At 71.4% G+C, this 57,017-nt stretch carries 52 protein-coding genes, 3 tRNA genes and 1 other RNA gene (2 of these 56 cut by a window edge); 19 read left to right on the plus strand and 37 right to left on the minus strand.

All coding sequences use genetic code 11. The features are described from left to right. The 4 genes from HQQ78_RS02155 to HQQ78_RS02170 form a co-directional block, all read right to left on the minus strand. A protein-coding gene (locus HQQ78_RS02155) for a glycoside hydrolase family 26 protein (protein ID WP_173150907.1) crosses the window boundary here: on the minus strand, positions 1-1,544 show its 5' portion. 40 nt of this gene lie to the left of the window's left edge; only the first 1,544 of its 1,584 coding nucleotides appear in the window; it begins with the start codon at positions 1,542-1,544; the stop codon falls past the left edge of the window. After that, positions 1,537-3,123 (minus strand): glycosyltransferase family 2 protein, encoded by a 1,587-nt coding sequence (locus HQQ78_RS02160; RefSeq protein ID WP_123570783.1) that lies wholly within the window; start codon positions 3,121-3,123, stop codon positions 1,537-1,539. The genes HQQ78_RS02155 and HQQ78_RS02160 overlap by 8 nt, the downstream gene beginning before the upstream one ends. A 506-nt stretch (positions 3,124-3,629) precedes the next feature. Continuing rightward, the gene (locus tag HQQ78_RS02165; RefSeq protein ID WP_173150908.1) at positions 3,630-6,575 is read right to left on the minus strand and encodes a bifunctional [glutamine synthetase] adenylyltransferase/[glutamine synthetase]-adenylyl-L-tyrosine phosphorylase; all 2,946 of its coding nucleotides are present in this window, start codon (positions 6,573-6,575) and stop codon (positions 3,630-3,632) included. A gap of 21 nt (positions 6,576-6,596) precedes the next feature. Next, positions 6,597-7,934 (minus strand): glutamine synthetase family protein, encoded by a 1,338-nt coding sequence (locus HQQ78_RS02170; protein WP_043592660.1) that lies wholly within the window; start codon positions 7,932-7,934, stop codon positions 6,597-6,599. A 37-nt stretch (positions 7,935-7,971) separates the two neighbouring features. Between HQQ78_RS02170 and HQQ78_RS02175 the strand changes: the two genes are divergently transcribed. Beyond that, positions 7,972-9,750 (plus strand): NAD+ synthase, encoded by a 1,779-nt coding sequence (locus tag HQQ78_RS02175; RefSeq protein WP_123570142.1) that lies wholly within the window; start codon positions 7,972-7,974, stop codon positions 9,748-9,750. 66 nt (positions 9,751-9,816) lie between these two features. Here the strand turns inward: HQQ78_RS02175 and HQQ78_RS02180 are convergent, their stop codons facing one another. Next, positions 9,817-9,987, minus strand: coding sequence for an SPOR domain-containing protein (locus HQQ78_RS02180; protein ID WP_123570143.1), 171 nt, complete (start codon positions 9,985-9,987; stop codon positions 9,817-9,819). Between the two features lie 66 nt (positions 9,988-10,053). Between HQQ78_RS02180 and map the strand changes: the two genes are divergently transcribed. Together map and ppgK are read left to right on the plus strand one after the other, a co-directional pair. Then, positions 10,054-10,917 carry a type I methionyl aminopeptidase gene (gene map, locus HQQ78_RS02185; protein ID WP_056045510.1) on the plus strand — a complete coding sequence of 288 codons (864 nt, stop codon included), beginning with the start codon at positions 10,054-10,056 and terminating at the stop codon, positions 10,915-10,917. Positions 10,918-10,930: 13 nt separating this feature from the next. Next, on the plus strand, positions 10,931-11,692 hold the full coding sequence (gene ppgK, locus HQQ78_RS02190) for a polyphosphate--glucose phosphotransferase (RefSeq protein WP_173150909.1): 762 nt from the start codon (positions 10,931-10,933) through the stop codon (positions 11,690-11,692). A 75-nt stretch (positions 11,693-11,767) separates the two neighbouring features. Here the strand turns inward: ppgK and rnpB are convergent. The 6 genes from rnpB to HQQ78_RS02220 form a co-directional block, all read right to left on the minus strand. After that, positions 11,768-12,148, minus strand: an RNA gene (gene rnpB / locus HQQ78_RS02195) — RNase P RNA component class A. A gap of 71 nt (positions 12,149-12,219) precedes the next feature. Beyond that, positions 12,220-12,963 carry a zinc ribbon domain-containing protein gene (locus tag HQQ78_RS02200; RefSeq protein WP_233568328.1) on the minus strand — a complete coding sequence of 248 codons (744 nt, stop codon included), beginning with the start codon at positions 12,961-12,963 and terminating at the stop codon, positions 12,220-12,222. Positions 12,964-13,075: 112 nt separating this feature from the next. Continuing rightward, the gene (locus HQQ78_RS02205; RefSeq protein ID WP_173150910.1) at positions 13,076-13,891 is read right to left on the minus strand and encodes a Nif3-like dinuclear metal center hexameric protein; all 816 of its coding nucleotides are present in this window, start codon (positions 13,889-13,891) and stop codon (positions 13,076-13,078) included. 9 nt (positions 13,892-13,900) lie between these two features. Beyond that, the gene (locus tag HQQ78_RS02210; protein ID WP_173150911.1) at positions 13,901-15,322 is read right to left on the minus strand and encodes a hypothetical protein; all 1,422 of its coding nucleotides are present in this window, start codon (positions 15,320-15,322) and stop codon (positions 13,901-13,903) included. A 115-nt stretch (positions 15,323-15,437) separates the two neighbouring features. Then, a complete protein-coding gene (locus HQQ78_RS02215; protein WP_173150912.1) occupies positions 15,438-16,211 on the minus strand; it encodes an alpha/beta fold hydrolase in 774 nt (257 codons plus the stop codon). Between the two features lie 29 nt (positions 16,212-16,240). After that, positions 16,241-17,380, minus strand: a complete 1,140-nt coding sequence (locus tag HQQ78_RS02220; protein WP_173150913.1) for an FAD-dependent oxidoreductase — start codon at positions 17,378-17,380, stop codon at positions 16,241-16,243. 164 nt (positions 17,381-17,544) lie between these two features. Between HQQ78_RS02220 and HQQ78_RS16300 the strand changes: the two genes are divergently transcribed. From HQQ78_RS16300 to HQQ78_RS02235, 3 genes are all read left to right on the plus strand, one after another. Continuing rightward, positions 17,545-18,489 carry a septum formation family protein gene (locus HQQ78_RS16300; RefSeq protein ID WP_173150914.1) on the plus strand — a complete coding sequence of 315 codons (945 nt, stop codon included), beginning with the start codon at positions 17,545-17,547 and terminating at the stop codon, positions 18,487-18,489. A 73-nt stretch (positions 18,490-18,562) separates the two neighbouring features. Then, the gene (gene cls, locus HQQ78_RS02230) at positions 18,563-20,032 is read left to right on the plus strand and encodes a cardiolipin synthase (protein WP_056045533.1); all 1,470 of its coding nucleotides are present in this window, start codon (positions 18,563-18,565) and stop codon (positions 20,030-20,032) included. 77 nt (positions 20,033-20,109) lie between these two features. Continuing rightward, positions 20,110-20,688: a DinB family protein gene (locus tag HQQ78_RS02235; RefSeq protein WP_173150915.1), complete on the plus strand. Its 579-nt coding sequence runs from the start codon at positions 20,110-20,112 to the stop codon at positions 20,686-20,688. Positions 20,689-20,830: 142 nt separating this feature from the next. Here HQQ78_RS02235 and HQQ78_RS02240 read toward each other — a convergent pair whose 3' ends face one another. Then, positions 20,831-22,117 carry an Nramp family divalent metal transporter gene (locus HQQ78_RS02240; RefSeq protein ID WP_173150916.1) on the minus strand — a complete coding sequence of 429 codons (1,287 nt, stop codon included), beginning with the start codon at positions 22,115-22,117 and terminating at the stop codon, positions 20,831-20,833. A 135-nt stretch (positions 22,118-22,252) separates the two neighbouring features. Here HQQ78_RS02240 and HQQ78_RS02245 point away from each other — a divergent pair, with 135 nt between their 5' ends. Then, a complete protein-coding gene (locus HQQ78_RS02245) occupies positions 22,253-23,638 on the plus strand; it encodes a magnesium chelatase (protein ID WP_173152090.1) in 1,386 nt (461 codons plus the stop codon). Between the two features lie 8 nt (positions 23,639-23,646). Next, the gene (locus tag HQQ78_RS02250) at positions 23,647-25,644 is read left to right on the plus strand and encodes a VWA domain-containing protein (RefSeq protein WP_173150917.1); all 1,998 of its coding nucleotides are present in this window, start codon (positions 23,647-23,649) and stop codon (positions 25,642-25,644) included. On the opposite strand, the gene HQQ78_RS02255 is transcribed toward HQQ78_RS02250, so the two are convergent. The 4 genes from HQQ78_RS02255 to HQQ78_RS02270 all read right to left on the minus strand — a co-directional run bounded on the left by HQQ78_RS02255 (position 25,613) and on the right by HQQ78_RS02270 (position 28,723). Further along, positions 25,613-26,416 (minus strand): SCO1664 family protein, encoded by an 804-nt coding sequence (locus HQQ78_RS02255; RefSeq protein WP_173150918.1) that lies wholly within the window; start codon positions 26,414-26,416, stop codon positions 25,613-25,615. The genes HQQ78_RS02250 and HQQ78_RS02255 overlap by 32 nt on opposite strands. After that, positions 26,416-26,967, minus strand: a complete 552-nt coding sequence (locus HQQ78_RS02260; protein WP_173150919.1) for a DUF3090 domain-containing protein — start codon at positions 26,965-26,967, stop codon at positions 26,416-26,418. Before HQQ78_RS02260 ends, HQQ78_RS02255 begins: the two co-directional genes overlap by 1 nt. A 33-nt stretch (positions 26,968-27,000) precedes the next feature. After that, positions 27,001-27,723 (minus strand): histidine phosphatase family protein, encoded by a 723-nt coding sequence (locus HQQ78_RS02265; protein WP_173150920.1) that lies wholly within the window; start codon positions 27,721-27,723, stop codon positions 27,001-27,003. A 142-nt stretch (positions 27,724-27,865) separates the two neighbouring features. Then, positions 27,866-28,723: an NAD(P)H-binding protein gene (locus HQQ78_RS02270; protein ID WP_159826469.1), complete on the minus strand. Its 858-nt coding sequence runs from the start codon at positions 28,721-28,723 to the stop codon at positions 27,866-27,868. 91 nt (positions 28,724-28,814) lie between these two features. Between HQQ78_RS02270 and HQQ78_RS02275 the strand changes: the two genes are divergently transcribed. Further along, on the plus strand, positions 28,815-29,183 hold the full coding sequence (locus tag HQQ78_RS02275) for a helix-turn-helix domain-containing protein (protein ID WP_173150921.1): 369 nt from the start codon (positions 28,815-28,817) through the stop codon (positions 29,181-29,183). 16 nt (positions 29,184-29,199) lie between these two features. On the opposite strand, the gene HQQ78_RS02280 is transcribed toward HQQ78_RS02275, so the two are convergent. Next, positions 29,200-29,613, minus strand: a complete 414-nt coding sequence (locus tag HQQ78_RS02280) for a hypothetical protein (RefSeq protein WP_173150922.1) — start codon at positions 29,611-29,613, stop codon at positions 29,200-29,202. Positions 29,614-29,742: 129 nt separating this feature from the next. On the opposite strand from HQQ78_RS02280, the gene HQQ78_RS02285 reads away from it, so the two are divergent. After that, complete coding sequence (locus tag HQQ78_RS02285) at positions 29,743-31,143, plus strand: NAD(P)/FAD-dependent oxidoreductase (protein WP_173150923.1); 1,401 nt, start codon at positions 29,743-29,745, stop codon at positions 31,141-31,143. 53 nt (positions 31,144-31,196) lie between these two features. Continuing rightward, positions 31,197-31,808, plus strand: coding sequence for a histidine phosphatase family protein (locus tag HQQ78_RS02290; protein WP_173150924.1), 612 nt, complete (start codon positions 31,197-31,199; stop codon positions 31,806-31,808). Positions 31,809-31,841: 33 nt separating this feature from the next. Here HQQ78_RS02290 and HQQ78_RS02295 read toward each other — a convergent pair whose 3' ends face one another. Next, positions 31,842-32,510, minus strand: coding sequence for a DNA-binding response regulator (locus tag HQQ78_RS02295; protein ID WP_043592622.1), 669 nt, complete (start codon positions 32,508-32,510; stop codon positions 31,842-31,844). A gap of 119 nt (positions 32,511-32,629) precedes the next feature. On the opposite strand from HQQ78_RS02295, the gene HQQ78_RS02300 reads away from it, so the two are divergent. Next, positions 32,630-32,911 (plus strand): GlsB/YeaQ/YmgE family stress response membrane protein, encoded by a 282-nt coding sequence (locus HQQ78_RS02300; RefSeq protein ID WP_123570784.1) that lies wholly within the window; start codon positions 32,630-32,632, stop codon positions 32,909-32,911. 97 nt (positions 32,912-33,008) lie between these two features. On the opposite strand, the gene HQQ78_RS02305 is transcribed toward HQQ78_RS02300, so the two are convergent. The 4 genes from HQQ78_RS02305 to HQQ78_RS02315 all read right to left on the minus strand — a co-directional run bounded on the left by HQQ78_RS02305 (position 33,009) and on the right by HQQ78_RS02315 (position 34,664). Further along, positions 33,009-33,686, minus strand: a complete 678-nt coding sequence (locus HQQ78_RS02305) for a DUF6766 family protein (RefSeq protein ID WP_173150925.1) — start codon at positions 33,684-33,686, stop codon at positions 33,009-33,011. 5 nt (positions 33,687-33,691) lie between these two features. Next, the gene (locus HQQ78_RS16110; protein ID WP_256415741.1) at positions 33,692-33,817 is read right to left on the minus strand and encodes a hypothetical protein; all 126 of its coding nucleotides are present in this window, start codon (positions 33,815-33,817) and stop codon (positions 33,692-33,694) included. Positions 33,818-34,032: 215 nt separating this feature from the next. Further along, positions 34,033-34,105 (minus strand) — tRNA-Val (locus HQQ78_RS02310). 85 nt (positions 34,106-34,190) lie between these two features. Then, positions 34,191-34,664, minus strand: coding sequence for a peroxiredoxin (locus HQQ78_RS02315; RefSeq protein WP_056045573.1), 474 nt, complete (start codon positions 34,662-34,664; stop codon positions 34,191-34,193). A gap of 264 nt (positions 34,665-34,928) precedes the next feature. Between HQQ78_RS02315 and aceE the strand changes: the two genes are divergently transcribed. The 6 genes from aceE to HQQ78_RS02345 all read left to right on the plus strand — a co-directional run bounded on the left by aceE (position 34,929) and on the right by HQQ78_RS02345 (position 42,666). Next, positions 34,929-37,673, plus strand: coding sequence for a pyruvate dehydrogenase (acetyl-transferring), homodimeric type (aceE, locus tag HQQ78_RS02320; RefSeq protein ID WP_173150926.1), 2,745 nt, complete (start codon positions 34,929-34,931; stop codon positions 37,671-37,673). A 7-nt stretch (positions 37,674-37,680) separates the two neighbouring features. Next, positions 37,681-38,907 carry a PucR family transcriptional regulator gene (locus tag HQQ78_RS02325; protein WP_371740315.1) on the plus strand — a complete coding sequence of 409 codons (1,227 nt, stop codon included), beginning with the start codon at positions 37,681-37,683 and terminating at the stop codon, positions 38,905-38,907. Between the two features lie 106 nt (positions 38,908-39,013). Beyond that, entirely contained in the window at positions 39,014-39,934 is a 921-nt protein-coding gene (locus HQQ78_RS02330; RefSeq protein ID WP_173150927.1) for an ACP S-malonyltransferase, read from the plus strand. Continuing rightward, positions 39,931-40,941, plus strand: a complete 1,011-nt coding sequence (locus tag HQQ78_RS02335) for a beta-ketoacyl-ACP synthase III (protein WP_056045584.1) — start codon at positions 39,931-39,933, stop codon at positions 40,939-40,941. Before HQQ78_RS02330 ends, HQQ78_RS02335 begins: the two co-directional genes overlap by 4 nt. A gap of 81 nt (positions 40,942-41,022) precedes the next feature. Beyond that, complete coding sequence (locus HQQ78_RS02340; protein ID WP_043592609.1) at positions 41,023-41,271, plus strand: acyl carrier protein; 249 nt, start codon at positions 41,023-41,025, stop codon at positions 41,269-41,271. 156 nt (positions 41,272-41,427) lie between these two features. Continuing rightward, complete coding sequence (locus tag HQQ78_RS02345; protein WP_173150928.1) at positions 41,428-42,666, plus strand: beta-ketoacyl synthase; 1,239 nt, start codon at positions 41,428-41,430, stop codon at positions 42,664-42,666. 105 nt (positions 42,667-42,771) lie between these two features. On the opposite strand, the gene HQQ78_RS02350 is transcribed toward HQQ78_RS02345, so the two are convergent. The 9 genes from HQQ78_RS02350 to HQQ78_RS02390 all read right to left on the minus strand — a co-directional run bounded on the left by HQQ78_RS02350 (position 42,772) and on the right by HQQ78_RS02390 (position 51,189). After that, positions 42,772-43,275, minus strand: coding sequence for a DUF3145 domain-containing protein (locus HQQ78_RS02350; RefSeq protein ID WP_056045587.1), 504 nt, complete (start codon positions 43,273-43,275; stop codon positions 42,772-42,774). Between the two features lie 196 nt (positions 43,276-43,471). Next, positions 43,472-45,133 carry a bifunctional 3'-5' exonuclease/DNA polymerase gene (locus tag HQQ78_RS02355; protein WP_371740316.1) on the minus strand — a complete coding sequence of 554 codons (1,662 nt, stop codon included), beginning with the start codon at positions 45,131-45,133 and terminating at the stop codon, positions 43,472-43,474. A 42-nt stretch (positions 45,134-45,175) separates the two neighbouring features. After that, entirely contained in the window at positions 45,176-46,036 is an 861-nt protein-coding gene (locus HQQ78_RS02360; protein WP_173150929.1) for a DUF1684 domain-containing protein, read from the minus strand. Positions 46,037-46,141: 105 nt separating this feature from the next. Continuing rightward, a complete protein-coding gene (locus HQQ78_RS02365) occupies positions 46,142-46,783 on the minus strand; it encodes an FMN reductase (protein WP_173150930.1) in 642 nt (213 codons plus the stop codon). Between the two features lie 19 nt (positions 46,784-46,802). Then, on the minus strand, positions 46,803-47,939 hold the full coding sequence (locus HQQ78_RS02370; RefSeq protein ID WP_056045601.1) for an LLM class flavin-dependent oxidoreductase: 1,137 nt from the start codon (positions 47,937-47,939) through the stop codon (positions 46,803-46,805). Between the two features lie 369 nt (positions 47,940-48,308). Then, complete coding sequence (locus HQQ78_RS02375) at positions 48,309-48,650, minus strand: hypothetical protein (protein ID WP_173150931.1); 342 nt, start codon at positions 48,648-48,650, stop codon at positions 48,309-48,311. 115 nt (positions 48,651-48,765) lie between these two features. After that, positions 48,766-48,839 (minus strand) — tRNA-Ile (locus HQQ78_RS02380). A 57-nt stretch (positions 48,840-48,896) separates the two neighbouring features. Beyond that, complete coding sequence (locus tag HQQ78_RS02385) at positions 48,897-50,180, minus strand: glycosyltransferase (protein WP_371740317.1); 1,284 nt, start codon at positions 50,178-50,180, stop codon at positions 48,897-48,899. A 94-nt stretch (positions 50,181-50,274) separates the two neighbouring features. Further along, on the minus strand, positions 50,275-51,189 hold the full coding sequence (locus tag HQQ78_RS02390; RefSeq protein WP_123570787.1) for a DMT family transporter: 915 nt from the start codon (positions 51,187-51,189) through the stop codon (positions 50,275-50,277). A 41-nt stretch (positions 51,190-51,230) separates the two neighbouring features. Here HQQ78_RS02390 and def point away from each other — a divergent pair, with 41 nt between their 5' ends. Beyond that, on the plus strand, positions 51,231-51,797 hold the full coding sequence (def, locus tag HQQ78_RS02395; RefSeq protein ID WP_173150932.1) for a peptide deformylase: 567 nt from the start codon (positions 51,231-51,233) through the stop codon (positions 51,795-51,797). 161 nt (positions 51,798-51,958) lie between these two features. Here def and HQQ78_RS02400 read toward each other — a convergent pair. The 6 genes from HQQ78_RS02400 to HQQ78_RS02425 all read right to left on the minus strand — a co-directional run. Continuing rightward, a tRNA-Asn gene (locus tag HQQ78_RS02400) sits at positions 51,959-52,031 on the minus strand. A gap of 114 nt (positions 52,032-52,145) precedes the next feature. Beyond that, complete coding sequence (locus tag HQQ78_RS02405; RefSeq protein WP_173150933.1) at positions 52,146-53,201, minus strand: NAD(P)-dependent oxidoreductase; 1,056 nt, start codon at positions 53,199-53,201, stop codon at positions 52,146-52,148. Continuing rightward, positions 53,198-54,097 (minus strand): ATP-binding cassette domain-containing protein, encoded by a 900-nt coding sequence (locus HQQ78_RS02410; protein WP_157485310.1) that lies wholly within the window; start codon positions 54,095-54,097, stop codon positions 53,198-53,200. Before HQQ78_RS02410 ends, HQQ78_RS02405 begins: the two co-directional genes overlap by 4 nt. A gap of 2 nt (positions 54,098-54,099) precedes the next feature. Continuing rightward, on the minus strand, positions 54,100-55,842 hold the full coding sequence (locus HQQ78_RS02415; RefSeq protein WP_173150934.1) for an ABC transporter ATP-binding protein: 1,743 nt from the start codon (positions 55,840-55,842) through the stop codon (positions 54,100-54,102). Then, the gene (locus HQQ78_RS02420; protein WP_056045614.1) at positions 55,839-56,852 is read right to left on the minus strand and encodes an ABC transporter permease; all 1,014 of its coding nucleotides are present in this window, start codon (positions 56,850-56,852) and stop codon (positions 55,839-55,841) included. The genes HQQ78_RS02415 and HQQ78_RS02420 overlap by 4 nt, the downstream gene beginning before the upstream one ends. A gap of 2 nt (positions 56,853-56,854) precedes the next feature. Beyond that, positions 56,855-57,017: the final stretch of an ABC transporter permease gene (locus HQQ78_RS02425; protein WP_055972446.1), read on the minus strand. Its footprint extends 932 nt past the window's final position; only the last 163 of its 1,095 coding nucleotides appear in the window; the start codon falls outside the window, past its right edge; its stop codon occupies positions 56,855-56,857.

Below are 57,017 nucleotides of genomic sequence, written 5' to 3' on the forward strand. Positions count from 1 at the left end.
GTGATCCCCGCGGTGAAGGCGGCGAGGCTGTCGGACCGGGACGTGAGGCGCCAGTCGTTGGTCGACCGCACCCCGTCCACGACCGTGGTGGCGACGAGGTCGAAGTACGAGAAGCCGATGATGTCCGCGTTCGCCGGATCGGCCAGCGCGGCGAACAGCGAGTTGAACCACTGCGCCTTCTCGCTCGTGGCCGTCGGATCCGACGAGCCACCCGTCTCGCTGGCACCGATCTCGGCGAGCAGGATGTTCTTGCCCGGTGCGATCGCCCGGAGCTGCTTCAGGGTGGCCCCGAAGGTGCTGTCGAAGGTCGGCTTGGACTTGTCGTCGTACGGCGGGCGGTAGTAGCCCGACATGCCCACGATGTCGACGTACTCGGGGCCCGGGTAGAGGGTCGCCAGGAAGGCCTCCGTGGTGTGGTTGCTCCCGCCCGTCTTGCCCGTGGCCAGACGGTCGACCCGCGTGGGCGCCCAGATCCAGGCGACCAGGTCGTTGGCCCCCTGCCGCTCGAAGAGGTCGTGGACGTGCTGCCAGGCCTTGACGTAGTCCCCGGGTCCGTTGCCGTTGACGGCGCCCTTGCTGTTGCCGTAGTCGGTGCTCCAGGGGTACCAGGTGCCGTTCATCTCGTGGTCGAACCGCAGGGCCAGCGGCATGCCGTTGGCCACGATGTCGTCGGCGTAGGTGGTCAGGTACGAGTCGAAGCTGCCGTCGATGATCTTCGTCAGGCTGTAGTCGGGCTGTTCGGGCTCGTTGTTGCCGGCCTTGATCGGCTGCGACTCCCACGTCAGGACGGGCAGCTTGCCCCGCGACCAGGACGAGCGGACGGCGTCGGCTCGGAACTCCTGGTCGAAGCCCTGGAAGTAGCCGACCATGTTGGCCTCGGAACCGACCGCCGCCTCCTGCGCGTCGTAGGTCGCCCAGTTGAACGGTGCCTGGTCCGTGAAGAGCCCGAAGTACCGCGAGTCGGGGTCGATGATCGAGGCGAGGGACGGCGTCTCGACCGTGACGGGGCCCGTGGCGCCGCCTCCGGTCGATCCGTTCGACCCCGTGCCGCCCGACCCGGAGCCGGTCGACGCGCCGGTCCCCCGACCACCGGCGGTGCCTGCGGCGCCCGACCCGGTGCCCGCGCCCCCCGACTCCGCGGCGGACTGTGCCTGGGCCAGCGCCGACTCGGCGGAGGCGAGCTTCGCCTGCGCCGCGGTCAGCTGCCCCTCCGACGTCCAGGCCTGCTGCTGCACGTCGGCCAGGGCGGCCTTGCTCTCGGCGAGCTGCTTCTTCGCGGAGACCAGCTGGTCGAGCAAGGCGGACCGGTCCGCCTTGAGCGACGAGACGTTGATCGACGGGTCGACGCCCGTGACCTCGGTGACGGCACTGCGGACGATGTTGTCGGACGGCGAGACCCAGATGAGCCACGAGATCATCGCGAGCAACACCACCACGGCGGTGGCGCCGAGCGCCGTGCGTCGGGCGTTGCCGTGCGAGGTGGCCCACCAGGCGCCGGAATGCATGTGGACGGGAGTGACGAAGTCCTGTGTCGAGTCAGACAATGAAGAAGACCTCCAGGGCGATGATGGCGGCGCCGATCAGGTACGGGAACCCGGCTTTGGGGTTGAGGCGACGACGAGGAGGCGCGGTGGCGGTGGCCACGGCGGCCACCGGTGCCGGCGTGGTCGCGCCGTCGGCCTCGGCGGCCAGGGCCGCCTTGCGGCTCCGGACGAGGACCGCACCCTGTTCGTCCGTCTCGTCGGCAGTCGAGCCGAAGTCGAAGAGCGTGTCGACCCCGGGGTCGACGCCGTCGCGGAACTGCCGTTCGAGGGCGTCGATGGGGGCCTCCTCGGCCACCTCGTCGAGCGCACCCTGCATCTCGTCGTTCGCCGCGCCTCCTGCGTAGGCCCCGGCCCGGGTGCCCCAACCGCTGGCGTGACCCATGCGGAAGAAGCCGATGACCCGGATGGGCATGAGGAAGAACGTCGACACGATGATGAACACCGGGAGGCGGAAGAAGTCCGAGGGCTTCTCGGCCAGGTGGCGCATCTGACGGATCGACATGCTGAGCACCGACGAGACCACCATGAGGACGACGATGCTGATGAGGCCGGTCTGCACGCCGTACTCCTCGAGGATGCCGCGGTACAGGTTCACGCCCTGGCCGGTGATCCCCCGGTAGATCCAGCCGCCGATGACGCCCATGAGCATGAAGGGCAGCACGATGTCCATGGCGAAGAAGAACGCGAGGAGCGGGGCGTGCCCGACCATCCACGGCATCATGCGGAGGGTGTTGTACTGGCTGCCGCGAGCCCAGCGCAGCTGCTGCTTGTAGAGCTTCTTGACCTGGAGCGGGGCGTCCGTGTAGACGAGGCTGGTGTGCTGGTAGACGGTGCGGTAGCCCTCCTTGAGCGTGAGGTTCGTCAGGGTGCGGTCGTCACTGACCTCGAGGAAAACGCCCATGAACTTCTCCGTCATGAACTTGTCCATGACCCGGACGAGGATCTCGCGGCGGAAGGCGATGGTGCGGCCCGGCAGGCAGCCGATCTGCCCCAGCACGCTCTGCGCCGGCATCGAGTAGAGGGCACGGGAATTCTCGAGCCAGTCGGCCCACCGCGTGATCCAGCTGCGCTCGGGCTCGAGGATGCGCTGGCGGGTGGTGACTCCCCCGACGTTCTCCTGGGCGAACGGACGGAGCAGCTCGGAGAGGGTGCCCGGCGTCCAGACCGTGTCGGAGTCGACCAGGACGGTGATGTCGCCCCGGCTGAGCTCGGTGCCGATCATGACGGCGTTGCGCTTGCCCGGGATCGGCGTGTGCACCCACCGGACGAGCGGCCCGAACTCCTCGCAGACGGCGGCGAGCTCGGGGTTGGGCTTGCCGTTGATGACGACGATGATCTCGCCGGGACCCTGTTCGACCATGCGGCCGATGACGTCCCGGAAGAGGTCGAGCGGTTCGTCCACGACGGGGACGACGACGCTGGTCGTGCCGCGGAACTCGCCCGTGAAGGGGCGATAGCGACGGGAGAGCAGGACCTTGATGATCCAGAGCACCCAGATGAGGGCGCTGTAGGCGGCGAAGAGGTAGATCTCGGGGTATCCGCCCGCCATGGATCGGATCTGCAGGATGAAGGTCAACACGATGGCCACCTGAGGTGTGAGAAGGGATCGGCTTCCGCAACGCTGGGGAATTGGTCTATCGGGTTGAGGGAATTCTCAGTCACTCACGGGCGGCTCACAACCACCCCCCGACCGCGGGTGGCACGACGAGCCGGTCGGGGTACGTCGGGTCGGGCAAGGTGCTGTCGACAGAAGTGCTGACACGTCGGTGAGGGCTCGACGTCCGAACAGAACCGTTCGATCGGTTCGCAGGTGGGACGGGGAGTCGCGATCCGATGCCGGATGAAAGTCCTGGTCACGAGCCCGGAATCAGCGCCCAGCACGGACTTTGCCCAATGGGCAGCGATGGGCCTCGACGCCGCCGTCGACGACCACCCCCCACCCGTGGGTCATCTGCCCGAAATGCGATGGACACGTACACAGGGGTACAACACCGCCAAACGGGGTACAGCGAAATGGCCCGACGTCGACCCGAGCGGATCGACCGCCTCCGGCGCAGCCCGGGCGTGTCGCACGTCCCGGACGGGTCAGCCGAGCGGCTCGGGTGCCTCGTCGATGCCGTAGAACTCACGCTCGAAGACGGCGCGTGACCGACGGGTGGCCGCGAGGTAGTCCTCTTCGAGGGTCGTGGCGGAGCCCGGCGGGTACTCCATCAGGCGCGCCACGCCTTCGAGCTGCCGACGGTCCCGTGGCAGGACGTCCTGCGTCCGGGACGTCCAGAGGGTGACCGCCGAGCGCGCCCGGGAGGCCATGATCCAGGCGTCGTGCAGCCGCCGGGCGTCCTCGTCGGCCACCAGGCCGGCGTCCACCGCCGCGGCGAGGGCGTCGAGCGTCGACGGGGTCCGGAGGCCGGGCACGTCCACCCCGTGCTGCAGCTGGAGCAGTTGGACGAACCACTCGACGTCGCTCAGCGAGCCCCGACCGAGCTTGAGGTGACGCGAGGGCTCGGCGCCCTTGGGCAGACGCTCGGACTCGACCCTGGCCTTGATGCGCTTGACCTCGCGGACCTGCTGCTCGGTCAGCTCGGAGGGGTACCGCACCGCGTCGGCGACGGCCATGAAGTCGTCGAGGAGCGTCTCGTCACCGGCCACCGGCCGGGCGCGCAACAACGACTGGGCCTCCCAGGTGAGCGACCAGCGAGCGTAGTAGGCCCGGTACGAGGACAGCGATCGGACCACCGGCCCGTTCTTCCCCTCGGGGCGCAGGCCCGTGTCGAGGTCGAACGGCACGAGGGCGTCGGACGTGAGTCGGCTCATCTCGGCGGCCACCGTGAGGGCACGCCGATGGGCCGTCTCGTCGCCCTCGGGAGCGCGGTAGACGTAGAGCACGTCGGCGTCGGAGCCGAACCCGAGTTCTTCTCCCCCGTAGCGGCCCATGGCGATCACGGCGAACTCGAGGTCGCCGGCGTCCCGGCGGGCGAGGGCCAACGCCCCGGTCACCGAGGCCGTCGTCACCGCGGTCAGGCCCCGGGCCAGGGTGTCGATGTCGAGGATGCCCAGGATGCCGCCCACGGCGAGCCGCAGGATCTCGCGGCGCCGCGCCTGCCGCAGGACCGTCGCCGCCGCGTCGGGCGAACGGTGCCGCGCCAGGGTGGCGGCCGTCTCGTCGAGGAGGCTCGAGAGGGAGCGGGCCTTGAGCTCCGCGTCGTTCTCGAGCCACGCCGCGGCCTCGGGGATGCGCTCCAGCAGGTCGGCGGCGAAGGTCGACGACGACAGGACGGTCGTCAGTCGGTGAGCGGCTCCCGACGAGTCCCTCAGCATGCGGAGGAACCAGTACGACTCACCGAGGCCGTCGCTCAGGCGCCGGAAAGCGAGCAGACCGAGGTCGGGGTCGGTGCCGTCGGCGAACCACTGCAGCATGGCCGGCAGCAGGTGGCGCTGAATGCTCGCCCGGCGGGAGACGCCGGCCGTCAGGGCGGCGATGTGACCGAGCGCGCCCTTCGGGTCGGCGAATCCGATGGCCGCGAGCCGCGCCGACGCCTGGTCGGAGCTGAGCGCCAGGTCTTCTTCGGGTCGCGCCGCGACGGCCGACAGGAGCGGGCGGTAGAACAGCCGCACGTGCAACGTACGGACCCGACGCTTCACCCCTTGCCACAGGTCGACGAGTTGGGCGGCGCCCGGCGCGAGACCGGTGCCGCGGGCGAGGACCCGGAGGGCGTTCTCGTCCGTCGGCATGAGGTGCGTGCGCCGGAGTCGCGTCAGCTGGATGCGGTGCTCGAGCAGGCGGAGCACGCGGTAGTCGCGGTCGAACTCCGCGGCCTCGGCTCGTCCGACGTAGCCCCGCGCGGCCAGGGCGCCCAACGCGTCGAGCGTCGAGCGCTGGTGCACGCGGTCGTCGGCCTGCCCGTGGACGAGCTGCAGCAGCTGGATGGTGAACTCGATGTCGCGCAGTCCGCCGGGACCGAGTTTGAGCTGCTGGTCGACCTCGCCCGCCGGGATCAGGGCCGTGACCCGTTCGCGCATGGCCTGGACCGACTCGACGAAGTTCTCGCGTGAGGCGGCCGACCAGACGAACGGCGCGACGGCCGCGACGTAGCGCTCGCCGAGGTCGACGTCGCCCGCGAGGGGCCGCGCCTTCAACAGGGCCTGGAACTCCCACCCCTTGGCCCAGCGCTCGTAGTACGCGACGTGCGACTCGAGCGTGCGGACGAGGGCGCCGTCCTTGCCCTCCGGCCGCAGGTTCGCGTCGACCTCCCAGAGGTCGGGTTCGACGGCGAGGTCCGAGATCGCCCGAGCCGCGTGCATCGCGAGACGGCTGCCGATCTCGACGGCCCGACCGTTCTCGAGCCCGTCGACCCCCTCGGCGACGTAGACCACGTCGACGTCGCTGAGGTAGTTCAGCTCGCGGGCCCCGGCCTTGCCCATGCCGATGACGGCGAGCCGGGTGCGCTCGACGTCGGCGGCGGGGAACGGGACCTCGCGTCGGGCCACGTCGACGGCGGCGTCGAGGGCGGCGCCCGCGAGGTCGGCGAGGGCGGCGGCCACGCGGGGAAGGACCTCGACGGGGTCGTCGGCCTCGAGGTCGAAGGACGCCAGCTGGAGCAGGTGACGCCGGTACCGGACCCGGAGCGCGACGCGCGCCTCGTCGCCGGTCAGCCCGGTCGCCGCCCGACGGACGTCGTCACGATACGTCGCGGCCGGCGGTGGTTCGTCCAGCGGTTCGAGCAGGACGCTCGCCTCGGCCGGGCGACGCGCGACGAACTCGGCGAGGCCCTCGGAGGCACCGAGGACCCTCAGGAGGCGCGGGCCGGCCTCGCCGTCGAGCAACTCGACCACGCCGGCACGATCCCGCTCGACCGATCGCTCGAGGTGCGCCAGGGCCGCGTCCGGGTCGGCCACCGTGGCGAACCACGGGACGAGGTCGCGCACCTGGGGCACCTCGGCGACGAGGCGGTCGAGCCGGTCACGCCCGGCACCGAGGTCGGAGAACCCGAGCCGCGCCAGCTCGGAGAGACCGGTCGCGGAACGGGGCATGAGGGCGGGGTGGCCGGTCGACTAGAGGATCTCGAGGTTCGAGCGCAGCTCGAACGGCGTGACCTGTGCCCGGTATTCTTTCCACTCTTGTCGCTTGTTGAGGAGCACGTAGTTGAAGACCTGCTCGCCCAGCGTCTCGGCGACGAGCTCGCTGTTCTCCATGATCGACAGGGCGTGGTCGAGGCTGGCGGGCAGCTGACGGTAACCCAGGGCACGACGCTCGGCGTCGCTCAGGCCCCAGACGTTGTCCTCGGCCTCGGCGGGCAGCTCGTAGCCCTCTTCGATGCCCTTGAGCCCCGCCGCCAGCATCAGCGAGAAGGCCAGGTACGGGTTCGCCGCGGAGTCGATGGCACGGTACTCGACCCGGCTCGAGTTGCCCTTGTTCGGCTTGTAGAGCGGGACGCGCACGAGCGCCGAGCGGTTGTTGTGGCCCCAGGTCACGAAGCTCGGCGCCTCGTCGCCGCCCCAGAGGCGCTTGTAGCTGTTGACGAACTGGTTCGTCACGGCCGTGATCTCGGGGGCGTGCTTGAGCAGGCCCGCGATGAACTGACGACCGATGGTCGACAGCTGGTACTCGGCGCCGGCCTCGTAGAAGGCGTTGGAGTCGCCCTCGAAGAGCGACATGTGCGTGTGCATGCCCGAACCGGGGTGCTGGCTGAACGGCTTCGGCATGAACGAGGCGAAGACGCCTTGCTCGATGGCGACCTCTTTGATGACCGTCCGGAAGGTCATGATGTTGTCGGCCGTCGTCAGCGCGTCGGCGTAGCGCAGGTCGATCTCGTTCTGACCGGGCCCCGCCTCGTGGTGGCTGAACTCGACCGAGATGCCGAGGTCTTCGAGCATGCGGACGGAGCGGCGACGGAAGTCGTGGGCGGTCCCGCCGGGGACGTTGTCGAAGTAGCCGGCCGAGTCGACCGGCTGGGGGCCGTCGGCGCCGAGCTGGGCGCTCTTGAGGAGGTAGAACTCGACCTCGGGGTGCGTGTAGAAGGTGAAGCCGCGCTCGCCGGCCCGGGCCAGGGTGCGCTTCAGGACGTTGCGCGGATCCGCCACGGCGGGCTGGCCGTCGGGCGTCGTGATGTCGCAGAACATGCGGGCGGTCGGATCGATCTCGCCCCGCCAGGGCAGGATCTGGAAGGTCGTCGGGTCGGGCTGCGCGAGGACGTCGGCCTCGTACGAGCGCGTCAGGCCCTCGATGGCCGAACCGTCGAAGCCGATGCCCTCGGCGAACGCCCCCTCGACCTCGGCCGGGGCGATGGCGACGGACTTGAGGGTGCCGATCACGTCGGTGAACCAGAGGCGGATGAACTTGATGCCGCGCTCTTCGATCGTGCGGAGGACGAAGTCCCTCTGTTTGTCCATGCCACGGCCTTTCTGCTCCGCCACTACGGTAGTGGACATGCCCCGACTCCGCTTGGCGCTCGCGCAGACCAACCCCGTCGTCGGCGACCTCGCCGGCAACTCCGCCCAGATCGTCGAGGCGGCCCGTCGGGCCCACGCCGCCGGCGCCGACCTCCTCGCCGCGGGCGAGATGAGCGTCACGGGGTACCCGATCGAGGACCTGGCCAGCCGGCCGAGCTTCCTCCAGGCCAGTCGGCACGCCGTCGAGGTGCTGGCCGAGACCCTCGAGGCCGAGGGCCTGGGCGACCTCCCCGTGGTGGTCGGCCACGCCGACGGGCCCTTCGAGCCGCGCCTCCTGGGCACGAGCAACGCCCCGACCGCGATCGCGAAGAACTGCGCCAGCGTCCTGCAGGGCGGTCGCGTCGTGACGACCACCGCCAAGTACCACCTGCCCAACTACTCGGTCTTCGACGAGTACCGCGTGTTCATCCCCGGCGACGAGTTGCTCGTCGTCCGCGTGGCGGGCGTCGACGTCGCCCTCGTGATCTGCGAGGACCTCTGGCGCGACGGCGGCCCCGTCGAGCGCGTCCTGCACGCCGACGCGGGCCTGCTCGTCGTGATCAACGCGAGCCCGTTCGTCCGCGACAAGGACGAGGTGCGCCTCCCCCTCGTCACCCGCCGGGCCGTCGAGAACGACACCCTGGTGGCCTACGTCAACATCGTCGGCGGTCAGGACGACCTCGTCTTCGACGGCGACAGCGTGGTCGTCGACGGCAGCGGCACGATCCTGGCCCGGGCCCCGCAGTTCGACGAGCACCTGCTCGTCGTCGACCTCGACCCCGAGCCGGCCACGGACACCGAGCTGCCCGAGGGCATCCGCCGCGTCGAGCTCGACCCGGCGTCCGACGCGACCGTCGGTTCCGGTGGCTCCGGGCCGGACGCCGGGCGCGCCTCCTCGTCCCCGGTCGAGCGCGACGTCGCCGACCTGCCCGACGACCGCCAGCAGCTCTGGAACGCCCTGGTGCTGGGCACTCGCGACTACGTGCGGAAGAACGGGTTCCGCAGCGTGATCCTCGGGCTCTCGGGCGGCATCGACTCGGCCGTGTGCGCGGCGATCGCCGCCGACGCCATCGGGGCCGACGCCGTGTACGGCGTCTCGATGCCCAGCCAGTGGTCGAGCGAGCACAGCCGCAGCGACGCCGACGACGTCGCCGAGCGGATCGGCGTGCGGTACTCGACCGAACCGATCGCCGGCCTCGTCGCACCGTTCGAGGACCAGTTGCACCTCACCGGCCTCGCCGCCGAGAACGTCCAGGCCCGCGCCCGGGCGCTCGTGCTGATGGGGTTGTCGAACCTGCACGGCCACCTCGTGCTGACCACGGGCAACAAGACCGAGCTCGCCGTCGGCTACTCGACGATCTACGGCGATTCGGTCGGCGGGTTCGCCCCGATCAAGGACGTCCCCAAGACGATGGTCTGGGAGCTCGCCCGGTGGCGCAACGCCCACGCCGAGTCGATCGGCGAGACCGCGCCCATCCCCGAGAACTCGATCACGAAGCCGCCGTCGGCCGAGCTGCGGCCGGACCAGAAGGACGAGGACTCGTTGCCGCCCTACGAGGTGCTCGACGGCATCCTCGAGGGGTACATCACGAACGCGCTCGGGGCGGCCGACGTCGTGGCGCTCGGCTACGACGCGGACACGGTGGCCGAGATCACGAAGCTGGTCGACCGCTCCGAGTGGAAGCGCCGCCAGGGGGCGATCGGCCCGAAGATCTCGGGCATGGCCTTCGGCCGGGACCGCCGGCTGCCGATCACCTACCGGCCGACGACGGTCTGACGCCCGATCGGCCGGTCGGCGACCGGTCGTCCCGACGGCGACGCGCCGACGGGACGACCGGACCGGTCAGTCGTTCGCGGCCTCTTCGGCGTCGAGGGCGGCGTTGCGGGCCTTGATCGTCTCGATCGCCCGGGCCGCCTCGTCGCGGGTGGCGTAGGGCCCGGCGCGGTCGACGGCCGGAGAGACCTTGCCCTCCTCGACCTCGTGCGTCTTCGTGTTGAACCAGAACTCGGCCATGGTGTCGTCCTCTCGGTGCGGCTGTCGAGAACGCGAGCCCGTCGCGCTCCCCCTAAGCTTGATCGTATGCCCCGGGACTCCCACGGATTCTTGACCCCGGGCCGGATCTCAGCGCAGCGTCCGGTCCCCCCGTCGATCGCCCGACCCGAGTACGTCGGCAAGGCCGCTCCGGCCGAGTACACCGACGGCGACGTGTACGACGCCGAGACCGTCGAGCTGATCCGCGAGAGCGGCCGCATCGCCTCGCAGGCCATCGACGCCGTCGAGGCCGCCCTCCGCCCCGGCGTGACGACCGAAGAACTCGACCGCATCGCCCACGAGTTCGTCGTCGCCCACGACGCCTACCCGTCGACCCTGGGGTACCGCGGGTACCCCAAGTCGGTCTGCACCTCGGTGAACGAGGTCATCTGCCACGGCATCCCCGACGACACCGTCCTGGTCGACGGCGACCTGATCAACGTCGACATCACGGCGTTCAAGAACGGCGTCCACGGCGACCTGAACCGCACCTTCGTCGTCGGCGAGGCCGCCCCCGAGACCGTCGACCTGGTCGACCGCACCCGTGAGGCGCTGAGGCGCGGCATCAAGGCCGTCGCCCCGGGCCGCCAGGTGAACGTGATCGGTCGGGCGATCGAGTCGTACGCCAAGCGCTTCGGCCTGGGCGTCGTGCGCGACTACACCGGCCACGGCGTCGGACGCGCCTTCCACTCCGGCCTGATCATCCCCCACTACGACGCCCCGCAGTACGACGACGTCATCGAGGTCGGGATGGTGTTCACCATCGAGCCCATGTTGACCCTCGGCGGCATCGAGGCCGACGTCTGGGACGACGACTGGACCGTCACCACCCGCGACAAGAGCCTCACGGCCCAGTTCGAGCACACCCTGGTCGTCACCGAACGCGGTGCCGACATCCTCACGCTCTCCTGAGAAAGGACCACCCATGGCACGCACCGCAGTGGGAATCGACATCGGCGGCACAGGCATCAAGGGGGCGATCGTCGACCTCGACAGCGGCGAGCTCCTCTCGGACCGCGTCAAGAAGAGCACTCCCGAGGGCGGTGAACCCGACGCCATCGTCGCGGTCGTCCGGCAGATCGTGGACGAACTCGGCCTCGACGACGCCTCGGTGCCGGTCGGCGTCTGTTTCCCGGCCGCCATCATGGACGGCAAGACCCTCTCGGCCGCCAACGTGTCGAAGAAGTGGATCGGCTTCGAGGCCGAGAAGCTCTTCGAGACCACGCTCGGCCGCGACATCCACTTCGTCAACGACGCCGACGCCGCGGGCTACGCCGAGACCCGTTTCGGGGCCGCGAAGGACGTGAAGGGCCTCGTCGTCATGACGACGCTCGGCACGGGCATCGGCACCGCCCTGATCAACGACGGCGTGCTCATCGTCAACGCCGAGCTCGGGCACCTCGAGATCGGTGGCAAGGACTACGAGACCAAGGCCTCGTTCGCGGCGAAGGAGCGCGACGACCTCAGCTGGAAGCACTGGGCGAAGCGCCTGCAGAAGTACTACTCGCACCTCGAGGCCCTGCTCTACCCGCGCCTGATCATCGTCGGCGGCGGCGTCTCGAAGCACCACGACGAGTTCTTGCCGCTGCTCGACCTGCGGGCCGAGATCGTCCCGGCGAAACTCCGCAACAACGCCGGCATCATGGGTGCCGCCGCCCTGGCCGCCGACTCGAACCCGGCGTTCTGAGGCGAGGCGCGACCGACGCGAGACGACCCCGGCCGAGGAGGCGCGCCTCCTGGGCCGGGGTCGTCTCGCGTGAGGCGAATGGGCCGACTGCTACGCCGGGTTCTGTCCCGGTGCCGAGGCACCATGGACGGCCATCTCTCTCGGAACTACGTTGCCGCAGCTCTCTAGCGGTCTACCCGGGGACTCGGCGAGCAGCCTCGTCGTCCCCTCTTTGACCTTGCTCCGGGCGAGGTTTACATAGCCGGCCGGTCACCCGAGCCGCTGGTGGTCTCTTACACCGCCGTTTCACCCTTACCCCGTGTCGCACCCGGAGGTGCGACGCGTGGCGGTCTGCTCTCTGTTGCACTTTCTCGCGGGTTGCCCCGGGTGGGTGTTACCCACCGCCCTGCTCTGTGGAGCCCGGACGTTCCTCGGCGACGGGCTCTCGCCCGCCGACGCGACCGTCTTGTCGACCCATTCGCGACCCCGAGCCTAGCGGTGCGACGCCCCTCCGTGTGCCACGGCTCGTGCGGGTGCCCCGCCCCTGGTCAGAGGCCCGATTCGTAGGTGCGGACGAGGACCGCGTTGCTGTCGGGGCAGAGCACGACGTCGTCCTCGGCGGCGGCACGCACGGCCGCGAGGTCGCTGCCCGTGAGGGCCACGCCGCTCGCGCTCGACACGCCACCACGCAACAACGAGGCGCCCACGCCGTAGCGGTCCCGCTGACGCTCGTAGAGGGCCAGCAGGTCGGCGGGCACCGTGGCGGCGATCGTCTCGCGGTTGGCGACGACCTCGGCCCGGTCGGCCTCGAGCTCGGCGAGCTTCGCGTCGCGCCCGGTCTCGGCGTCGACGCGGCGGGTGTCGAGCTGGTCGAGCTCGCCCCGCGTCACCGCCGCGACGGCACCCAGGCTCTCGACGCGTTCCATCACCTCGAGCTGGAGGTCCTCCAGGTCGGAGCGACGCTTGGCGAGGGCGGCGAGCTCACCCTCGAGGGCGGCCACGTCCTTCGAGGACGACGACGACGCGATGCGCTGTTCGTCACGGACGACGCGCGCCTCGACGACGGCGACGTCGGACTCGATGCGCTTGAGCTCGCTCTGCGCGTCCTCCCAGGCGCCCTGCTCGGTCGCGAGGCGGCTGCGGAGGCGAGAGCCGTCGCCCTCGAGCGACGCGAGGACGGCGATCTCGGGGAGGTTCGCCCCCTTGTGCGCGATCTGGCGGAGTGCGGTGTCGAGTTGCTGCAGGTCGAGCAGCAGGGCCTGGTGCTCGTAGCTGGCTTTCATCAGGGGCATGGGGACTCTTCTCGGGGTCGGGGGGAGGCAGGGACGGGGCGACGAGGAGGCGCGTGCCGCGAGGTCTCGCGGGTCGCGACCCGGCGACGTCGCGACGGGCGGCTCGGCGTGCTCACTGCACGACGGCGAAGTCCCACGGGTCGGTGCGCAGGTCGCTGAGGGTGACCTCGACGTCGTGCAGCTCGCGGCGGAGCTGCGCGGCCGCCGTGTCGAGCCAGAGCCACTCGGCCGCCCAGTGCGACACGTCGACCAGGGCGGGGCCGCGGCCGAGCCTCATGAGTTCGCGCGCGTCGGAGGCGGGGTGGTGGCGCAGGTCGCTGGTGACGTACACGTCGGCGGCCAGCACCACCGGGTCGGCCAGCAGCGAGTCGCCGGCACCGGCGCAGAGGGCGACGGTCTCGACGACGCGGTCGGCGTCACCTGCCACACGGATGCCGGACGCGGTCGGGGGCAGCACGTCGCCGAGCTGGCGGGCGAGGGCCACGAGCGTCATGGCGTGCGGCAGGCGCCCGACGATGCCGAGTCCCGTGTCGTCGGTGGCGCCCGGGGTGATCGGGCGCTGGTCGACGAGGCCGAGCTGGTGCGCGAGCACGCGGGACGTGCCGGTCTCGACGACGTCGGCGTTGGTGTGGGCGGCGACGAGGCCGCACCCGGCACGGACGAGCCGTGCGACGACCGCACCCTTGGTGGTGTCCTCCGACACCGTCGAGACGCCGTGGAACAGCAGCGGATGGTGGACCAGCAACAGGTCGGCCCCCATGCCGACGGCTTCGTCGACGGTGTCGAGCACGGCGTCGACGGCCAGGTGCACGTGGGTCACGGGTCGGTCGGGGTCACCGACGACGAGACCGGGAGAATCCCACGACGACGCGCCCGCGAGAGGCCAGAGACGTTCGATGACGGAGTTGACCGAGGCGAGGGTGGACACCTCGACAGCCTAGTCGCGAGCCGTCGAGCGGAACCCCGTGATCATGACCGCGACGATGAACGCGACGACCGAGGCGCCGAGCAGGGCGACGACCACCAAGACGGACGTCGACAGGCCGGTGAGGCCCACGGCCCGGACGACGAATCCCTGCCAGGCGAACGAACCGAGGTCGCTCAGGAGCAGACCGAAGCCGACGACGGTGCCGACCACGACGCCGGCGACGACGCCCACCGGACCGCGGCGGGCGACGCGGGTGGCGTCGTCGGGGCGGGTCGAGACCGAGGCGAGCGCGGTCAGGCCGACGAGGCCGGTCGCGACGGGGACGGCGACCGTGGCGAGGACGGCCGAGGCCACGGCCAGGGCGGGGACGAAGGCCAGCACGACGGCCGCGACGACGATCAGCGCGGCCGTGGCGGCGACCACGAGCGCGAGGGGACGACGCAGCAGGGGCGGGACGGGGGCGGAGGCGACCGTCTGCCCGTCGGAGGCCGACCGGGTCGGCGCGACCAGCGCCTCTTGGTCGGCTGCCGCCCGGGGGTCCGGGGCGTCGGCGGAGTCGGCGGAGTCGCCGGCGTCGAGCGCGAGGGGACGGGGGCCGGTCGACGGGACGACGACGGGAGCCGAGGTCGGGGTGGCGTCGGCCGGGCGCGCGTCGCGGTCGGCGTCCGGCGCGTGGCCCGCCTCGACGACCGGCCTGGCCTGACGGATCGCCCCGGGCGTCACGACGGGCAGGACCCCGGTGAACCGGAGGCGCGTGGCCTCGAGGGCGCGCGCCGCCTCGTCCGTGCCGACGCGGGTGATCTCGTCCTCCCAGGAGGCGAAGCGCGCGGCCTCGACCGCGCGCAGGGCCAGCTGGGCCTGGACGACGGCCATCAGGTCGATGGTCGCGGTGTCCTCGAGGCGCTTCTCGACCAGGCGGGCGAGCACCTCGTCGTCGAGCGTCATGCGCTCCGGGGGCTGGGGCAGGTCGTCGGGCACCGACACGGCGAGCACCGGCAGCGTGATCGCCGAGGTGTCGACCGAGTGACGGGCCACGCTCGCCGGGCGGGCCTCGAAGGCGTCCGTGGGCACGACGACGTCGAGGACGACGTCGGCGCGGTGCGCGGGGATCGGGACGGGACGGGGCACCACGGGAGTGGCGGCGTCGACGGGGCGGACCTCGGCGTGGCGCGTCTCGGCCTGACGCGTCTCGGCCTGACGGTCCTCGGTCGTGTCGTCGAGCCGGTCGACGGGGGTCTCGTCAGTCTCGGAGGTCTCGGGGGCGAGGGTCTGGTTCACGGGGTGGTGCTCCTGCTGGTCCGGGCGAGCGGAGGGCTCGGGGACGGTGTCGTCGAGGGGTGCGACGAACGTCACACGGCGCCGGTGGAACGTGACGTCGTCGTCGAGGGGTGCGATGCCCCCGACGCTCGCGGTCTGCACGTTGTCGGCCATGCTCGGATGGTAGGTGACGAACGGCCCCGCGACGGGCGGACTCGCCGGTCCGACCGGCACATTCGTCGTCCGGGGTGCCCCGGCCGACCCCGGGGCGTCCTCGGAGCCCCGAGCGTCAGGAGGCGCGGGTCAGGTGGGCGAGCACCTCGCGGGACACTCCTCGCGAGCCCAGGCCGAGGTGACCCGACCGGGGGTGCACGGCGAGCGTCGCGTCCGGCAGGCCGGCGACGGTCCGCGCCACCAGGTCGAGGGGGTAGAAACCGTCGGCACCGCCGGCCACGACGAGCGTCGGGGCCGTGACCTCGCCCAGGCGGTCGCCCACGTCGAACGAGTCCTCGGCGTCCAGCGTCACGACCAGGTCGTCGTGCCGGTCGCCGACGACGAAGTGGTGTGCCACCCGACCGAGGCGCCGCAGGGCGTTCGAGGACGGGACGCCGGTGGTCGTCTGACCGAGCATCGCGGCGGAGGCACCTCTCGCGTCACCGGCCCGGAGGCGCTCGGCCGTGCGCCGCTGGGCCTCGCGGCCGGCCTCCCCCAGCCGGTGGGCGGAGGACACGAGGACCAGGCGACGGACCAGCTCGGGGTGGTCGACGGCCAGACGGAGGGCGATGCTGCCGCCCGTCGAGGTGCCGACCACGTCGATCGGGCCGTCCGCGATCTCGGCCGCGGCCCGGGCCACGTCGTCGGCGAGGTCCTCCATCGTCGTGCCCTCGGGCAACCCGCGGCGACGACCGAGCGTCCAGAGGTCGAGCCGCCGGACGAGCGGCGCCGTCTCGAGCCGCAGCAGGGTCCGGTCCCAGGTCGAGGGGTGGTGGCGACCCGGGCCGACCCCGGGCAGCAGGATCGTCGGGGCGCCGCTCCCCCGGCGCACGAAGGGCAGGCCCGCCACGGTGCCCCTGGTCGTCGCGCTCCGGGGGCTCACGGCCGGCCCAGCCGCCGGAACCGCGCGGGGGCGTCGCCGCCCTCGACGAGGTCGACGAGGATCGACCCCACGAGAGGCGTGAACTTGAAGCCGTGCCCGGAGAACCCCGCCCCCACCACGACGGGGCCGACCCGGTCGAGCACGAAGTCCTCGTCGTCGGTGGTCGTGTACGTGCAGCTGATCGGGTCGGCGGTCTCGGCGTCGACGCCGGGCAACCACTCGCGGGCGTACCGCCGCAGCTGCTCGAGCTGCCCGGGGTCGGGTTCGAACGACCGGCGGTCGGGGTGCACGACGGGTCCGGCTCCGTGCCAGCCCGCCTTGACGCCCTCGCCCGGCGTGAGCATGCCGTAGACGACGCCCGGCCACCACGACTCGCCGGGTCGGTCGGGGTCGGGACGGTGGTTGACGCTCGGCCACACGGCCTCGGCGTCGGTCACGGCGAAGTGCGCCGGTTGCTCCTGGGTCACGGTGAGGCGAGGGAGGCGGACGAGGCCCCCGACGACGTCCTCGGTCCAGGCGCCCGCCGTCACCACGACCCGCCGGGCGACGATCTCGTCGTCCGCCGTGACGACCCGGACGCGCTCCGGCCCCTCGACGTGCAGGCCCGTGACCGGCGTCGACCAGCGCAGTCGCGCCCCGTGGGCCTCGGCCGCCCGGGCGAGGACCGTCAGGGCCTCGGCGGCCCGGATGCGTCCGCTGCCCGGCACGTGCAGCACCTCGGTCTCGAAGCGGATGCCCCTCCACCGCTCCCCCGCCTCGGCGGCGTCGACCAGTTCGCTGGGGACGCCCGCGTCGACGTGCAGGGCCCGCATCCGACGGAGCATCGCCGGGCGACCGTGGTTGACCACCCCGACGAGGTCGAGCAGCGGGGTGCCGGTCTCGTCGGCCAGCGCGTCCCACCGCCGCCGCGCCTCCTGCACGAGGGCGACGTAGTCGGCGTCGTCGTAGGCGACGTTGAGGTTCCGGGTCGCGCCGTGGGAGGCACCCCGGTGGTGCCCCTGCTCGAAGCGCTCGACGAGCACGACCTCGTGTCCGCGCGACGCGGCCTGCCAGGCCGTCGCGAGGCCCATGGCGCCGCCGCCGACCACGACCAGGTCGACGTCGACGCGGGACGGACTCGGCTGACCGGACGACATCCCCCGAGCATAGGAGGCGCGGTGCGGCCGCGCCCCCGGCTCACGCCCCGTGGCACGCCCGTCCCCTGGCCCGCCGACGGGGGCTGCTGTGGCCGGGCCGCGTGCCGGTAACATCCCTCGACGGCCGCCACGGGGCGCGGCTCGCGCAGCAGCAGGGGGAACTCGTGGACCGACCAGACGACCGGACGACGACCGAGGGGGCCTCGGACGCGACCCCCGTGTCCGTCGTGGCCGAAGGACTCGTGCAGCGGTTCGGACCGCTCGAGATGCGCGTCCTGCCGAGCGACTACCCCGCCGGCGCCGTCGGGGTCCCGGGAGCCGGCCATCCCGAGATGCTGCGCGTCCGGCTCGGCGCCACCGAGTTCGTCGACCTGGGGCACGACGGATCGCACTGGTTCGCGGTGCCCCTGCGCATCGACGCCTCGGGGCCCACGCCCCTCGAGCAGCGGCGCCGGGACCCCCTCGGCGTCGGGGTGGGCGAGGAGACGTCCGTGGTGCTCGACGCGGCCTCGGCCATGGTGCGACGGTGGGCCGCCCTGGTCCCGCCCGCGTCCCGTCTGGGCACGGCCTGGCCCGCACCGCAGGCGTTCGCGTCCGGTGCCGTCGCGGGTGCCCCGGCACCGAGGCGACGGCGGGGCGTGCTCCTCGGCGTGCTGGGTGCGGTGGGCGTCCTCGCCTTCGGCGGGATCTGCTTCGCCCTCTACCAGGCGAACGGGGGCGAGGGAGGCGTGATCGAGACCGGTTCCGAGCTCGTGAGCGAGCTCACCACCGGGGACTGCTTCGACATGACGGAGGGGATCGACGACGAGTACCAGACGTTCGTCGACGTGACCGCCTGCGGCGAGGTGCACCACTTCGAGGTGTTCGCCGAACCGGTCCTGGACGACGAGGCGTTCCCCGGCGACGACGAGGTCGGGCAGCTCGGCGACGACGCGTGCTTCGAGGTCTTCGACGACTACGTCGGGTCCGCCTGGGAGGACTCGGCCCTCGACTACGGCTGGTTCACGCCGACCGAGGACACCTGGGCCACCGGCGACCGCGAGGTCACCTGCTACCTCGCGACCGCGCCCGAGGGCGAGTCGGCCAGCCTGGCGGGCAGCGGGCGCTGACCTGCGCGGCGGGGTCGAACCGGCGACACGAACGGGGCGGCCCCGTCCGCCGTCGACCTGCGATGATCGGCGGATGACCTGGCGCAAGCTCCTCAAGGCGTTCCCCACCGTGATCCTGGTGGTCGACATCCTCATCAGGATCGTGTCGGTGGCGGTCGTGCCGCGCAACCGGCGACCGAGTTCGGCCATGGCGTGGCTGCTGGCGATCTTCGTCGCCCCCATCCCGGGCAGCGTCCTCTACGGTCTCCTCGGCAGCACCAAGCTGCCGAAGGACCGGCGGGACAAACAGCGCGAGATCAACTCGCTCATCCTCGAGAACACGCAGGGTCTCGACAACCGCGTGCCTACCGACACCCAGCCTCCGTGGTTCGGGACGGTCGTCCAGCTGAACCGCACGCTCGGTGCCATGCCCCTCATCCCCGGCAACACGACGCGGCTGCTGCCGGACTACGCCGGATCGATCGCGGCCATGACCGAGGCCGTCGACGCGGCCGAACGATACGTGCACGTCGAGTTCTACATCTTCACGCGCGACGAATCGACCTTCCTCTTCTTCGACGCGCTCAAGCGTGCCCACGACCGTGGCGTGAAGGTGCGGGTGCTCTACGACCACTGGGCCACGATCCGCAACCCCCAGGGCCGGGTGACGCGCACCTGGCTCCGCGACTCCGGCATCCGTTTCGAGGAGATGCTGCCGTTCCACCCCACGAAGGGCATGTGGCGCCGACCCGACCTGCGCAACCACCGCAAGATCGTGGTCGTCGACGGCGACGTGGCGTTCACCGGCTCGCAGAACATGACCGACCCCAGCTACAACAAGCGCGGCAACATCCGACGCGGCCTGCAGTGGAAGGACCTCATGGTGCGGCTCGACGGTCCCGCCGCGATCGGCCTCAACGCGCTCTTCATCACCGACTGGTACAGCGAGACGGACGAGTTGCCCACGGACGCCGGGGCCGAGCCGCCCGTCGAACGACGCGGGGGCGACGACGCCTACGAGTGCCAGGTCGTGCCGAGCGGACCCGGGTTCGACGGGGAGAACAACCTGCGGTTGTTCAACGCCCTGGTCTACGGCGCGCAGGAACGCCTCATCATCGCGAGCCCCTACTTCGTGCCCGACGAGTCGATGCTCTACGCCATCACCACCGCGGCGGAGCGCGGGGTGGACGTGCAACTCTTCGCCTGCGAGGTCGCCGACCAGTTCCTCGTCTACCACGCGCAGCGCTCGTACTACGAGACGCTGCTGCGGGCCGGGGTGCGGATCTTCCTCTACGAGAAGCCGATCGTCCTGCACTCGAAGCACTTCACGGTGGACGACGACGTCGCGGTGATCGGCTCGAGCAACATGGACATGCGGTCGTTCAGCCTCAACTTCGAGGTGTCGCTCATGGTGCGCGGAGCGGGCTTCGTCGACCAGGTCCGCGAGGTCGAGGCGGACTACCGCGCGAAGTCGCACGAGATCACCCTGGCGAGCTGGCTGACGAGGCCCGCTCCCCTGCAGGTGCTCGACAACGTCGCGCGCCTCACGGCGGCGGTGCAGTAGGTCCGCCGTCTCCGGGCGGCCCGGCCAGGGGTGGTCGGCCGGTGGACGGTCGACGCCACGAGGGGCAGAGTGTCGGCATGGACCAGAAGGAACACCTCAGCCGGTACCTGACCCGTTCGCGCGACGACCTGGTGCGCAAGCTCGACGGACTGTCGGAGTACGACGTCCGTCGCCCGCTGGTGCCGAGCGGCACCAACCTGCTCGGGCTGGTCAAGCACGTCGCCACCGTGCAGCTCGGCTACCTCGGCGACGTCTTCGGGCGACCGAGCGGCATCGAGACGCCGTGGTTGACCGACGAGAGCGAGCCCGAGGCCGACCTGTGGGCGACTCCGGACGAGAGCCGGGGCTTCGTCGTCGACCTCCTGCAGCGGTCGAACGCCCACGCCGACGAGACCGTCCGGGCGTTGCCGCTCGACGCGCCCGGCGACGTCCCCTGGTGGGGACCCGACCGCCGTGCCGTCACGCTGCACCAGATCCTCGTGCACCTGACCGTCGAGACCGCCCGGCACGCCGGCCACGCCGACGTCGTCCGCGAGTTGATCGACGGCGGCCTCGGCAACGGCCCCGCCGACCCGAACGTGCCGGACCGCGATGCCGACGGATGGCGACGACACCACGACCGCGTCGAGGCCGCCGCCCGCGCCGCAGGCCACTGACCGCCCCGCGCCACCGTCCGCCGCCGGCCCGCGCGCCCCGACCCGTGACGCCGGCAATTCCTGCCTCCCGTCGCGAGACCGGCCTGACCGCCCCGCGGGCGGCACGTGCCGCCGCAGGGACCAGGAGTTGCCGACGCGCGGGTCAGGCGAACAGCTTGCCGACCTCGGTCGCGAGCTGCTGCGCACCCAGCACGACGAAGAGCACGGCGCAGATCCCCATGAGCGAGTTGCTCACCCACCGGCTGCGCCACTCGGCCGGCGTGCGTGACGAGTTCAGCAGCCAGAGCAGGGTGATCGCCAGGAACGGCATGAAGAGCGCCCCGAGCACCCCGTAGAGCACGATCAAGCCGATCGGCCGGTCCAGGAAGAGGATCGCCATCGGAGGAACCGTGAGCCAGACGACGAAGACCCGGTAGTAGAGGCCGCCGATGCGGCGTCGGGGGTCGTCCGCGTCGAGACCGCGAAGGGTGCCCACGAAGTCGGCGAACATGAGCGACACGCCGTTCCACACGCCGAGGATCGACGAGAACGAGGTCGCGAAGAACCCGATCAGGAAGAACCAGGTCATGAAGGTGCCGTAGCGCTCGCCGAGGACGGCCGCGAGCTGGACCAGCCCCCCTTCTCCGTCGGCCAACGCGATGCCGCCGGAGTACAGGAGCTCGGCCCCGACCACGAGCATCGCGAGGACGAAGACGCCGCTCACGACGTAGGCGACGCCGTTGTCGAGTCGCATGACCTTCATCCAGCCCGGACTGTGCCAGCCCTTCTCGCGCAACCAGTAGCCGTAGGCGGCGAGCGTGATGGTGCCGCCGACCCCGCCGGTGACGCTGAGCGCGACGACCAGCCCGTTCTCGGGGATGGTCGGCACGAGACCGGCCGCGAGTTCGCCGAGGTTCGGCAAGGTGACGATCGCCGAGCCGACCACCGTGACGAACATGAGGCCGACGAAGAAGGCGATGACCTTCTCGAAGAACGAGTACTTGCCGAACCACACCATGACGCCGCCGAGCACGCCGGCGCCGATCGCGAACACCTTGAGGTCGACCCCCGGGAAGAGCGCCTGCAACGGCAGCGCGGTCGAGCTCATCGCGGCGGCCCCGTAGACGAAGCCCCAGACGACGACGTAGACGCCGAAGTACACGCTCGTCCAGCGCCCGAGCGATCGCCACCCCTCGAAGATCGACCGCCCCGTGGCCAGCGACCATCGCCCGGCGCCCTCGACGAGGGCGATCTTGACGACGACGCCCACGACCACGGTCCAGGCGAGGGCGTAGCCGAAGCGGGAGCCCGCGACGAGGGTGGCGACGAGGTCTCCCGCCCCGATGCCGGTGGCCGCGACCACCAGCCCCGGGCCGATGACGCGCCATCTCTTCGTCGAGACGGGGGTCGTGAGGTCGGGTGTCCGGAGGGCGTCGTCGTCGGCAGCCATGTCGGCCAGTCAACCGGCTCCGACGAGAGGCGACCACCGTCGCGCGACGGATGTCGTCGAATCGTGACGTCTCGGCAAGCTCGCAGGAGGCGCCCCTCGCCAGGTCCGGGTCGGGAGCGTAGCGTCACCGGGGTGATGCCTCCCTCCGCGAGAACCGTCGGCGAACTCAGGCGCTCGGGGCACGTCCCCAAGCCCCTCCGCACCGAGATCCGAGACAACCTGCTCGACGCCCTGCGCGAGGGACGTGATCCCTGGCCGGGGCTCCACGGCTTCCGGTCCACGGTCATCCCGCAGCTGGAACGGGCCTTGATCGCGGGCCACGACATCGTCCTGCTGGGCGAGCGCGGTCAGGGCAAGACCCGCCTGCTCAGGACCCTCGCCGGTCTGCTCGACGAGTGGTCCCCCGTCATCGAGGGGTCCGAATTGGGCGAGCACCCGTTCGAGCCGATCACGAGCGAGAGCCGCCGTCGCGCCGCCGAGCTCGGCGACGACCTGCCCGTCGCCTGGCGGGGACGCGACGAGCGCTACGTCGAGAAGCTGGCGACTCCCGACACGAGCGTCGCCGACCTGATCGGCGACGTCGATCCGATGCGGGTGGCCGAGGGACGCAGCCTCGGCGATCCCGAGACGATCCACTTCGGGCTCATCCCCCGGGGCCACCGCGGCATCGTCGCGGTCAACGAGTTGCCCGACCTCGCCGAGCGCATCCAGGTGGCGATGCTCAACGTGATGGAGGAGCGCGACATCCAGATCCGCGGCTACGTCCTGAGGCTGCCGCTCGACGTGCTCGTCGTGGCCAGCGCCAACCCCGAGGACTACACCAACCGAGGGAGGATCATCACCCCCCTCAAGGACCGCTTCGGTGCCGAGATCCGGACGCACTACCCGACCAAGCTCGCCGACGAGGTCGCGGTCGTCCGTCAGGAGGCCGACCTCGTCGCCGAGGTGCCGGACCACCTCGTCGAGATCCTGGCGCGCTTCACGCGCGCGCTCCGCGAGTCCCCTTCGGTGGACCAGCGCAGCGGCGTCAGCGCCCGCTTCGCGATCGCCGGGGCCGAGACCATCGCAGCCGCCGCACTGCACCGTGCGACCCGGCAGGGCGAGGACGAGGCCGTGGCACGACCGATCGACCTCGAGACGGCCGTCGACGTGCTCGGCGGCAAGATCGAGTTCGAGTCCGGAGAAGAGGACCGCGCCGAGGAGGTCCTCGAGCACCTGTTGCGGACGGCGACCGCCGAGACCGTCCGTGCCCACTTCCGCGGGCTCGACTTCGACGGGCTCGTCGACGCCCTCGAGTCGGGCGTCATGGTGACGACCGGTGAGCAGGTCACCGCCCGGGACTTCCTGGCCGGTCTGCCCTCGCTCGGCGAGGACGACCTCTACGACCGCGTCGCCGAACGGCTCGGCGCGACGACCGACGGCGGGCGCGCCGGGGCGATCGAGCTGGCGCTCGAGGGCCTGTTCCTGGCCCGACGCGTGAGCAAGGAGAGCGGCGACGGTGAAGCGGCCTACGGTTTCTGAGGTGCGACGTGGCTAGGGCGAACCGTCGCCTGCACCGGGCCGCGCGCTACCAGAGGTACGCCGACGGGCCCGACCCGCTCGCGCCTCCTGCCGATCTCTCCGAAGCACTCGACGCCGTCGGACGGGACGTCATGGCGGGCACGAGCGCCGAGGCGGCGCTCCGTGAGTTCCTCCGGCGCGGTGGTCGCGACCGTACCGGTCTCGACGACCTGGCCCGGCAGGTCGCCGAACGTCGGCGGGCCCTGACCCGGGACCACCACCTCGACGGCACGCTGCACGAGGTCCGCGAGCTGCTCGACCGGGCCCTCATGGCCGAACGCGCCCAGCTCGCCCGCGACGTCGACCTCGACGACGGCGACCGCGCCCTGGCGCAGCTCCAGCTCGACAGCCTGCCGCCGTCCCCGGCCGGCGCCGTCGCCGAGCTGTCGGACTACCGCTGGCAGAGCCGGGAGGCCCGGGACGCCTACGACGAGATCAAGGACCTGCTCGGTCGCGAGATGCTCGACCAGCGCTTCGCGGGGATGAAGACCGCCCTCGAGAACGCCTCGGACGCCGACCGCGAGGCCGTGGCCGAGATGCTGCGCGACCTCGACGACCTGCTCGCCGCCCACGCCCGTGGTGACGACACCCCGGAGCAGTTCGACGACTTCATGGCGAAGCACGGGGCGTCGTTCCCCGAGCAACCGGGCGACGTCGACGCGTTGATCGACGCCCTGGCCGCTCGTGCGGCCGCCGCCCAGCGCCTCCGCAACTCGATGACGGCCGAGCAACGGGCCGAGCTGGACGCCCTGGCCCAGCAGGCCTTCGGCTCCCCCGACCTGATGCAGTCCCTCGAACGGCTCGACGGCACCCTGCGTGCCCTGAGACCGGGGCAGGACTGGAGCGGCTCCGAGGGCATGGACGGCGAACAGGGCCTCGGGCTCGGGGACGGCACGGGGGTCTTCCAGGACCTCGCCGACCTCGACTCGCTCGCGGAACAGCTCGCCCAGCAGTCGCACGGATCGTCGCTCGACGACGTCGACCTCGACGCCCTGCGCCGGCAACTGGGCGAGCAGGCCGCCGTCGACGCCGCGGCCCTGCGGCGGCTCGAGAAGGCCCTCCGCGACTCGGGTGCCCTCCGCCGTCGGGCCGACGGCACGCTGGCCCTGACGCCCCGGGCAATGAGGCAGCTCGGCAAGGACCTGCTGCGCGACGTCGCGGCGAAGATGTCGGGACGAGCGGGGAGGCGCGAGTTGCGGTCCGCGGGAGGCCTCGGCGACCGCTCCGGCGCGAGTCGCGAATGGGCGTTCGGCGACACCGAGCCGTGGGACGTCACCCGGACGATCACGAACGCGGTCACGCGGACCGCCGCCGGGGGCGGCCGGACCGACGGCGGGGTGCGGATCGAGATCGGCGACGTCGAGGTGCACGAGACCGACACCCGGACGCAGGCCTGCGTCGCCCTGCTCGTCGACACGTCGTTCTCGATGGCGATGGAGGACCGCTGGGTGCCGATGAAGCGCACGGCCCTCGCCCTGCACACCCTGATCACGTCGCGCTTCCGCGGCGACGACCTGCAGCTCATCGGGTTCGGCCGGCACGCCGAGGTCATGCCGATCGAGCAGCTCGTCGCCCTCGACGCGAAGTGGGACAAGGGGACGAACCTCCACCACGCCCTTCTGCTGGCGAACCGGCACTTCCGCAAGCACCCGACCGCGCAGCCCGTGCTGCTGATCGTCACCGACGGTGAGCCGACCTCCCACCTCGAGCCCGGCGGCGAGGTCTTCTTCGACTACCCGCCGCACCCCGTGACGATCCTGCGGGCCGTGGAGCAACTGGACGTGGCCCGCCGCCTCGGCGCGCACACGACGTTCTTCCGGCTCGGCGACGACCCGGGGCTCGCCCGCTTCGTCGACGGGATGGCGCGGCGCGTCGACGGCACGGTGACCGCCCCCGACCTGGACGACCTCGGAGCGGCCGTCGTCGGGTCGTACGTCAGAACACGGGCCACGGAACCGCCGGCATAGGGCCGTGCGGCTCGGGGAAGACGGAGGACGCGAGCAGGCGGGCGCAGCGGTCGTCGAGCGCCTCGAGTTCGTCCGACGTCACGAGCGGCGCGAGGGCCGTCCCCAGGCCACCGGACAGACCGGCCCGGACGCGCTCGACCCCGGCGAGTTCGTCGATGGTGAGCGGATCGCCGATCCAGCCCCAGAGCACGGTGCGCAGTTTGTGCTCGGCGTGGAAGGTGAGTCCGTGGTCGACGCCGTGCCGCCGCCCGTCGGGCAGGGCGAGCACGTGGGCGCCCTTGCGGTCGGCGTTGTTGACCACGACGTCGAACACGGCCATGCGTCGGAGCGCCTCGGTGTCCTCGTGGATCAGGGCGACCGGTCCGTCGTCGCCGTCCCCCTCGAGGACGAGACGCCATCCGTCGTCGGGCAGGTCGTGGGCCGGCACGAGGTCCACTGCGTCCTGCTCCGGGTCGACGTCCTGCCAGAGCTGGACCATGCCTTCGCCGAGCGGACCGTCACGGAGCCAGGTGCGCGGCACGACGTCCCAGCCCATGGCCTCGGAGACGAGGTAGGCCGCGACCTCACGGTCGGCGAGCCTCCCGTCCGGGAAGTCCCAGAGCGGCCGTTCACCGGCGACGGGCTTGTAGATGACCGACACGTCACCGAGGCGGGCCAGGAAGGACGCATTGGACGCCGTGCGGATGCGACCGGTGAGCTCGAGCTCGACGTCGTCGGACGGAACCGCGTCGGGCACGTCGGCCGGCGCGTCCTCGGTCGACGCCGAGGACATCAGAGGTCGCCGGACAGGACGCAGAGGTGCCCCTCGGGGTCGATCGGCTGCCCGCAGAAGGGGCAGAGCGGCCGACCGGCCCCGACGATCTCGAGGGTCCGAGCCGCGAACGCCCTCGCCGTGCCGACGGGGATGCGGACGACCAGGACCTCGTCCGGCTCGAGCTCGGCCTCGTCGACGTCGGCGTCGTCCGCCACCTCGACGAGCGGGAACGCCTCGATGACGACCTGGGCGGTGGACGGATCCCAGCCGAGGCTGAGCGCCCCGGCCCGGAACTCGGGTTCGACGGGTTGGTCGAGCGGCTCGTTGTCGACGAGCTCGACCGGGATGCCGGTGGGCACGCTCACCGTGTTGCCGTCGGCGGCCATCACCTGGTCGAGGATCTCGTCGATCTTCTCGGCGAGGGCGGCCGACTGCATCTTCTCGAGGCCGACGCTCGTGACCCGCGCCCCGTCACGGGCCTGGAGGTAGAACGCGCGGGAGCCGGGACGGCCGATGGTCCCGACGACGACCCGATCCGGCCAGTCGAAGGTGTGGACGATGGAGGGCATGCCGCGAGTCTACGAGCGCCCCGCCGCCGACGCTCAGGTCGCGGCAGGCTCGTCGCCGGCGGCGTCGCCGCCCGCCGGACCCGCGCCTCCCCCGACGGCGGCGTCGGCGGCGGGAGCCGCCTGCCGCAGCCACGAGAGGTCGCCCGAGTCCGTGTTCGTCGCGACGACGTCGGGTCGGTTCGGCCCGTAGCGCACGATCGACACCGAGGCCGGGCCGACGCTGATGCGCTGGAACAGGTCGAGGTGCATGCCGTAGGCGTCGGCGAGGATCGACTTGATGATGTCACCGTGACTGACGGCGACCCACACGGCGCCCGGACCGTGTTCGGCCTCGAACGCGGCGTCGTGCCGGCGGACCGCGGCGACCGCCCGGGACTGCATGGTCTGCAGCGACTCGCCGCCCGGGAAGACCGCGGCGGACGGCTGGTTCTGCACGACGGACCAGAGGGCCTCGCCCGCCAGGTCCTTGAGCGGCCGACCCTGCCAGTCGCCGTAGTCGCATTCGGTGATGCCCCGCTCGACGGGCGTCGCCGGCGTCCCGGTCTGACGGTCGAGGATCGCCCGGGACGTCTGACGGCAGCGTTCGAGAGGACTCGACACGACGCCGACGAGCGGCACGACGGCGAGCCGGTCGGCGGTCCGCCGCGCCTGCTCGCGTCCGACGTCGTCGAGCCGGACGCCGGCCGTCCGTCCGGCGAGCACGCCGCTCGCGTTGGCGGTGGTGCGTCCGTGTCGGACGAGGACGAGGGTGGCCATGCGTCGAGCCTAGACACCGGGAGCCACCGTCGACGCCGGACGCCGGCCGCTCGGCGCCGGGGAGGGGCCGACGAGGAGGCGCGGTGCCCGGACGACCGGAACCGCGCCTCCTGCGGGCTGCCGCCCCGGCGTCTCGGCGGGACTACGCGGTGGCGGCGGTGAGGGCCTCGACGAGCGGGGTCGTCGGACGACCGATCAGGCGGGCGAGGTCGCCGCTCGTGTCGGCGAGCAGCCCGTCGCGGATGTTCCCGTCGAGCGCGACGACGAAGCCGACCGTGCCCTCGTCCAGGCCGAAGCCGCGCAGGCGCTCGGCGTGCTGCTCGGGCGTGAGCGACTCGTAGCGGACGGGTCGGCCCGTGACGGTCGTGAGCGCCTCGGCGAACTCGTCGAAGTCCCAGGCGTGGTCGCCGGACAGCTCGAAGGTGCGACCGGCGGTCGACTCGTCGAGGGCCGCGACCGCGGCGGCCTCGGCGTAGTCCCGACGGCTGGCGCTGGCGAGACGGCCGGCCCCCACGCTCGCGGCGACCACGCCGGAGTCGCGGGCGGTGGCGATCTCGCCGACGTAGTTCTCGGTGTACCAGCCGTTGCGCAGCAGCGTCGTGGGCACCCCGGAGGCGGCGAGGTGCTCCTCGGTCGCCTTGTGCTCGGGCGCGAGGATCAGGGGCGAGGTCGAGGCCGCGAGGACGCTCGTGTAGACGATGCGGGCGGCACCGGCGGCCTTCGCGGCGTCGATCACGGCGGCGTGCTGCGGGACCCGCTGGCCCACCGCGTCGCTCGAGATCAGGACGACGACGTCGCCCGCGCCGATGACGGCCGCGATCGTGTCGGGTCGGGTGTAGTCGAGCTCGGCGGTGCGGACGCCGCGCTCGGCGAGGTCGGCCAGCTTCGAGACGTCGCGCGACGTGGCGACGACGCTCTCGGGGGCGGCGCCGCGGGCGAGGAGGGCCTCGACGACGAGGCGGCCGAGCTGGCCGGAGGCGGCGGTGACGATCGTGGACATGGTGTTCCTTTCGGTTGCGTGCCCGGGACAACGACGACGATCCACCGGGACTTCCCATCTGCAGGTACGCACCTTTTCGTAAGCTACTGACGTGGACGTCGGAATAGTGAACCCTGCCCGCCCTGCACCCTCGGGTCGTTTCCCGGCGGAGTGCCCGAGCCGCGTGGTGCTGACCCACGTGACGAGTCGGTGGGGAGTGCTGATCCTGCTGGCGCTCGAACGCGGGCCGATGCGGTGGGGCGAGTTGCGACGCGAGATCGAGGGCGTCAGCGAGAAGATGCTCGCCTCGACCCTGAAGACCCTCGAGGCCGACGGCATCGTCCATCGCGCCGCCCAGCCGACGATCCCGCCGCGGGTCGACTACTCGCTGACCGAGCGCGGCACCGACCTGGCCGCCCGCCTCGTGCCGCTCATGGACTGGATCCTCGACAACGCCGACGAGATCGTCGGGGGCCGGTGAGCGGTCGGTCGACCGATCAGGTCGACGCCCCCGCTGCCAGGTACGTGGACGCGAGGTAGGCCGTCGCACCCACGATGAAGACGACGAAGATCGGCATCGCGACCAGCAGGAACGTCCTCTCGCGGGGCGGGACGTAGGCACTCGACTTCCGCAGGGTCGACGCGAGCATCCCGACCCCGAGGCCGGGGAAGAGCAACAGCGCGAAGGTCGGCAAGGAGTGTTCGACGCCATGTCGCCGATACGGCGTGGTCGTCCACACCGGGACCTGGGTCCAGACGAGGACGACCAGGCCGAGCGAGACGACGATGCCGACGACGAGGGCCACGCGCATCCACCGGACGAGCACCCGCCCCCGAGCGACGTCGTCGTCCGTGAGCGGCACCGTACGGGGCGTGCCGTCGGGCCGGGTCGTCTTCAGGTCGATGGTCACGTGGTGATGCTAGCGAGTCGGGACGGACCTGTCTGCTCCTCCGCCTCGACTCGCCTGCACGGGCGTCCGCCCATCCGCAGCTGGTTGAGTTCGACCTGACGACCGACTCGACGAAGGGGCAGGCAGCACATGGGCATCTCGGAGAAGGACTACGACGTCGCCGTCATCGGCGCCGGTCCGGCGGGCACCGCGGCGGCCCTGCGCGCAGCCGAACTCGGGGCCCGCGTCGTCGTCCTCGAGGCAGGGCGCGAGGGAGGCACCTGCGTGAACACCGGATGCGTGCCCACCAGGGTGCTGGCGAAGACGGCCCGGCTGATCCGCGAGACCCGGCACGCGGACGTCTACGGCGTCGGCGTCGCTCCCCCGACCATCGACTGGGCGACGACCGTCGCGCGCGTCCGGGAGCGCGTCGACGCGGTGCGGTCGATCAAGCGGGAGCCCGAGCGGTTCGAGGCCGCGGGCGTCGAGCTGGTCCACGAGGGCAGGGCCCGGTTCGTTGACGACTCGACCCTCGTCCTCGACAGCGGGCGCACGATCTCGGCGGCGTCGATCCTGATCTGCGTCGGCGGCCACTCGCGCCGACTGCCGATCCCGGGCGGCGAGTTGGCGACGGTGCCCGAGCACGTCCTCGACCTGCCGTCCCTCCCCCACCGGGTGGCCGTGATCGGCGCGGGCAACACGGGCGCACAACTCGTGACGGTGTTCGACGCGTTCGGCAGCGACGTGACGCTCCTCGACGTCGCCCCGCGGGTGCTGACGACGTCGGACGCGTCGATCTCGGAGGCGGTCTCCGTCGCGTTCACCGAGCAGGGCATCGACGTGCGCACCGGGATCGACGGCGTCGAGAGCCTCGCCCGAGCCGACGACGGCTCGATCACCCTGACCTGGCGGCAGGACGACGCGCACGCCCGGGCCGACTTCGACGTGGTCGTCATGGCGACGGGGTGGCCGGCGGACGTCGAGGACCTCGGCCTGGAGAACGCCGGGATCGAGGTGGAGCGCTCGTCCGTCCCCGTCGACCGGTACTTCCGGACCGTCGTCCCGCACGTCTTCGCCGTGGGCGACGCCAACGGCCGCGACATGCTCGTCCAGGCCGCCCAGTTCGAGGGGGAGGCCGCCGCCGAGAACGCCGTCCTCGGCGCCAACCGCCGCACGCCGCACCACCTCCTGCCCGCCGGTGGGTTCACCGACCCGGACTACGCCGGCGTCGGCCTCACCGAGGACGAGGCCCGCGAGGCGGACGAGTCGTGCGTGGTCGTCACGATCCCGTACTCGACCGTGGACCGGGCCGTGATCGACGACCGCGAGACGGGGTTCCTCAAGCTGATCGCCGACCGCCGTCGTGAGCTCGTGCTCGGTGCCCATGCCGTCGGTGAGAACGCCGTCGAGGTGGTCCAGGCGGTCACCACCGCCATGGCCGGCGGTGTCGACGTCGCCACCCTGGCGGAGGTGCGCTTCGCCTACCCCACCTACAGCGCGGTGATCGGGATGGCGGCCCGGGCCGTGCTGGCGGATCGCACCGCGCGCTAGGAGTCGGCGGGCGCCGTGACACGATGGACGCTCCGCCCCGACCGAAAGCCACGATGCGCCTCCTCCTGATCCGCCACGGCGAGACCGCCGACAACGTCGCCCGCACCATCGGCTCGCGCCCCCCGGGCCCGCCGCTGTCCCCGCTCGGCCGCGAACAGGCCGCCGACCTCGGGACGGCTCTGGCGGGCGAAGCGATCGTCGCCGTGCACTCCTCGCGCCTGCGCCGGGCCGGTGAGACCGCCGCGATCGTCGCCGAGGGTCTCGGCCTCCCCCACCACGAGGTCGACGGTGCCCACGAGATCGACGCCGGCGACCTGGAGGGTCTGCCCTACGCCGAGGCCCTGCCCCGGTACGCCGGCACCATGCAGCAGTGGTGGACCGACCCGGAGGCGCGCATCCCCGGTGGCGAGAGCGGCACCGAGTTCACGAGCCGGTTCAGTGGGGCGGTCGCTCGGGTCGTGGCGTCGACACCGGCCGACTCGACCGCGGTGCTCGTCTCGCACGAAGCCGCGATCTGCGTCTGGGCCGCCGACACGGCCCGCAACCTCGACGCCGCGTTCAGTCGCACCCACGGACTCCGCAACACGGGGTCGGTCGTCCTGGAGGGCTCGACCGAGGCCGGCTGGGACGCCCTCTCGTGGGACGGCGAACCCCTGACGCACTGAACCGCACGTCCGTCGACGGCTCCGCAGCGCCTCCTAGGGGCCGCCGAGCCAGTGGTCGATCCGGTGGTGGTCCGGCCGGAAGCCGTTCTGGACGCCCCACAACACCGCCTGCGTCCGACTCGTCGCGCCGATCCTCCGGTAGACCGACCGGATGTACGACTTGACCGTGTTCGGACTGAGGTAGGTCAGTGCCGCGACCTCGGCGTTGCTCTTCCCCTGGGTGATGAGGGCCAGGATCTCGGACTCGCGGTCGGTGATGCCCTCGCGGCGGCCGGGCCAGTCGAGGCCCGGTGCACTCGGCGCTCGCCCCCGCACCTCGCTGACGACCCGCTCGCCCCGGTGGACCGCCTCGAGCGCCTCGACCAGCTCGCGGGCACCGAGGGTCTTCGACAGGTACCCGTGCACGCCCTGCGCCAGAGCCGACTCGACGAGCTCGGGGTGGAAGTTCCAGGTGTAGACGACGACCTTGCCGGCCGCCGGGTTGGCGACCAGCTCGGCGAGCTCGTGATGGTCGGACTCCGGCTGGGCGAACGAGTCGTAGAGAACGACGTCGACCCGGTCGGACAGGGACGTCGTGGCGTCGATCTCGGCGACGACGACCCGGTCGCGGTAGCGGTCGAACATGTGGGCGAGACCGGCGAGCACGACGTCGTAGTCGTCGACGAGTGCGACGGTGATCGACCGGGTCGGAGCGAGGGGCATGAGGACACCATCCCACCCCGAGGGGTGTGCCGCCACACCTCCAGGGGTGGTCTGCTGGGTCCTGCGACACCACGGCACCGACGGTGCCGGTCGCCCATCTCTCCCGGAAGGAGAACACCATGATCGGTCTCATCATCAGCTTGCTCGTCGTCGGCCTCATCGCAGGGTTCATCGCCCGCGCGGTCGTCCCGGGTCGCCAGAGCCTCTCGATCGCCATGACGATCCTGCTGGGCATCATCGGTTCGTTCGTCGGAGGGTTCCTCGGCTTCCTGCTGTTCCAGCACGACCCCACGGACGGGTTCTTCCAGCCCGCCGGCATCATCGGCTCGATCATCGGCGCGATCGTCGTGCTGGTCGTCTGGGTCGCCGTCTCGGGTCGCCGCGGCGCCGCTCGCCGCTGATCCCGTTCCCGGTCGGGGCGGCCGCGGACGGCCGCCCCGCGGGCATCGTCCTGCCGGCGGCGTCCGCGGCCCGCAGGACGGAACGACGACCTCGTGCTCAGGCGGACTCCTCCGCGCTCGTGGTGTGCGGTGCCCCGACGGGCTTGGACTCACTCGAGCCACGCTGGCGGAGGAAGATCGAGAACACGATCATCGCTCCGACCGCCAGGAACTCCGACTGCCAGTTCTGCAGGGTCCTGTTCCAGAAATCCGGGGACGTGACGTACTGGAGCCAGGTCTCGGGTGGTGCGCCGTGTTCCGCGTTCTCCTCGTTCGCGACCACGGTCCCGCCGAGGGACTGTGCGAGCCAGGACGACACGAAGAGGGCGCCCATCACCAACAGGAGCGAGTTCGAGTACACGATGGATGCCCATCCGCCCCGGCGCGCCCACCCGGGCGACCCCGGCCGCGCGTGGTCTCCGACCGATTGTGCCTCGTCGCTGCCGACGCCCTCGTCCCCCGGTCGCTTCGACTCGGGCGACCCGCGTTGCACCAGCCAGATCGTCGCGGCGATGAACAGGAAGAACTGCAAGAACTCGGACTGCCAGTTCTCGGCCACGTCCACCAGGAAACTCGACGACGACACGAAGTCCCAGTAGGCGAGGGGCGGAAGACCGTGCACCGCGAGTTCCTCGTTGGTGGCGGCGAGCCCGGCGAACGACTGGCCCACGAGGGCGGCGACGAAGATCACGAGGAAGGCCGTGCTGAGCCCCTGGTCTCGGATGGCTCGACGCATCCTCGTCACCGAGCCGTCAACGGGACGGCGATCATCACGACGAGTCCCGCGACGATCACGCCCATCCACAGCCAGAAGACGGCGCGCATCCCCCGCGTCGATTCGGCGTCGTCGTCCTGCTGATCGCTCACCTGGTCACCCTCCTCGACGGGAATCGCCACGAGGCAGTCCTACGTCACCGGCTGCGCGGCGACAAGGGGCTTGCTTTCTCCTCCGGGTGCTGCTGTCGGACCGTCGCCAGCCACGCGCCGACGACGACGCCCGCAGGCGACCCGACACGGCGTCCGTGCCCCGACGGGCCGTGCGACCGAGGAGAACCGCGGTCGTCCGACCACCGTTCGTGAGGTGGGCCCTACCGGGCTCGAACCGATGACATCCACGGTGTAAACGTGGCGCTCTACCAACTGAGCTAAAGGCCCTCGCACCGGGACGAGCCGGGCGAGCGACTACAGGTTAGCGGGTGGACGAACGGACCCGCGCCTCCTGCGGTCGTGATCGCGGCCGTCAGGCCGAGACGGGGACGAGGAGGTCGAGCGCGGCGCGGTAGTCGGCGAGCGAGCGCTCCTGGCCGGGCTCCGTGCCGAAGTGTTCGCGGATCACCCCGTCGACGTCGATCAGGAAGGTGGTGCGGGTCGCGAAACCCTTGTTCTCGAGGAAGACGCCGTACTCCTTCGAGACCTCGCCGTGCGGCCAGAAGTCCGCCAGCAGGGTGAAGTCGTAGCCCTTCTCCTCGGCGAAGGCGCGCAGCGTGGCCTTGGAGTCGACGGAGACGACGAGCAACTCGACGCGGTGGTCCTGGAACATCGCGAGGTTGTCGCGGAGGGTGCAGAGCTCTTTCGTGCAGGTGCTGCTGAACGCCAGGGGGAAGAACACCAGCGCGACGGGCTTGACGCCCCGGAAGTCGCTCAACCGGACTCGCTCGCCGAACTGGTTCGGCAGGTCGAAGTCGGGAGCCTGGATGGCGTTCTCCAAAGCCATGGGTGCGTTCCTTTCGCGTCGACCCGGGCGGTCGGCGACTGACACGATCGCCGATCCTACGCCTCACTCGTCGGTTTCCACACGGTGGCGTGGCCGGACGTTCCCAGCGCGTGCCGAGCCTGTCCCGGTCCGGGCAACTAGAGTGGGCTGGTCAGGCGGAGTGCGTCTCGGAACCCGGGCACGACGGGCCTGACATCTGTTTGTCCACTCCACGCGGTGGCCCTCCAAGAGACGGCTGCTCCACACAGATGATTGAGGTCAAGGGTGACGGTTAACGATCAGGACCCGTACACGGTCGACAAGGCCGATCGCGATCCCGAAGAGACCGCCGAGTGGCGTGAGTCGCTCGACGCTCTCGTGAAGGCGCAGGGTCACGAACGTGCCCGCGAGATCATGAAGAGCCTGCTCACCCGGTCGAGCGAGCTGCACCTGGGCGTGCCGATGGTGCCGAAGACGGACTACGTCAACACCATCGCCCCCGAGGACGAGCCCGAGTTCCCCGGCGACGAAGACCTCGAGCGCCGCTACCGCAAGTGGGTCCGCTGGAACGCCGCCATCACGGTGCACCGCGCCCAGCGCCCCGGCGTCTCGGTGGGTGGCCACATCTCGACGTACGCCTCGTCGGCCGCCCTGTACGAGGTCGGCAACAACCACTTCTTCCGCGGTCAGGACCACTCCGGTGGCGGCGACCAGGTGTTCTTCCAGGGCCACGCCTCCCCCGGCATGTACGCCCGCGCCTACCTCGAGGGCCGGCTGGGCACGGACCAGCTCGACGGCTTCCGCCAAGAGAAGTCCCACGCCTCGGGCGGACTCAGCTCGTATCCGCACCCGCGCCTCATGCCCGACTTCTGGCAGTTCCCGACCGTGTCGATGGGCCTCGGTCCGATCAACGCGATCTACCAGGCGCAGGTCGCCAAGTACCTCACCAACCGTGGCATCAAGGACGCCAGCGACCAGCAGGTCTGGGCGTTCCTCGGCGACGGCGAGATGGACGAGGTCGAGAGCCGCGGTCAGCTGCAGGTGGCGGCCAACGAGGGCCTCGACAACCTGAACTTCATCATCAACTGCAACTTGCAGCGCCTCGACGGTCCGGTCCGCGGCAACGGCAAGATCATCCAAGAACTCGAGTCGTTCTTCCGCGGCGCCGGCTGGAACGTCATCAAGGTCGTCTGGGGTCGCGAGTGGGACACCCTGCTCGCGAACGACTCGAGCGGCGCATTGCTCAACCTGATGAACACCACGCCCGACGGCGACTTCCAGACCTACAAGGCCGAGAGCGGCGGCTACGTCCGCGACAACTTCTTCGGTCGCGACCCACGCGCCCTCGAACTCGTCGCGGACTACTCGGACGACGACATCTGGAACCTCAAGCGCGGTGGCCACGACTACCGCAAGGTCTACGCCGCCTTCAAGGCCGCGACCGAGCACAAGGGCCAGCCCACGGTCATCCTCGCCAAGACGGTCAAGGGCTACGGCCTGGGGCCGTCCTTCGAGGGGCGCAACGCCACCCACCAGATGAAGAAGCTCACGCTCGACAACCTCAAGCAGTTCCGCGACGAGCTCCGCATCCCGATCAGCGACGCCCAGCTCGACGAGAACCCGTACCTGCCGCCGTACTACCACCCCGGTCAGGACGACGACGCGATCCAGTACATGCAGGAGCGTCGTCGTGCGCTCGGCGGCTACGTGCCCGAGCGCCGGACCAAGTACACCCAGATCGCGGTCCCCGAGGCGAAGACCTACGACGTCGTCAAGAAGGGGTCGGGCAAGCAGGAGGTCGCCACCACGATGGCCTTCGCGCGCCTCCTGAAAGACCTGCTGCGCTCGCCCGACTTCGGCCACCGCATCGTGCCGATCATCCCCGACGAGGCCCGCACCTTCGGCATGGACGCGTACTTCCCGACGTCCAAGATCTACAACCCGAACGGTCAGCACTACACGTCGGTCGACCGCGAACTGCTGCTCGCCTACAAGGAGAGCCCGCAGGGCCAGATCATCCACGTCGGCATCAACGAGGCCGGCGCGTTCGCGGCCTTCACTGCCGTCGGCACCTCGTACTCGACGCAGGGCGAACCGCTCATCCCGGTCTACGTCTTCTACTCGATGTTCGGGTTCCAGCGCACCGGCGACGCCATGTGGGCCGCCGGCGACCAGATGGCGCGCGGCTTCATCATCGGTGCCACCGCGGGTCGCACGACGCTGACCGGCGAGGGCCTCCAGCACGCCGACGGCCACTCCCTGCTGCTGGCGTCGACGAACCCCGCGGTCGTCTCGTACGACCCGGCGTTCGGCTACGAGCTCGGCCACATCGTCAAGTCGGGCATGGACCGCATGTACGGCACCGACGAGCACGGCAACGCGTCGCACTCCGACCCGAACGTCATGTACTACATCACCGTGTACAACGAGCCGATGGCCCAGCCCGTCGAGCCCGAGGGCCTCGACGTCGACGGTGTGGTGCGCGGCATCTACAAGCTCAAGGACGCCGAGAACCTGGGTCCCCGCGCCCAGCTCCTGGCGTCCGGCGTCGGTGTGCCGTGGGCTCTCGAGGCGCAGCAGCTGCTCGCCGACGACTGGAACGTCGCGGCCGACGTCTGGAGCGTCACGAGCTGGAACGAACTGCGCCGCGACGGCCTGGCCGCCGAGGAGCACAACTTCCTGCACCCGAACGAGGAGCCGAAGACGCCCTACGTCACCGAGAAGCTGAAGGACTCCGAGGGCCCCGTCATCGCCACGAGCGACTTCATGGCCGCCGTGCCCGACCAGATCCGCGAGTACGTGCCCGGCGACTACCTGACCCTCGGGGCCGACGGCTTCGGTTTCAGCGACACCCGGGCCGCCGCCCGCCGGTTCTTCAAGATCGACGGACCGTCGGTCGTCGTCCGCACCCTGCAGGCCCTGGCCCGTCGCGGCGAGGTCGACCCCGCTGTGGTCCAGCAGGCGATCGATCGTTACCAGCTGCACGACGTCACGGCCGGCACCAGCGGCACCGCCGGCGGGGAGGCCTGACGACCCCGTGAGCGCCGAGCGGGTGCCCGGATCGCCCCTGCAGCCGTCCGCGGCCACGAAAGAGCGCACGCTCGCGTGGCTGCGGACGGTCTCGGGTGAGCTGTCCACCGCGACCATCAAGCGCCTCGAAGAGACGCTGCCCTGGTACGGGGACATGCCCCCCGGGCGCCGCTCGGCGGTCGGGCTCGTCGCCCAGGCCGGCATCACCTCGTTCATCAGCTGGTTCGCCGACCCGCGATCCACCCCGTGGATCGCAGCCGACGTCTTCGGTTCGGCCCCCCGCGAACTTCTCCGCTCGGTCAGCCTCACGCAGACCCTGCAGCTCATCCGCATCACCGTCGAGGTCGTGGAAGAACGCGTCAAGGACGGCGACGACTCGTTGCGCGAAGCGATCCTCCTCTACTCGCGCGAGATAGCCTTCGCCTCGGCGGACGTCTACGCCCGGGCCGCCGAAGCCCGAGGCCTCTGGGACGCCCGACTCGAGGCCCTGGTCGTCGACTCGATCCTGAGCGGCGAGTACGACGACGAGTTGCCCAGCCGCATCGCCGCGCTCGGATGGCACGGGCACGGTGAGGTCGCCGTCCTCGTCGGCACGGCTCCGCGGATGCTCGACGTCGACATGCTCCGACGCACGGCCCGGCACCGAGAGGCCGACGTGCTCATCGGCGTGCAGGGTAGCCGACTCGTGCTCGTCATCGGGCGGGCCGATCCGCTCGACGAGGCCAGCGCCTCCTCGACCCACCCCAGCTTCACCGAGATCGCGCGCGCGCTCGAACCCGGCTTCGGCGACGGGCACCTCGTGCTCGGCCACGAGGTGCCGAGCCTCGTCGACGCCTCGAAGAGCGCCAAGGCCGCCCTCGCCGGTTTCGCGGTCGCACGGGCCTGGCGCAACGCGCCCCGCCCCGTCCTCGCCGACGACCTCCTGCCCGAGCGCGCCCTCGCCGGGGACCCGGTCGCACGGTCGACCCTCGTCAACCGCATCTACAAGCCCCTCAAGACGCACTCGACCGAGTTGCTGACGACCTTGTGGTGCTACCTCGACAACGGGCGCTCGCTCGAGGCCACGGCACGCGAACTCTTCGTGCACCCGAACACCGTGCGGTATCGCCTGAAGCGCGTCACGGACGTGATCGGCTGGGATGCCACCGGCGCCCGTGAGGCGCTGATCCTCCAGTCGGCGCTCGTGCTCGGATCGATCGCCGACCCCGAGGGGTCAGGGGTCCGACGCAAGTGACCGTCAGGCTGCCCGCGAGGACGTCTGTGCGCTTCGACAACGTTCTCGCTCATCTTTGGTCGAGTTGCTACACCGCCAACCCCCGACTCGTTGGCATGATGGACCAGTGATCGTTGTCGTAGCGCCCGGTCAGGGCTCCCAAACTCCCGGTTTCCTCGACCCCTGGCTGGCTGACCCCGACCAGCGTGAGTTGCTGACGTCGCTCTCCGACGCGGCCGGCCTCGATCTCGTCGCCCACGGCACCACGTCCGACGCCGACACGATCCGCGACACCGCCGTGGCCCAGCCCCTCATCGTCGCGGCCGGCATCCTGACCGCCCGTGCCCTCTTCGGCCGTGTCGAGCGCTCCGCCGTCGCCGGCGTCGCGGGCCACTCGGTCGGCGAGTTCACCGCCGCGGCCGTCAGCGGCGTGCTGAGCGACCTCGACGCCGTCACGCTCGTCGCCGAACGGGGCCGGGCCATGGCCGACGCCGCCGCACTCGTCGGGACCGGCATGAGCGCCGTGCTCGGCGGTGACGAAGCCGAACTGCTCGCCCGTCTCGACGCCCTCGGGCTCTTCCCCGCCAACTACAACGGTGGCGGCCAGATCGTCGTCGCCGGCGAGACCGCCGCACTCGCCGAGCTGGCGGCCGACCCGCCGGCCAAGAGCCGCGTCGTGCCCCTCCAGGTCGCCGGCGCCTTCCACACGCGGTACATGCAGCCCGCAGTCGAGCGCCTCCGCTCCGCCGCCGCCTCGGTCACGGCCGCCGACCCCTCGACGACGCTCTGGACCAACCACGACGGCAGCACCGTCGACTCGGGCGCGCGCTTCGTCGAGCTGCTCGTCGGGCAGGTCTCGTCTCCCGTCCGATGGGATGCGACCATGCGGTCGTTCGCCGACGCCGGTGTGACGGGCATCGTCGAACTCGCCCCGGCCGGAGCCCTGACCGGCCTGGCCAAGCGCGCGCTGAGGGGTGTCCCCTCGGTCGCCGTCAAGACACCCGACGACCTGCAGGCCGCCGTCGACCTCATCGAGGGAGCAGCATGACCACCCCCCAGCTCAACCAGACCACCGGTGCGCAGTTCACCCGGATCTACGCACTCGGCGCCGCCCGCGGTGAGAACGTGGTCCCGAACGCCGACATCATCGAACCGATCAACTCCAGCGACGAGTGGATCCAGCAGCGCACCGGTGTGATCACCCGCCGACGGGCAGGCAAGGACGTCAAGGTCGTCGACCTCGCCGAGACCGCCGCCAACGAGGCCATCGCCAAGTCGGGCATCCGCCCCGACCAGATCGGCGCCGTCCTCGTGTCGACCATCGGTGCCGGCGTCGTGACCCCGTCGGTCGCCTCGCTGCTCGCCGAGCGCGTCGGTGCGAACCCGGCCGCCGCCTACGACATCTCGGCCGCCTGCGCCGGCTTCACGTACGGCATCGCGCAGGCCGACTCGTTCGTCAAGTCGGGCCTCGCCGAGTACGTCCTCGTCGTGGGTGCCGAGAAGCTCAGCGACGTCATCGACCCGACCGACCGCACGATCTCGTTCCTGCTCGCCGACGGAGCGGGTGCGGCCATCGTCGGCCCGTCCGACACCGCGGGCATCGGCCCGACGGTCTGGGGCTCGGACGGCTCGAAGTGGGACGCCATCGGCATGACCAACACCATGACCGAGTACCGCGAGGGTGCCGGCGAGATCCCCTGGCCGACCCTCCGCCAAGAAGGTCAGACGGTCTTCCGCTGGGCCGTCTGGGAGATGGCCAAGGTCGCCAAGGAGGCCCTCGAACGCGCCGGCGTGACCGCCGACCAGCTGTCGGCTTTCGTGCCCCACCAGGCCAACATGCGCATCATCGACGAGTTCGCGAAGCAGCTCGGCCTGCCCGAGTCCGTCGTGATCGGTCGCGACATCGCGACCACCGGCAACACCTCGGCCGCCAGCATCCCGCTCGCGACCCACCGACTGCTCGACGAACACCCCGAACTCAGTGGCGGTCTCGCGCTGCAGATCGGTTTCGGTGCCGGACTCGTGTTCGGCGCCCAGGTGGTCGTGCTGCCCTAGCGCGCCGCTGCCCACCCGACCGCGGGGCGCTGTATAGGCTTTACCCCGGTCACAACGACACCCCCTCAAGGAGACAACACCATGGCACTGTCCACCGAAGAAGTCCTCGCCGGCCTCGCCGAGCTCGTCAACGACGAGACCGGGATCGCCACCGACACCGTCGAGATGGACAAGTCGTTCACCGACGACCTCGACATCGACTCGATCTCCATGATGACCATCGTCGTCAACGCCGAAGAGAAGTTCGACGTCAAGATCCCCGACGAAGAGGTCAAGAACCTCAAGACCGTCGGCGACGCCGTCACGTACATCCACAAGGCGCAGAACTAAGACGTCGGCTGCCCGGTCGCCGTCACGGCGACCGGGCCCCGCCGCTGTGCCCTCGACGCCGTCGACCCCACGCCACCAGCCTCGGCTGCAGCCCGGGTCACGGCGTCGTCGTACATCGGCACAGCCCACCGACCGGCCCTCCCAGAAGGAACGTCAATGACCAAGAAGATCGTCGTCACCGGCCTCGGCGCCACGAGCCCGCTCGGTGGCACCGCCACCGAGAGCTGGCAGAACCTGCTCGCCGGCCAGTCGGGCATCACCACGCTCGAACAGGACTGGGTCGCCAAGTACGAGCTGCCCGTCACCTTCGCCGGCCAGGCACGCACCCCCTCGGCCGACGTGCTCGACCGCCGCGAGATCAAGCGCCTCGACCCGTCGAGCCAGTTCGCGCTCACCGCGGCCCGCGAGGCCTGGGCCGACGCCGGCTCGCCCGAGGTCGTCCCCGAACGCTTCATCGTCGACTGGGCCACCGGGATCGGCGGTGTCTGGACGCTGCTCGACGGGTGGGACACCCTGCGCGAGAAGGGCCCGCGACGCGTCCTGCCGATGACCGTCCCCATGCTCATGCCGAACGGTCCCGCCGCCGCCATCTCGATGAACCTGGGTGCGCGCGCCGGAGCCCGCACGGTCGTGTCGGCCTGCGCCTCCAGCACGGAGTCGATAGCCATGGCCTACGAGCACCTGCAGTCCGGCCTTGCCGACATCGCCGTCGCCGGCGGTTCCGAGGCGGCCATCCACCCGATGCCCCTGGCCTCCTTCGCGGCCATGCAGGCCCTCTCGAAGCGCAACGACGACCCCGCCACCGCCTCGCGTCCCTACGACGTCACGCGCGACGGCTTCGTCCTCGCCGAAGGAGGCGCGGCGCTCGTCCTCGAGACCGAGGAGCACGCCCTGGCCCGCGGGGCCCGCATCTACGCCGAGCTCATCGGTGGTGCGGTCACCAGCGACTCGTACCACATCACCGCTCCCGACCCCGAGGGCACCGGCGCCGCCCGGGCCGTCATCGCGACGCTCGAGAACGCGGGGGTCGACCGCGACCAGGTCGTCCACGTCAACGCCCACGCGACGAGCACCCCGGTCGGCGACATCGCCGAGTACCACGCCATCAAGCGCGTCTTCGGCGACCACACCTCGAAGCTGATCGTCTCGGCGACCAAGGCGGCCACGGGCCACCTGCTCGGCGGCGCGGGCGGCATCGAGGCGCTGTTCACGGTCAAGGCGCTGCACGAGCGCGTGGCGCCGCAGACGATCAACGTCACGCAGATGGACGACGAGATCGACATGGACGTCGTCGTCGGAGAACCGCGCCCCCTGCCCGAGGGCGAGATCGTGGCCATCAGCAACTCGTTCGGCTTCGGCGGCCACAACGCCGTCGTCGGGTTCCGCTCGGTCTGACCGAGGCGACCGACGCAGGAGGCGCGGGTGGCGTGATCACGCCACCCGCGCCTCCTGCGTCGTCACCCGGTGCGCCCGGGACGCCCCTCCCCGTGCAGCGGCCGGTCAGCTGACCTTGTGCAGCCAGACGACGGGGTTGCCTTCGCCGCTGTAGCGGAACGGTTCGAGTTCGTCGTCCCAGGCCTGGCCGAGGGCGAGACGCAGCTCGCGGTGCAGCTCGAGGGTGTTCGACCCGGCGATCTCCATCGCGTAGCGGATGCGATCCTCGGGGATGACCGTGTTGCCGGCGGTGTCGGTCTGGGCGAAGAACACGCCCAGGTCGGGAGAGTGCATCCAGCGCCCCCCGTCGTGGGTCTCGCCGGGGTCTTCGGTCACCTCGTAGCGGAGGTGCTCCCAGCCCCGCAGAGCAGAGGCGATGCGCGCGCCGGAGCCCTCGTCGCCCTGCCACGAGAACTCGGTGCGCTGGGCGCCGGGCAGCACGGGTTGGTCGACCCAGGCGAAGTTCACGCCGTGCCCGAGGGCACGACCGACGGCCCACTCGACGTGTGGGCACAGTGCACGAGGGGACGAGTGCACGTAGAGCACTCCCCGAGCGGTTGCAGCAGCCACGATTCCTCCATCTGGTTCAGGTGCGACTTCCCCATCGACCTGTCAGACGTGATTCGTGTGCGTTTTTCGATTGTGCGGGCCGGGACCCGGTGATGCGCGGGACGGTGCCCGTTCTGTGAATTATGACCGACCCGCCTGAGAAATCACAACTGTGTAACACCTGCGAATGGTGCGGCGTCTCGCACGGCCTGTCGGCTCACTTGGCCTGCGAGTAGTCGTCCACGACCGCGACCGTGACCGGGAAGGCCACCGGGGCGTCGCCGAAGAGCAGCCGGCCGGCCTCGACCGCGCTGTCGGCGACCAGCGCGGCGACCTCGTCGGCGGCGGCCGCGGGGGCGTGCACCACCACCTCGTCGTGCAGGAAGAACACGAAGTGGGGTGCCGGGACGCCGGTCCCCCAGCGCGCGTGCAGACGACGGCGCAGGGCGCCCATCCAGCAGAGGGCCCACTCCGCGGCGGTGCCCTGCACGACGAAGTTGCGCGTGAACCGACCCCACGAGCGTGCGTCGCGATCGGCCGGCCGCACGCCCATCTCGGGAGGCAGCGCGCCCACCCCGGCGCCCCCGGAGGCGTCCGGGTCGTCGGACGGCCGCGGTGAACTGCGGCCGAGCAGGGTGTCGACGACTCCCCCGGCCTCGCCCGTGCGCGCCGCCGTCTCGACGAGCGCCATGGCGTCGGGGAACCGCCGCGCCAGGCGGGGCACGAGTCGGCCGCTCTCGCCCTGGGTCGCGCCGTACATGGCGCCGAGCATCGCGACCTTGGCCTCGGCCCGCGTCGCGACGGCTCCGCTGGCGACGATTCCCTCGTAGAGGTCGCCCGACCCGGCCCGGGCCATCGAGCGGTCGCCGGACAGGCCGGTCAGGATGCGTGGCTCGAGTTGCGAGGCGTCGGCGACCACGAGCTTCCAGCCCGGGTCGGCCACGACGGCGCCGCGGACCGCCCGGGGAAGCTGCAGCGCGCCTCCTCCGCTCGTGGCCCACCGGCCGGTCACGACGCCGCCCGGCACGTAGTCGGGACGGAAGCGCCCGCCGTGCACCCAGGCGTCGAGCCAGGCCCAGCCGTTGGCGACGAGCAGCCGCTGCATCTTCTTGTAGCGGAGCAGCGGCTCGATCGCGGGGTGCTCGTGCCGTTGCAGTTCCCACTGCCGCGTCGACTGCACGAGCACGCCCGCACGGTTGAGGGCCCTGATCAGCTCGGCGGGCGAATCGGGGTTGAGGTCGGGCGCGTCGAGCGCCTGCCGCACCTCGTCGAGGGCGTCGCGCATGCGGGCCGGTCGCTCGCCCGGGGCGGGCCTCGGCCCTAGGGCGGCGGTCAGCAGTTCGTCGTGCACCCGGGATGACCACGGGATGCCCCGGTGGCGCATCTCGGCCGCGATCAACGCACCGGTGGACTCGGCGGCGACGAGCAGCTCGAGTCGACCCCGGGCAGGCGACGCCTCGACCGCCTCGCGCTGGGCGAGGAACTCGGCCGCCGGGTCGGGCAGCGACTCGGGGAGGACCTCGAAGAGTCCGTCGGGCTCGCCCGGCGACGCCTGGGCGACGTCCCACGGCCCGGGAGCCGCGCCTCCGAGGGGGAAGGCGGGCGCCGACGTCGACCGTCGCAGGATCGCGTGCACGAGCCGGAGGTCGACGCAGCGCGCCAGCGTGACCCCCGCGTCGAGGAGGCGCGGGTACCACCGCGGGGTGTCGTCCCAGACCCAGCGGGGCGAGGCCTCGCGCTCGAGGACGGCCACGCGCGCCGGCAGGTCGGCCGCGGGGATGGTCTCCACGCCGACCGCTTCGAGCAACCCCGACGTGCCACGCTCGTACCGCGTCAGCTCGACGTCGCCGTCGGGCAGTCGACGCAGCAGGAAGAACACCGCCTGATCATCCCACCCGGCGCCGACACCGACGGGCCGTTCTCAGTGCAGCGGCTGCCCGGCGGCGTCGAGGACGTTCTTCTCGCCCGCCTCGATCGGCGACGCGAACCGGTTCTGGGCCGGCGGGATCGGGCAGTTGAAGGCGTACGAGAAGGCGCAGGGCGGCAGGACGGCCCGGTTGAAGTCGAGCGTGATGGTGCCGTCACCGTTCGGCACCGGGAAGAGGAACCGCCCGACCGAGTACGTGCTGTCGCCGTTGGTCGCGTCGCCGAAGACGAGCTGCAACCGGTCGCCGTCACCCGACGGGAACGCCGCGAGCTCGTGGTCGACCCCGTCGCGGGTGAAGCGGATGAGCCCGGGCAACGGCTTGGGCCGACTGAGCTCGAGGTCAGCCTGGTGACGGATGTCGACCTGGGTGTCGGGCGCGGTGGGCACGAAGTCGGCCGTGACGACCCAGTCCGGGTCGAACGGGAAGGCGTCGATCGATCCGAAGCCCGTCACGGCGTCCGACGCGGAGTCCCAGACGCGCAGGGCGTACCCGGTGTGGTCGTCGTTCGCGATCACCGTGCCGGTCGTGGTCTCCGAGAACCGGAGGCTGCTCGGGACCATCGCGTCGTCACCCGCCACGACGACGGTGCCGTCGACGAGGTCGCCGTCCACGTGGATGCCGTCCGCCGGGGCGGCCGTCAGCGCCAGTCCCGACACGCCCTGCGGGGTCGGCGCCCAGCGGCCCGGCACGCCCCAGACGGTCTGCTCGTGGTCGACCCACTGCGTGCCGGTCAGGGCGAGCGGACCCTGCGGCGACACCGCGCGGGTGCGGCGCAGGACGTGGAAGCGGTCGAGCTCGGCCTGCGCGGCCGCGTGCTCGGACGGGCGGGTGGTGTCGGCGGTGCTGTCGGTCATCGGTCCTCCTGGGGTCTGACGAGGGGCAACGCCGGGGAGGCGCGGTTCATGCCCCGACGGACGGGACGTGGTCAGGACCGGCACCGCGCCTCCTCGTCCCACGTCTCAGTCCTGCAGGTCGTCGCCGCCCACGGCGAGGCGCCGGAGCTGCTCGTCGAACGGGACGACCGCGGCGAACGGGTCGTCGAGCGCGCCCTCGTGCCGCGCCACGAGCTCGGCGAACTCCCCCGCGGCGCGCGTGACCCGCTCGGGCAGCGTCGTGGAGGTGCCGTCGCCCTCGCCCCAGTCCTCGGACGCCGCGAACACGGAGGTGGGCACGACGACGGCCTGGAGGTAGGCGAACAGGGGTCGCACCGCGTACTCGAGGGCCAACGAGTGGCGAGCCGTTCCGCCGGTCGCCCCGATCAGCACGGGCGTGCCCGTCAGCGCCTTGTGGTCCATCACGTCGACGAACGACTTGAACAGGCCGCTGTACGAGGACGAGAAGACGGGCGTGACCGCGATCACGCCGTCGGCGCTCCTCACGTTCTCGAGTGCCTCGGCGAGGGCGGGAGGCGCGAAGCCGGTCAGCATCGCGTCCGTCACCTCGTGCGCGAGGTCGCGCAGCTCGACGACCTCGACCTCGACGAACGAGCCGCGGCCGACGAGGTCACGCGTGGTGGCCTCGACCAGCCGGTCGGCCAACAGACGGGTGGAGGACGGCTGGCCCAGCCCCGCGGACAGGGCGACGATCTTCTTGGTGCTCATGGCGCGCCTCCTGCGTGTCTCAGCGGGCGGACGACGCGGTGAGCGCGTCGTGCGCGGTGGGTGTGGCCGTGGACCGCGACGCCCGGGTCGCGGCCTCGACGAGCGAAGCGTGCGTGGGGGCGTCGGGCACGTCGGCCGGACGGTTCGCGGCGAACTCGCGACGGAGGACCGGCACGACCTCGCTGCCGAGGATGTCGAGCTGCTCGAGGACAGTCTTCAGGGGCAGGCCGGCGTGGTCCATGAGGAAGAGCTGGCGCTGGTAGTCGCCGACGTAGTCGCGGAAGCCGAGGGTGCGGTCGATGACCTCCTGGGGGCTGCCGACGGTGAGCGGGGTCTGGCTCGTGAAGTCCTCCATCGAGGGACCGTGGCCGTAGACCGGGGCGTTGTCGAAGTAGGGACGGAAGGTGCGCTTGGCGTCCTGCGAGTTCTTCGCCAGGAAGACCTGACCGCCGAGACCGACGATCGCCTGGTCGGCACGCCCGTGCCCGTGGTGCTCGAAGCGGCTGCGGTAGAGCTCGACCATCTGCTTCGTGTGCGAGGCGGGCCAGAAGATGTGGTTGGCGAAGAAGCCGTCGCCGTAGTAGGCGGCCTGCTCGGCGATCTCGGGGCTGCGGATCGACCCGTGCCAGACGAAGGGCGCGACGCCGTCGAGGGGACGCGGGGTCGCCGTGAAGCCCTGCAGCGGCGTGCGGAAGTGGCCCTTCCAGTCGACGACGTCCTCGCGCCAGAGGCGGTGCAACAGGGCGTAGTTCTCGATCGCCAGGTTGATGCCCTGGCGGATGTCCTTGCCGAACCAGGGGTAGACCGGGCCCGTGTTGCCGCGACCGAGCGTGAGGTCGACCCGGCCACCGGCGAGGTGCTGGAGCATCGCGAAGTCCTCGGCGATCTTGACCGGGTCGTTCGTCGTGATGAGCGTCGTCGCCGTGCTGAGCACGATGCGCTCGGTCTGCGCGGCGATGTAGGCGAGGAGGGTCGTCGGGCTCGAGTTCACGAAGGGCGGGTTGTGGTGCTCGCCTGCGGCGTAGACGTCGAGGCCGACCTCTTCGGCCTTCTTCGCGATGGTGACCATCGCCTGGAGGCGCTCGCCCTCGGTCGGGGTGGCACCGGTCGTGGGGTCGGTCGTGATGTCGCCGACGCTGAAGATTCCGAACTGCATTGCTCCACCTTAGAACATCTGCATGCGTTTGCATGCACTTCGGTGAACCGCGGGGTGGGGCGTGGCATTCCCGGGCGTGCGATGGCCGTCGGGAACGTGCAGCGGACGACCTGGCCTCGACCTCGACCCCCGTGCGCGACGTGGGACGTGTCGGCAACTCCGGACTCGCGCTCCACCCCGAACGCCCGGGCCCGGAAACACGGGGCCCGCGCCGACCGACGCCGCAGGGGGCAGGAGTTGCCGACCACGCGGCGGGGTGGCCGAAGTCACCACCGCGAGAAGTCATGCAGGAAGCGCGGCACACGCCGTAGCGGGCGGTGCGGAGGGGGTGGGGGGCGCCGGGGCGGGGTGAGGCGGTGCGGCGGCGGGTCAGGCGAGGGGGGCGAGGCGCAGCCAGCGCTCCGCGACCTGGGCCTGCGAGACGGGCCCGTCGCCGTCGCGGTCGATCTGGGGCGAGTCGAACTCGACCCACCAGGTGCGGGCCGAGCCGCCGATGGCCGACACCCCCTGCCAGGCGCTGCCCCCGGCCCGGACCACGATGCCCGTCGGGCCGTACGGGAACGGCGTAGAAGGGTCCTCGTCCGAGTCGATGACGTACACCTGGGCCCCGACGCCCATGCGCGCCGGGCCGGATCGCCCGGCGTCGTCGGAGGAGGCGCCGCCCCAGGCGTCGGGGTCGGGCTCCGGCTGTCGGGGCCGCTTGGTGAACATGGACGACATCGTGCCACGCACGACGGACGCCGGGCGACGACGCGGCCGCGCTCACAGCAGGCCCGGAGGCCGCGAACCGACCGGAACCGGGGCAGGCGCCACCGGACACAACGAGTAGGGCGGACGGGACTTGAACCCGTGACCGATCGATTATGAGTCGACTGCTCTAACCGGCTGAGCTACCGCCCCTCGCGTCGGCCCACCGGTGCGAGCCGTGGCCGGCCGGGGCGGTGCCGCGGTCGACCGTCAGTGCGCGCGGTCGGACGCCGCGTCGGTGGAGGGGACCACCGGCTGACCACGATACAGGCTCTCGAACACGCTGAGCGTTCGCTCGATGTCGTGCCCCTCGATCATCTTCAGGCTGGCCCGGCGCATCGCGAGGTACTCGTCGTCGGGGGCGGTCAACACCGTCGTGAGCTTGTCGGCGAGGTCGCGGCTGTCGCCCGGGCGGAAGAGGTAGCCGTTCTGGCCCTCGTCGACCAGGTGCGGCAGGGCCATGGCGTCGGCCACGACGATGGGCAGCCCCGACGCCATCGCCTCGAGGCTGGCGATGCTCTGGAGTTCGGCGATCGACGGCATGGCGAAGACCGTCGACTCGGTCAGCGTGCGTCGCAACTCGTCGTCGGACAGGTACCCGGCGAAGGTGACGACGTCGGCGAGGCCGAGGTCGCGGCTGGTCGTCTGGAGCTGCTTGAACAGGTCTCCGCCGCCCACGATCGTGAGCGTCGCGCCGAGGGTCGGGTCGAGCAGGGTCATCGCCTTGAGCAGCACGTCGATCTGCTTCTCGGCCGTGACCCGGCCGACGAACACGATGCGGTTCTCGGTCGGACGGGTGTCGAGGGCGGTGTAGTGCCCGGCCTCGATGCCGCAGGAGACGGCGAGCACTCCGGTGACCGCGACCGACTTCTCGAGGAACGTGGCCGCCTTCTGCGTGGGGGTCGTGATCGCCGCGGCCTTGTGGAACGTCTTGCTCGCGTCGTTCCACGCCATCTGGGTCGCCTTGGCGCGCAGCCCCTTGGGCAGACCGGTGTGCTCGAGCAGGTTCTCGGGCATGAAGTGGTTCGTGGCGACGATCCGCACGCCCCGGCGTTCGGCGACCTGCGCGACGCCCCGGCCCATCACGATGTGCGACTGGATGTGGACGACGTCGGGGTGGATCTCGTCGAAGATCTTCTCGGCGTGCTCCTGCACGCGCCACGGGGTGGCGAAGCGCAGCCAGTCGTGCAACGGCCACCGCGTCGAGTACAGCCGGTGGACGGTCAACGTCACGCCGCCGTGCTGCTCGAGGAAGGTGCCGTGGTGCCGGCTGGCCGCGGGCACCATGAGGTGCACGTCGTGGCCGCGCCGGGCGAGCCCCACGGCGAGCCGCTCCGTGAAGTTGGCGGCGCCGTTGACGTCGGGCGGGAAGGTGTCACCCGCGATCAGGACGGTCAGGCGGTCGGACGACCCCGAGGAGGCGCGGGTCGCGACGTCAGCCGACGTCGCGTCGTCGGGTCGGCCGGGTTCCGAGGGCGTCGGGGCAGGTGTCACGGGTCGTGGCGTCCTTCTCGTGCTCGGTGGGGTGTGCGGCGCGTCGTTCGCCCGGACGATCGTCGACCGGCGGGCGAGACGACCCCACGCTAGCTCAGGCTCGGGTCTGGGGATGGTATTTGGCGAGTTGGAACACGCCGTAGACCGCGATGGCGGCCGCGACGACGAAGAAGACGCCGGCGATCGCGGGGGCGTTCTGCGCCTCGCCCAGGACGACGATGCCGATGCCGACCGCGATGAGCGGATCGACGACCGTGAGACCGGCGATGACGAGGTCGGGTGGGCCGGACGAGTAGGCGTTCTGCACGAAGTACCCGCCGAGCAGTCCGGCCGCGAGCAGGAACACGATGCACACGATCGTCAACCAGTCGAAGTTGCCGGCGAAGACCCGGTTGAGGACGACCTTGGCGAGGGTCGCGACGAAGCCGTAGAGCACGCCCGCCGCGATGATGTAGAACAGCGCGCTGCGACGGCGGCGCAACAGGGCGAAGGCGACGCCCAGCACGGAGCCGACGACGGCGAGGATCACGAGGACCGTGACGAGCTGCCGCGTGGTGATCTCGGGCTCGATGGCCGTGAAGGCCGCCACGGTGACGAAGAGCCCGACGCCGCCGACGCAGAAGAGGATGGCCCGCTTGGCGCGCCGGTCGAGTCGTCGACCCGTCGACCGGGAGTTGAGGACCGCCGTGATGACGAGGGCGACCGCCCCGAGCGGCTGCACCACGAGTAGCGGTGCGATGCGCAGACTGGTCAGCTGGAAGAGGATCGCGAGGCCGAGCATCAGCGTGCCCAGCACCCACGAGGGGCGGCCCACGAGGGCGAGCACCTGGCGGACGTTCATGCCGCTCTTCGCCGCACCGATCCGTCGCTCGACCTTGGCGACGCCCTGGTGCTGGAGCTGGGCGCCGATCGAGAGGAACACCGCGCCGATCAGCGCGATCGGGATGCCGAGCGCCTGATAGGGGGTCAGGGATACCTGCTGGGTGAGCTCCCCGATGTCCGTCGTCACGGCGTCCACGCTAGCGCCGTGGCGCTGGATAGTCTGGACGAATGGCCGTTCGACCCATTTCCATCACGGGTGACCCCGTGCTCCACTCCCCCGCCTCCGAGGTGACCGTCGTCGACGAAAACCTGCGCACCCTCGTCGCCGACATGTTCGAGACGATGGACGCCGCCCCGGGCGTCGGTCTGGCGGGCCCGCAGGTGGGCGTCGGCAAGCGCCTGTTCGTCTACTCGTGGACCGACGACGACGGCGAGCTGTGGCGCGGCGTGGCCATCAACCCGACGCTCTGGCAGAGTCCGCTCTCGATCGAGCCGCTCGACGACGACTCCGAGTCCGAGGGCTGCCTCTCGGTGCCCGGCGAGAGGTTCCCGTTGCGGCGTGCCGACGGCGTCGTGCTGCGGGCCACCGACCTCGAGGGCGACGCGGTCGAGATCGAGGCCTGGGGCTGGCTCGCCCGCGTCTTCCAGCACGAGTACGACCACCTCGACGGCATCCTGTACGCGGACCGGCTCGAGCATCCCTTCCACAAGGCGGCCGCGAAGGCGGTCCGCAAGAAGGGCTGGGGACAACCGGGCAGCACCTGGCTGCCGGGCGTCGACCACCTCGAGGACTGACGGCCGGCCCCGGCCGACCCCGAGACCGAGGAGGCGCGTCCTGCGAACCGCAGGACGCGCCTCCTTCTCGTTCGGGCACGGAACGGAACGGAACGGCGAGAAAGGCCCAGGACGGACCGGGAAAGAGAAAAGGCCCAGAGGGTGGAGCCTCTGGGCCTTCGCTCCCCGAGTTGGACTCGAACCAACAACCTGCCGGTTAACAGCCGGCTGCTCTGCCAATTGAGCTATCGAGGAATGGCAACCGCCCCGGACTTTCGTCCGTGACAGCGGAGACAACACTAGCAAAGATCTGAGCCCCCGAGGGACCACGCCGACGACGCGGCGCGTCGCACGGCTCCGACCCTCGCGTCAGTACCCGTCGTGCGGGTCGACCACGCCGACGAACTCCCCGTCGCCGAGGAAGGCCCGCACGTTGAGCCGGATGCGCTCGGCCAGCAGCGGGGCGGTCATCTCGGGGGTGTCCGCCTGGTGCGGCGTGACGACGACACGCGGCTCGCCGAAGAGCGGGTGCCGGTCGGGGAGCGGCTCGGGCGTGGTGACGTCGACCCCCGCGCCCCAGAGTCGCTCCGCCCTGACCGCCTCGACGAGGGCGTCCGTGTCGACCAGGCTGCCCCTCGCGACGTTCACGAGCACGGCCGTCGCCGGCAGAAGGGCGAGCCGACGCGCGTCGAGGAGACCCGCCGTGCCGGGAGTCGCGGCGGCGGCGAGGACGAGGACGTCGGCCTCGGGCAACACCTCGTCGAGGCGCTCGACGGGGACGGTCCGGTCGGCCCCGGGCACGGGTTCGCTCGACCGGCGCACGATCGTCACCCGGACGTCGAACGGGGCCAGGAGGCGCATCAGCTCGATCGCGATGCCCCCCGCCCCGACGATGACGACGTGCCGTCCGTAGAGCGACCGGCCCTGTTGTTCGGTGGCCCAGGAGGTGGCGCGCACGCGCTGGGGAACGACCCTCAGCAGCGACAGCACGAGCATGAGGGCGTGCTCGGCGACGGGTTCGGCGAACGCCCCCTTGGCGCTCGTCCAGAGCGGCAGCGCGCGGTCGGCACGGGCCGCGATGACCTCGGAGAAGGCGTCGACCCCGGCGTAGGGCAGCTGGACCCACTCGATGCCCGGGTTCTCGTCCAGCGCGCGGGCCAGGCCGTCGGGGTCGCGGTACGAGAGCCAGACCAGGCCACGGGTCTCCGTGCCCAGGGGGACGACGTCCGCTCCCCCGGCCCGCACGGCGTCGACGAAGACCGGGGTGGGGCGGGGGGCCACCGAGACGGCACCCGGGGTCGGGCGTCGACCCGGGGCGAGGACGGGGCCCGCGGTGACGACCGCGCGGTGGCCGCGCGCGCCTCCCGGGCTCGTCGCCCGGGCCGCATCCGAGACGGTCGAGCCCGTGGCCGGCTCGGCGGTCACGAGGGCCGGTCTCCGCGGAGGCCGGCGTCGGGGTCGAGCGGTCGCCCGGCCTCGCGCTCCTCCGGGCGGATGATGTCGATCGGGGTCGTCTGCGAGAGCACCTTGACGTAGGGGTCGATGCCGGTCCGGAGGACCTCGTCGATGTCGCCCAGTCCGACCAGACGGCCACCGCGCATGACGGCGACGCGGTCGGTGATCGCTCGCGCCTCGGCCACCGAGGAGGTGACGACGAGCGCCGAGAACTGACGCCCCTCGTGCAGGTTCCCGATGACGTCGAGGACGGCCTGGCGGACGAGCACGTCCACCCCCCGGGCGGGCTCGTCGGCGATCAGCAACGGGGGCTCGAGGACGAGGCTGCGGGCCAGGGCGACGCGTTGTCGCTGACCGGAACTGAGCTCCCAGGTCTGCTTGAGCATGGTGCCGAGCGGCAGGTGCACGCCGTCGACGAGCGTCGCGACGATGCGCCCGGCCTCGGTGCGGTCGAACTTGCGGTCGCGCTGGTAGATCGGCTCGGCGATGGCCTCGCCGACGGTCAGGTCGGGACTCAGCCGCTCGCCGTCGTCCTGCGCCAGGTAGCCGACCATGGCCGAGAGCCGGTCCCGGCGCCGGCCCGAGAGCTTGCCGACGTCCTGGCCGAAGACCCGTGCGGTCCCACCGACCAGACGCGGGCGCCCCTCGTCGACGCGGCCCGTGCCGGTCAGTCCGGCGAGGGCCATCGCGAGCGTCGACTTGCCCGAACCGCTCTCGCCGAGCACGGCGACGATCTCGCCCGGCTCGACCCGCAGGGTGACCCCGTCGACGGCACGCACGGCCGGATGGCCCGCCCGGGCGGGGTAGAGCAGCGACAGGTCGTCGGTGACGACCGGCTGGTCGAGGTCGAGCTCGCGACCCGGCACCGTCAGGCCGCCCCGACGGTGTCGGTTCCGCGCTCCGGGTCGCCCGCCGCCCGGCGGTCGAGTTCGGCCAACCGCTCGCGGCGGGACGCCTGCTCGATCGGATCGGGCACCGGCAGCGACGCCAGCAGGCGCTGCGTGTAGGGATGCTCGGGCGCGCCGAGGACCTGGTCGTTCGGTCCGCTCTCGATCAGGTCGCCGTGGAACAGCACGCCGATCCGGTCGGCCAGCATGTTGACGACCGCGAGGTCGTGGCTGATGAACAGGGCGGCGAAGCCCAGCTGCGACTGCAACTCGGTGAACAGCTCGAGCACCCGGGCCTGCACGGAGACGTCCAACGCGCTGGTGGGCTCGTCCGCGATCAACAGCGTCGGGTCGAGGGCGAGCGACCGGGCGAGGCTCGCCCGCTGACGCTGCCCGCCGCTGAGCTCGTGAGGGTACCGGTCGGCGAACGACTTGGGCAGCTGGACCGCCTCGAGGAGTTCGTCGACGCGCGGACGGGCGGCCCGGGCGTCCTTCGCACGACCGTGCACGATGAGCGGCTCGGCCACGCACTCGGCGATCGTCAGCAACGGGTTGAAGCTCGACGCGGGGTCCTGGAAGACGAAGCCGATGTCGGCGCGCTTCGGCTTGAAGTCACGCTCGTGCACCCCGTTCATCTCGATGCCCAGCACCTCGAGCGACCCCCCGGTGACCTTCGTCAGCCCGGCGATGGCCCGTCCGATCGTCGTCTTGCCCGAACCGCTCTCGCCGACGAGGCCGAGGACCTCGCCGCGGGCGATGGTGAAGTCGACGCCCTTGACGGCCCGGAAGCCGCCGCGGCCGAGGCGACCGGGGTATTCGATCTCGAGACCCCGGGCACGTACGACGACCTCGCTGTCGGCGGGCTGCTCCTGCTGCGTGTGGCCGCGGGCCTCGAGCTTCGGCACCGAGCCGAGCAGGCGCTTCGTGTAGTCGTCCTGCGGGTTCGCGAACAGCTCGACGGCCGGGGCCTGCTCGACGACCTTGCCGAGGTACATGACGGCGACGCGGTCGGCGAGGTCGGCGACGACGCCCATGTTGTGCGTGATGAGCACGATGGCCGTGCCGAACTCGTCCCGACAGCGGCGCAACAGGTCGAGGATCTCGGCCTGCACGGTCACGTCGAGGGCCGTGGTCGGCTCGTCCGCGACGATCACCGACGGGTCGAGCACGAGCGCCATCGCGATGACCACGCGCTGCTTCTGCCCGCCCGAGAACTGGTGCGGGTAGTAGTCGACGCGGGTCTCGGGGTCGGGGATGCCCACGCGACGCAGGATGTCGATCGCCTTGACCCGCGCCTCCTTGCGTCCGACCTTGCCGTGGGCCCGCAGGCCCTCGGCGATCTGCCAGCCCACCGTGTAGACGGGGTTGAGCGCGGTCGACGGCTCCTGGAAGACCATGGCGACGTCGGTGCCGCGGAGCTCGCGGACCTTCTTCGGGCCGACCTCGAGGACGTTCTGCCCCGAGAGCAGCACGGCACCGGTGGCGACCGCGGTCTCGGGCAAGAGGCCGAGGATCGTCTTCGCCGTGACGGTCTTGCCGCTCCCCGACTCGCCGACGATCGCCAGCACCTCGCCGGCGCGGACGTCGAGCGTCACGCCCTGGACGGCCGCGACGTCGCCGCCGTCGGTCGCGAAGGTCACCTCGAGGTCGGTGATGCCGACGGCGACGGGGCGCTCGTCGCGCGGCGTCGCGGGTCGGCCGGTCGCGGTCGTGTCGGCGGTCATGCGGTCACCTCGTCGTGGGTCGTGGTCGGGGCCTGCTCGGTGCGGCGGGTGCCCTTGGTCTTGCGCTTCGCGCGACGGCGGGTCCGGAGGCGCGGGTCGGCCAGGTCGTTCAGGCTCTCGCCCATCAGCGTGATGCCGAGCACCATCAGCACGATCGCCGCACCGGGGAAGACGCCGGTCCACCAGATGCCGCTGGCGGTGTCGGAGAGGGCGCGGTTCAGGTCGTACCCCCACTCGGCCGCCGCGGTCGGGCCGATGCCGAACCCCAGGAAGCCGAGGGCCGCCAGGGTCAGGATCGCCTCGGACGCGTTGAGCGTGAGGATCAGGGGCAGGCTCCGCGTGGCGTTGCGGAGGACGTGCTTGAACATGATGCGGCCCGTGCTGCTGCCGTTCACCTTGGCCGACTCGACGAACGCCTCGGCCTTGAGCCTCGTGGCCTCGGCGCGGACGACGCGGAAGTACTGCGGGACGTACACCACGGTGATCGAGATGCCCGCCGAGACGATGCCGCCCCAGAGGCTCGACTGGCCCCCGCTGATGACGATCGAGACGACGATGGCGAGCAGCAGCGAGGGGAACGCGTAGACCGCGTCGGCGACGACGACGAGCACGCGGTCGAGCCACCCGCCGAGGTAGCCCGAGATCAGGCCGAGCGTCACACCGATCGTGATCGACAGCACCACGGCCACGATGACGACGGCCACGGCGGTCCGGGTGCCCCACATGACGCGGCTGAACACGTCGTAGCCGCCGACAGTCGTCCCCCACAGGTGCTCGGCCGACGGTGGCGCCTGGCGCGGGAAGGCCTCGGTGGCACCGCGCAGCTGGCCGAAGCCGTAGGGCGCGATGAGGGGGGCGAAGATCGCCAGCAGCACGAACACGGCGACGATCACGACGCCGGTCAGCAGCATGCCGCGCTGCAGCCCCACCGAACGGCGGATCTGGGCGACGACGGGGAGGCGCTTGTAGAGGGGTTCGCGGCGGTCGGCCGCGACGGTCGAATCGGTCATGGTCAGTACCTCACGCGGGGGTCGATCAGGGCGGCGATCACGTCGACCACGAAGTTGGTGACGGCGACGATGACGGCGAGCACGGCGACGATGCCCTGCACGGCGATGAAGTCGCGGGCCGACAGGTACTGCTGCAGCTGGAAGCCCAGCCCCCGCCAGCCGAAG

The sequence above is a fragment of the Frigoribacterium sp. VKM Ac-2859 genome (genome assembly GCF_013204925.1).
GTDB lineage: Bacteria > Actinomycetota > Actinomycetes > Actinomycetales > Microbacteriaceae > Frigoribacterium.

Coding starts and splice junctions, on each gene's coding strand:
- HQQ78_RS02165 (WP_173150908.1), bottom strand. CDS start 6,575: ATGCCCCGTTCCGCGACCGGTCTCTCCGAGCTGGCGCGGCTCGGGTTC.
- HQQ78_RS02170 (WP_043592660.1), bottom strand. CDS start 7,934: ATGGACAAACAGAGGGACTTCGTCCTCCGCACGATCGAAGAGCGCGGC.
- HQQ78_RS02175 (WP_123570142.1), top strand. CDS start 7,972: ATGCCCCGACTCCGCTTGGCGCTCGCGCAGACCAACCCCGTCGTCGGC.
- HQQ78_RS02180 (WP_123570143.1), bottom strand. CDS start 9,987: ATGGCCGAGTTCTGGTTCAACACGAAGACGCACGAGGTCGAGGAGGGC.
- map (WP_056045510.1), top strand. CDS start 10,054: ATGCCCCGGGACTCCCACGGATTCTTGACCCCGGGCCGGATCTCAGCG.
- ppgK (WP_173150909.1), top strand. CDS start 10,931: ATGGCACGCACCGCAGTGGGAATCGACATCGGCGGCACAGGCATCAAG.
- HQQ78_RS02200 (WP_233568328.1), bottom strand. CDS start 12,963: ATGCCCCTGATGAAAGCCAGCTACGAGCACCAGGCCCTGCTGCTCGAC.
- HQQ78_RS02210 (WP_173150911.1), bottom strand. CDS start 15,322: ATGGCCGACAACGTGCAGACCGCGAGCGTCGGGGGCATCGCACCCCTC.
- HQQ78_RS02220 (WP_173150913.1), bottom strand. CDS start 17,380: ATGTCGTCCGGTCAGCCGAGTCCGTCCCGCGTCGACGTCGACCTGGTC.
- cls (WP_056045533.1), top strand. CDS start 18,563: ATGACCTGGCGCAAGCTCCTCAAGGCGTTCCCCACCGTGATCCTGGTG.
- HQQ78_RS02235 (WP_173150915.1), top strand. CDS start 20,110: ATGGACCAGAAGGAACACCTCAGCCGGTACCTGACCCGTTCGCGCGAC.
- HQQ78_RS02240 (WP_173150916.1), bottom strand. CDS start 22,117: ATGGCTGCCGACGACGACGCCCTCCGGACACCCGACCTCACGACCCCC.
- HQQ78_RS02245 (WP_173152090.1), top strand. CDS start 22,253: ATGCCTCCCTCCGCGAGAACCGTCGGCGAACTCAGGCGCTCGGGGCAC.
- HQQ78_RS02255 (WP_173150918.1), bottom strand. CDS start 26,416: ATGTCCTCGGCGTCGACCGAGGACGCGCCGGCCGACGTGCCCGACGCG.
- HQQ78_RS02260 (WP_173150919.1), bottom strand. CDS start 26,967: ATGCCCTCCATCGTCCACACCTTCGACTGGCCGGATCGGGTCGTCGTC.
- HQQ78_RS02265 (WP_173150920.1), bottom strand. CDS start 27,723: ATGGCCACCCTCGTCCTCGTCCGACACGGACGCACCACCGCCAACGCG.
- HQQ78_RS02270 (WP_159826469.1), bottom strand. CDS start 28,723: ATGTCCACGATCGTCACCGCCGCCTCCGGCCAGCTCGGCCGCCTCGTC.
- HQQ78_RS02285 (WP_173150923.1), top strand. CDS start 29,743: ATGGGCATCTCGGAGAAGGACTACGACGTCGCCGTCATCGGCGCCGGT.
- HQQ78_RS02290 (WP_173150924.1), top strand. CDS start 31,197: ATGCGCCTCCTCCTGATCCGCCACGGCGAGACCGCCGACAACGTCGCC.
- HQQ78_RS02295 (WP_043592622.1), bottom strand. CDS start 32,510: ATGCCCCTCGCTCCGACCCGGTCGATCACCGTCGCACTCGTCGACGAC.
- HQQ78_RS02300 (WP_123570784.1), top strand. CDS start 32,630: ATGATCGGTCTCATCATCAGCTTGCTCGTCGTCGGCCTCATCGCAGGG.
- HQQ78_RS02305 (WP_173150925.1), bottom strand. CDS start 33,686: ATGCGTCGAGCCATCCGAGACCAGGGGCTCAGCACGGCCTTCCTCGTG.
- HQQ78_RS02315 (WP_056045573.1), bottom strand. CDS start 34,664: ATGGCTTTGGAGAACGCCATCCAGGCTCCCGACTTCGACCTGCCGAAC.
- HQQ78_RS02335 (WP_056045584.1), top strand. CDS start 39,931: ATGACCACCCCCCAGCTCAACCAGACCACCGGTGCGCAGTTCACCCGG.
- HQQ78_RS02340 (WP_043592609.1), top strand. CDS start 41,023: ATGGCACTGTCCACCGAAGAAGTCCTCGCCGGCCTCGCCGAGCTCGTC.
- HQQ78_RS02345 (WP_173150928.1), top strand. CDS start 41,428: ATGACCAAGAAGATCGTCGTCACCGGCCTCGGCGCCACGAGCCCGCTC.
- HQQ78_RS02360 (WP_173150929.1), bottom strand. CDS start 46,036: ATGACCGACAGCACCGCCGACACCACCCGCCCGTCCGAGCACGCGGCC.
- HQQ78_RS02365 (WP_173150930.1), bottom strand. CDS start 46,783: ATGAGCACCAAGAAGATCGTCGCCCTGTCCGCGGGGCTGGGCCAGCCG.
- HQQ78_RS02370 (WP_056045601.1), bottom strand. CDS start 47,939: ATGCAGTTCGGAATCTTCAGCGTCGGCGACATCACGACCGACCCCACG.
- HQQ78_RS02375 (WP_173150931.1), bottom strand. CDS start 48,650: ATGTTCACCAAGCGGCCCCGACAGCCGGAGCCCGACCCCGACGCCTGG.
- def (WP_173150932.1), top strand. CDS start 51,231: ATGGCCGTTCGACCCATTTCCATCACGGGTGACCCCGTGCTCCACTCC.
- HQQ78_RS02415 (WP_173150934.1), bottom strand. CDS start 55,842: ATGACCGCCGACACGACCGCGACCGGCCGACCCGCGACGCCGCGCGAC.
- HQQ78_RS02420 (WP_056045614.1), bottom strand. CDS start 56,852: ATGACCGATTCGACCGTCGCGGCCGACCGCCGCGAACCCCTCTACAAG.